This window comes from Bacillus cereus group sp. MYBK95-2 (assembly GCF_051915225.1).
Classification (GTDB): Bacteria; Bacillota; Bacilli; order Bacillales; family Bacillaceae_G; genus Bacillus_A; species Bacillus_A cereus.
In genome coordinates, this window is record NZ_JBQAEH010000014.1 from 1 (window position 1) to 57,671 (window position 57,671).

Consider the following 57,671-nt stretch of genomic DNA (forward strand, 5'->3'; position numbering starts at 1 on the left):
CCAAACAGAGCAACAGCTATTGGATTTGTGTAAAACTCTATTTCGTATAACTGAAGAACCATTTGTAGTAAATCAGCATAGTTTTTACTTATCTCTTAGTATAGGAATAGCAGTATATCCATTTGGAGGAATAAATACTACTACACTTTTACAACACGCTGATATCGCCATGTATAGCGCAAAGGAAAAAGGTAACAATGCTGTTTGTATGTATGACGAGACATTATCTCAAAAAGTAACCCGTCGATTACGATTAGAACAGGATTTACCAAATGCAATTGAAAATAATGAGTTGTTTTTATTGTATCAACCACAAATTGATAGTAAGGTAGGTAAGGTTATTGGTGCAGAGGCTTTAATACGTTGGCAACATCCAGAACTTGGGCTAATTTCTCCTTTTGAGTTTATACCTATCGCAGAAGAAACGGCGCAGATTATTTCAATTGGGAAGTGGACGTTACAGAAAGCGTGTCGACAACTGAAAGAATGGCATTCCGCGGGTTTTTCAAATCTAAAGATGGGGATAAATTTATCAGCTATAGAGTTTGAACAGAAAGATTTTGTTCAAACAATGATATCTACTATAGAAGAGATAGGAGTACCTGCTAATTCGATTGATTTGGAATTAACAGAGCGAATAGCAATGGTAGATGAAAAAGAAACCTTATCGAAGCTAAAAGCATTAAAATCATATGGTGTACATTTATCAATTGACGATTTTGGTACAGGTTATTCTTCACTAGCGTATCTGCCTCTTTATCCAATTGATACTTTGAAAATCCCAAGAGAATTTATTAATAGGATTGGAACTTCTACTGATGGAGATGAAATTATACAAACCATTATTTCGCTAGCTCATACTTTAAACATGAAAGTGATAGCAGAAGGGGTAGAAACGAAAGAACAATTAACAGTCTTACAACGTAATGCGAGTTATCTAATTCAGGGATATTACTACAGTAAACCTGTAAATGAAGATGAATTTATCGATTTTTTAAGTGCAATGCAAAATGAATAAGTGAAAAATCAGTATTTGTATGAAGTAAAGTGAAAAGGCGTTCTAATCCATATAGACTAGAACGTCTTTCTTATGTTTATTTTCAGTAGCTATTCAGCAAGGTTTCAGCCTTTGAAAGTAAAATAAGTATCTATATTCCTTATATTAGGGCTAATTCTAAAAATATTTTTATTTATAGTTATTTAAGATTATACTCAATAAACATTTTGTTTTATCCTTCGTGGCAATGCCATTCACCTATTCATATATCAGCTAATTATTCATGTGTGTTAATGTTTTCTCGACGCATGAATATTGAATATTGGCAAGGATGGATATTGAATAAATGGATGGGTAAAAAACTCTAGTAGATTCTTCATAGTGTAAACCTCCATTGTATAAATAGTCTTTACTTATATAGTATTATATAATTTTTATATAATGATTATTAACTATAAAAATGCATACTATTAAGAGTATCGTAAAGAAGGGTAACTATATGAACAAATTCATTATGTAAGGAAAATTCAATAGATTAACATGAAAAACATTCAAATTATTAGTTAGATGCTTAGTCGTTCATTATGAACGGGCTATTTGGCTTTTATTTAAAATAAAGCGAAATTAATTTTAAAAATATGTTTGAGAACCGATTGATGTTTAGATGTTATATATTTGAGAAAAAAGAAACAGAATAATAAGGTATTTGTTGATAAAGAACCTCTTCCATTACATAATTTTACATATTTGGTATAATGTATATGAGTGCTAAATATAAAGGGAGGAATAGGAATGAAGAGGTTCATAACTCATGCAAATGGTAATAATATCTTTAAAAAGTTAGTTTTAATGGTGTTGCCAATGGTTTTAATGATAATGATGATAACCCCATCAAATGATGCATTGGCAGCCAACCAATCAAATGTAAGTTCACTAAAAGGTGTGAATCTATTTAATGGAAGCTGGACTGTTGCTATACAAGCTGCAAATTTACAATATGTGTCTGCTGAGCCATCGGGAAATGTGGTAGCAAATCGTAGTGCAGTTAATGAATGGGAGAAATTCGAATTAATTCCGACTGGGGAATTATATACGTTTGCTTTAAAAGCAAAAAGTAATGGAAAGTACGTTTCGTTTGAGCCAAATGGTAGAGTAGTAGCAGATCGTACATCAATTGGAGCATGGGAAAAATTTATCTTATATAATGGTGGAGACAATAGGATATATGTATTACAAGCGTTAAGTAATGGTAGATTTATATCAGCAAATGGTGGTAGAGAATTAACTGCTAATAGTTATGTAGCTGGAAGTTGGGAAAGATTTGTTATTGTGTATTTCTAAATTTTGAAGTGTTTTATATATAAATAATAATGACTGGTTTAGTTCATATGCATGCTAAATAAAGAGTTAAGTACTTAATACAAGTGTATATTAAGGTGTAAAAAGGATTGCAAGTAATTGTCAGTCCTTTTTGTATGTTAAATAAATAATTACTGAGGATGTAATGAGAAGAAAAAGAACCCTATTGGGTTCTTTTTCAAGGCATATTAACAGTAAGGAGAATCATGAAATGCTACTTCAAATCTTTATTAGGGGAAAGATTTTGAAAAAGCTTAACATACATCTACTTTTACATAAATGTAAGATATAGTAAATTGATAATATTTATACTTACTATTACTAATATTCAATTAATATAATTAATACTATGTTTATAGTGTTAACTGATGTTTAATGTAGTATACATCTAGAAATCTAGTATTAGATTATAATTGTCAAAAAAGCTAATAGATTTATCATTTCAAATTCTCACTAATATATAAACTATTCTAATTGAAATGGGGTTTGTATTAACTCTTATAAGCCGAAAGTAAATAAAATAAACAAAGACCCTGTAAAAAATACAGGGCCGGATAAAGAGTTAAGGGAACACATAGTTTCTTAAAAACATAATAGCATATATGTTTTGTGTAGCTATATGAGGATTTTGACAAAATTAAGAACAAGACAGAAAATCTTTTAGAAAGCAAATATATTGATAGAAATATGATTTGAAGTGAAAATTTACATGCTGATATAGACGAAAAAACTAGAGCACCATGATCAAATTATCTTTAAATAAGAGGTTTAGGTTAGTGAAATAGTTGAATCTTCTTGAAAAAGAAAAATGTTTTTTAAATTAAAAGAAGAAAAGACACCTTTTGAGTGCCTTTTCTTTTGGGGTACAGCTCAAATATTTCTGAATTAGATATGAAACCATAATTCAAATATGAAATAAACAACTTAAGAATTTTTAACATAATCTGAACTGAAAAAAATATATAATCTTGGGCATTGTGAGTAATATCGTTGCTTGTATAATGGCAGTATACATTCAAAAATATGAGCTAATGATAAACTACCTTACAAATATTTTATTTTTAATAATTATAGCGATAACGTATATTAAGTTGAAAATTAACAAGTGGGTGGCGTTAGGATTTACGTTAGATGTAATGGAAAAAGGTATTAAGGCAGGTTATGACTTCTACACACATGATTATTATGGTTTCAGTTGGAGTTTAGCTATTATTGTCTATTGCATATACGAGATGAAAAATTATTATGTTGAAACAAATAAATAGCCGCAAAAAATAAGGGTTAGTAGTTGGAATTCTTGTTAAAGTATACAATTTTTTTAACAATGATATTACGGTCCTTTTTTTTACTTTAATAGTAAAAAAAAGACGCCATAAGGCGCCACCAAATTGGGTAAACGAGGTTTTAGTTTTCCAATCTAAAGAAATTATGTATCAGCTCACAATGAGAGTATATCATAATATACAATCCAAAGAATATGTATTATTACATATATGAGTTTAACAAAAGTAAGATGGGAGTAAATCAAAATAATATAAAAAAGACACTACAATAGTGTCTTTTTTGAGAAAATACTCTATTATTAACTTTGGGGAAGGTAATGTTAGAGTATATATTTAGCATTATCTTTATATTTGATAAACCATGAAATCAAAAGATTTTGTGGTTTATTTTTTGAAGAATAGATATTACATTATTGGCAGTGAGCTATTGATCATTATAAGCATTAGGAGAGAAGAGATTAAAAGTCTAACATCGAATAACGGTTCCGGAATATAGCGTTGCGAAATGATCTCCCATATCCCAAACGGTACTTGCTTGTATATAGCCCTTAAAGCCTTCTGAAGAATAATAAATCTCTTTTGGTATACTTTCTTTAGTTTGGAAATGTGCTTTAGAATATTTTACATAATGGTTTTTAATAACTTTTGATTCTGGAACAATATTGTTTTTTTGTTCCAATGTTTGCTTAGCACTAGAAGGTGGTATGAATTTTTGAGTGTCTTGGTAATTATGATCTAAGGTGTCAGCCTGTACACTGTGTGACGACATAAAGACGCTTAAACTACTTCCCACAATTAATGTTGCAAATGCTAACTTTGAGACTTTCGTTAATCTAATCATTTTATAATCTCCTTTTCATTATTTTGTAAGGTAACTCCTTACACCTCACAGTCTATATCCACTACATAAGGGTGTACATACATATTGATAGACAAAATTCTACAAAACACCTCGTGTTTTTAGGTTTGTGTATAATAATTCAATATTTGATAATTTATCAGAAGTAAAAATATAGGCCTTATATAAATGAAAATGAAGAATTTATGCAGAGCTTGTATATAAAATTATTGTTCAAATATTCTAAAAGGAGTTGATAAAGATGGTGTGGTATTATTAGACAATAATTGATTCGATAGGTTGGATTTGAAAAGTGAATTCTCTTTTTGAGCTTTTATGAATCACCAGTGGAGAAAGTAAAACAGAGATTCAATATATATGCAGGAGCTTTAGTGGAGTAGCTACAAGAAGGGGATAGTTATAAAATTGTTAAAGCAAAACATAATTATCGAAACTTTACCTTGTTTCCTTTTCGGATAGGATAAGTAGAAGAAGACAGGAATTTTTTCTTTGAACTGAGCATTTTTGACAAGAATAGATATTTTCATAACTAGAACAAATAAATGAATAATTGCATATACTGTCTTTTCGTTAAAGCAAAGCATTATTCTTTCAAAGGAATCACTAAAACAATATGTGATTCCTTTGAGAAATGCTATTAAATGCTAGATTAATTTCTAATGGTCCCAGTATCTTTTATTTTGACGTGTGTCTTTACATTTATTTTAGCCTCTGCTAACGCTTGCAACCAATCATCTTTTACTTTTTTCCACTCTTTATATTGAAAGGCTCTAGCATATAGGGATAATCCGATTGGATCAATTTTATTCTGCTGTATTTCATCCAACATATTTTGTAATTCCTTATTAATTTCTTTTCCGATAGCATTTTCTAAATTCTTTATGTTTTTTTTATTATCATAATGCTCCTTATCTAAATTCGCATTGGTTTTTTCTACTAAGGCTACATTAGCGTTTATATCGAGATTAAATACAAACTTCCCGTTTTTAAAATTAACATCTATCTTCCTTGTCGCATTCTGTACGAAGATGGAAGTGTTTGTTTTTTTGTTGGATTTTTTAGGAGGAAGCGCAAGGTGTAGTATCATCCGGCCTGTATTTTTTGACTTATTTATAAGATTGAAGAACTTAACATCTTTTTTAGGGATACGAGTTAAAAATTTTCCTTGTCGATCTAAAAGTGCAATTCCTATCGTGTCAATTTCATTCTTTGTTTTTTTAATAACTGGAATAATTTGCGTCATTCCTTCTTCATTTTGTTCTCTCATTAATTGTTGAATTGTAGAAGAGACGGATTGGTTATTTTGAATGGATGATTCAATTACACCATTTATATAAGATGAAAGTGATGGTTTACTAGGCTTGTGAATTTTAAAAATTTCTTCTGCAGGTCCATCTACAAGTACTACTTTAGCATTAATGGTAGCGTAAGGATCACGGTAAGAAGAATCAAGCTCCTGCAACCAATTTGCTTCTTGCGCTAATTTTTTCCCAATTAAAATGATTTCAGCTTTGGAAGCTGTCATAAAGCCCGTTAACTTCGTATCTATCTTACTGAATCCAGTATATACAGTTGATGCTAGTGTCCAATGTTCTATAGTACTTTTTGACTGTTTATGATGAAAGAGTGGTATGCTTGTTCCAACTTTTATGTCTCCATTAGGGGTTCTATCCAAGCCAATTAACAGGATTAATGAAACCTTCTCAAGAGGAATTCTCTGACTACAACCAATTATATATACACAGCAAATTACAATCCATATCCATTTTCGAATCAAAGTTGTTTCCTCCTAGTAATCCAAGTAAAAAGAATACTGTAAGCGAAAAATATGATGGGTAATACAATAAAGAAAACGACATTTAAGATATCCATAAGGGAATATATAAATAAATATTGATCCACATTGGGATTTAGAAAAATAAATAAGCCGACTATTAATACCAAAAAACCAAATAGCGCCCAATTGCGAGCATTTTTTTGAAGTGAAATGGTCACAGAATCAAAACTGAAAAATAAATATGGATATATTGTAGTGGAAAATACAATTAAATAGTAAGCAATATATATAATTTCTAATCGTTCTATGAAAGAAAAACGAACCCCTTTTAACAGATGAAATACTGGCCAAATTACGTCTTTTATCCCCTCTGGACTAAAGTATATATAAGAAAGAATAGTAACATATAGATAGAAAAACATGGTTCCAGTATTCGCAATTAGTAGTCCCTTAATAGCTTGTTGTTTTTTTTGTAAGAACGGATAAATAAAATATGCAATTTCTAAACCAGCATAAGGGGTAATGGTTTCTTTCGTTGCTTTTACAATAGGGTATATACCATCTTTAAAAATAGGTAGTAGGTGTAAAGGAGCATACATACTCTTTAATGAAAAAAGAAGAAGTAATGGCATCCAAGTAGTGAAGAAGAAAACAAGCATAGAATAACTAGTAAGAGCCCTTAACCCACTCAGGGCTAAAATAATAAAAGGCAATAATAATAATATGGTGATTTGATAAGCGGGAATGGAAGGGAATATCCACACTTTTACAATATCAGTTGCCTTTAATAAAGTATTAAAGCCAGCAAAAAACAGATAAAAGGCGTATAAAAGAAGAAAACTTGTCCCAAGCCATTTACCAAAGTATGTTTTTAAAATCTGTGAGAAGTTTTTGTTAGGATTTTTTTGTAATATTAATATAATAAATACGCCAATTATTGAAGTAGTTATCCAACCTAGGATGATAGAAATCCAGCCATCTGTGCCAGCGGTAGTAGCAAGTGGGCTTGGCATAATTAGCATTCCTGATGCTAGTTGCAGCGAATGAATGAAAATAATAAATTCGAATAAAGTTATGTTTTGGAACTTAAGATTCCCCATGTTGACCACCTTCTTTTTTCTTTCTTTGTTTCGGCTGTCCTGTACTCGAACGGTTGGTAATCATCGAAATAGGAAATCTTACAAAAGAATCTTTTAACTCTTGGAGACGAAATGGTGCGATTGGTATTCCGTATGGTGAACCATAGGAAGTTAGTGAAACAAAATGAGCAAATAAGAGCATTAATCCACTAACAATGCCTACAATGCCATAAAAGTATGCCAATAACATCATTGGAAAACGAATAAGGCGTATAGAACTTGATAAATCGTAATTAGAAACAATAAATGATGCAATGGCTGTAATAGATACGATAATAACCATAACGTTACTCACAAGCCCAGCTTGAACAGCCGCCTGTCCGATTACAATCCCTCCAACGATCCCAATAGTTTGTCCAATTGGTTGTGGTAAGCGAATACCAGCTTCACGTAGCATTTCTAGTGTGATTTCCATTATAAATGCTTCCAGCAGGGGAGAGAAAGGAACTTTTACTCTTGACGTAGCAATGGAAGTGTATAAATCTATAGGAATGATTTCAAAGTGAAAAGAGACTATAGCAATATAAATTGCGGGTAAAAAAATCGCTATAATAAATCCTGCAAATCGTAATAAACGAAAAAATGATGCAATGAGCCAATGTATATTATAGTCATCTGGGGTTTGAAAAAATCCAATTAAATTCATTGGGACAATCATTGCGCCAGGAGATCTATCAACTAATACTGCTATTTTTCCATCCAATATATGATTTGAAATAGCGTCTGGGCGTTCACTTAAATAAGCCTGTGGAAAAGGAGTCCAATTTTGATCCTTTGTAAAATTAGATAGTTCTCCAATACTCAATACCGCATCCGTTTTAATATTACAGATTCTAGTTTCTATTTCTTTGATTACATCTGCGTTTGCTACATCACCTAAGTAAATTAAATAGACTGAAGAAGTGGCTCGTTCTCCAATCGTCAGCTTTTTGATTTTTAACTCTGTAGAAGGAATATATCGACGAATTAGGCCTATATTTTTTGTGGCATTCTCAATAAAACCATCATGTGAGCCTTTAATAGTAACTTCTGAAATCGGTTCTTGAATGGATCTCTCTGCCCAGCCTTTTGTATTTATTAGAAGTGACCGCTTTTCTCCCTCCATAAACAGTACACATTGACCCACAAGTAATCCTTCTTTAATTTCATTCCATGTATATACTATTTTGGTATGAGTAGCGATAATATTAGAATTAAATATTTGACTGTCTTCATTTACGTTTTGTAATAATGGTGTAACAACATTGCTTTTTAATGCAACACCATCTGTAAGGCCCTCAAAATAATATAGTAAGATATTCGTGTTTGTTTTTAATTGCAAAGGGTGTTCAATTAAATCTGCACTAATATCAAAGATGTTATCTAATGTATTTTTAAGTTCTTTTAAGTTACTTGTTTGGATCTTTTCAATGTTTTTATTTGTTTTAATTTCTAAGTTCTCTTCATTTAAAGACAAAATTGACACCTCTTTAATATATAACGATTAGTTGTATATATTATTTTTATAAGATGGAATTTTATTCACAAATTTAAACAAAATGGTAACGAAAATTAATAATTGAGAGCAAAAAAGTAGAGGTGATTTGTGGGGGAATCTAAGTATCAAGATAGAATTGAAATTTGAATGATTATAACAAAAAAGAGCCTTTGATAGGCTCTTTTTCATAGTTGGTAAATATATTGTCAACAATAGATGGCGTTTAAGGTAGTAATTTAGATGTCTTCAAGTTCATCAGCTGAATTTTGTAGGAAGAATTCTTTTTTCATATCTTAATGCTCAATTAAAAAGACATTACATTTATTTGGGTGTTCTAGTGAAATTAAAGTTTACGCGCTAACAAATTTTGCTTAGGGACAAAATGTTTTTTCTGAATTAACAGAAAAAAATACGCGCAAAATTCCTATTAGTTATTTTGGTAGGTATCAAATATTGCTTTGGCCTTATTTTCTTGAGATTACCGTACGTTTATATGTTTCTAAGGGAAAGAAATACTTTCATTTTTATTACCATCTATTGTTTGATTAAGATGGTAACATGAAATTGAAACGTTTACAACCAAGAAATAAAGAAAAAATATTAAAATACGACTTTTTCCGACAATATTTATACGTTGATATCTCATATTTTTATAGGAAAAGGTGGAGGGAAACGTACCTTTTCCTATAAGATGTTTTGTAGTAATTAGATATAACTAAAGTAATAATAATAGCCTAAAATTAAAATGAAATTCCATGAAATTGAGCCCAAAGTCATAAAAACTATTGATAACGTTATAATTGAATTTTTGAACCGTAAAAGTTTTAAAAGTAAGGTCAAACTTTAGTCCACTTTGCGTTTCTTCCTTTTGTGACTAGCTTAATATGGCCAAATAATTGCAAGGAATTTAAAGCCTTACTAATTGTACTCTCTGCAATGTCTGGATATCTGTTACGAATACTTTCCTTAGTAAAGGGTTGTTTTTGTTTAAGTATAAAATCCTGAATTCTCTCGACTTTAGTATGTTTACATATAGAATCAAGAACAGTGTTATGCAGATCTTTGTAAGCCTCTAATATAATAGTTAAAAACGTTTTTAACCAAAAACTACTATTGTGTTCCTCGCAGTACCAATTTACCGAAGATTTATAAATTGAATTGTAATATTCAGATTCGTTTTTCTTAATATACTTATCCAAACATACATATTTTACAAATGTATGTCCACTCTTAATTAGCAGCAACTGCATTAACATAAATGCTAGCCTACCATTACCTTGATTGAAAGGGGTTATGCAATAAAAATTTAATATAAAACGAGCTATTAATAAAAGTGAATGTAGCCCCTTACTAGTATTTAATGAGTTGTATTGATCACATAATTGCTCCATAAACTGTGGAATGAGTTCGTACGGAAGAATGCGGTAACTATTCAAGTGCATTCCATGCTCAGGAATACCTGGAATAATAAAAGGTTTTTCACGCCATTTGGCACTGTCAGAGGTAAGGTAATGTATTAGTTGAAAATGTAATTCCTGTATAGTTGCTGGATTAATTGGTAAAGTACAGGAGTTTTTATGTACAAAAGAAAGTGTTTGATAATAACAAAAAATAGCATCTTCTGAAATATTTTGAGGTACTATATCATCTAAAATAAGTTCTTTTAATCTTTTATTAGGAACTTTTATATCCTCATAAAAAGTAGTGAAATTTTTTATGTAATGTAGTGGTATAGTTTTTTCTAAACTATTAAATATGTCAGGATTTTGTTCCTGATAAGCAGCTAATTTTCCTTTGAATTCGCTAATTTCACTTATTAAATTGATTAACCTCCTTTTTAATTCAATATTTTTATACTTATCATCAAAAAAATCTCTCATTTTTGTTCCCCCTGTAACCCCTTAACACGTTGTTGCATATATCATTCCATTCTAAAGGTATTTCATGACCTCATTATAAAATAACGACAATTTTTTTCTAATTTTGATCATGTTTTAGAATCTATATTTTTATTTGTTAATAAAAATATAGGAATTATAAAGAAGAATCGTTAAGATTCAATTTTAATAGGCATAATCCTAACATCAAATGTATAAATGTACAATAAAAAAATAAAAAAATAAAAAAATAAAAAAATAAAAAGCTATCGACACTTTTGAAAGAGTATTTAAAGGATTATTAAGTAGCTATAGCTATAGATTGGTTTTAGTTTAAAAGTAAATATTGAAGTGGTAATAAAGTTTTCATGGTTGAAAAAAATAAACTATTAATTTGTGACAGTTATGTGCCTAATCTATTCATTTGGTATGATGAGAATTCCCAAAATAAATCCTAATGAGCTTAATTTTCTATATTTAGCATAAAGATTAGGGGAGGTATGTTGATGAAATGTACCATTAAATATAGAAATATGTAACGTTAAACACTTGTATTGTAAAATAGTTTGACATAAGTTAATTTAAATACTAGGTACAGGAACATTTAATAAAAATTCAGTAATGTACCCTTTAAACGTTTCACCCTAAAAACGTTAGTTAAACCTCAAGCATACTAAAGTTTTTCCTTTTGCTTCTGTACCTTATTAGGTAAAAATAATGCAATAAATTGTTAGAATGTTATGGGGAAAATCAGGTTTTTAATTCTCTTTCTTATCTTACATAATCAATCTCTTGATGAGTTGTTTAAAATAAGGATTAACAGGGTAGGAGATGACTATTAAAAAGGACTATAAAGTTAAGTTGGGTAAACGATCAGGGAAATGAAAGGTTAATTTCGTCGTGTAACTGAGAATCTCCCACTTTATGTTTTGCTAAGTGGTGGGTAGTTCATTCTGCCTGGTAATTTTAAGATATGAGTTTGAACATCCTGAAGCAAATCAATATATAAATTACAGTAGTTATGTGATTATAGGAGTAAATGTCTAAGATTAAAGGATTTGTGTGCATTCACCATGTAAATATAAGTAGATTATTTATTGTGTTTTTTTAGGTTTAGAAAATATGTGTGAATTTAGCTATAGAAATGACTTATTTGCAAGTTATATAATAGGATTGTGAGGTCTGGAAGAAACTGATATTATTAGTTCTTTCCAGACTTTTTTACTTTAAAAGTGTATTTTTTTTACATAAGGTTAAATATAATTCTTTAAATTAATGTTTGAATTTTTTGTGAAATTAAGCGGGGGTTTCATTCCTCTATTAATACATAATGTTACAAAATAGACTTATTGTATTTATTTTATTTTTATATGAGATTAAAAATAATAATAAACGTACCCATGTATGAGAGGTATTAGTATATTTATTAGTAATTTGTTCGTTTATCTCTATATTGCTATTATATTAGCGATAACAATAATATATTGAGGGGACAAGAATGAATTTGAAACTTACATCTAAATTTGAAAGATTAAGAAAAAGTAAAAAAGGAATTGGTGCTTGTGTTTTAGCTGCAGGGGTAACGGCTATTACTATGATTCCTCAAAGTGCTTATGCACATGGATTTGTTGAAAAGCCAAGTAGTCGTGCTGCTTTATGTAGTCAGAATTATGGAGCATTGAATTTAAATTGTGGAAATATAATGTACGAACCTCAAAGCCTAGAAGCACCTAAAGGATTCCCAGATGGGGGACCGATTGATGGAAAAATCGCTTCGGCAGGAGGACTGTTTGGAGGAATTCTTGACCAACAAACATCAAATCGCTGGTTCAAAAACACGATTAAGGGTGGAGCAAATACCTTTACATGGAAATATACAGCTGCACATCCTACAAGTAAATGGCATTATTACATTACAAAAAAGGGATGGGATCCTAATAAACCATTAACACGTGCTGAATTAGAACCAATTGGAACTGTGAAACATGATGGTTCTGCCGCATCAAATAATTTAACACATACAATTAATGTACCAACTGATCGTAATGGTTATCATGTTATTTTAGCTGTATGGGATGTAGCAGATACGTCAAATGCGTTTTATAATGTAATTGATGTAAATCTAGTAAATAATGAAACTCCCGATACAGTAGCTCCAAGTCAACCAACTGAATTAAATGCGTCTAAAGTTACTGCCAATAGTGTTGCACTAACATGGAAGGCTTCTACGGATAATATAGATGTAAAGGAATATCAAGTGTTACGCAATGGGGAAGTAATTGATACGGTACCAGGTACAACATTTATTGATAAAAAACTAAAAGCAAATACGGAATATAGCTATACAATAAAGGCGTTAGACTCTGCTGGAAACATATCAAAAGAAAGTGAAGAACTAAAGGTTAAGACAACAAATGAAATCCCAGATATAGAAGCTCCGACTCAACCGAAAGGATTACATAGTATGAGTACAACAGCAACAACTGTTGACTTGATGTGGAGTCCGTCTGAAGATAATGTAGGCGTAGACCATTATATTGTATATAGAGAAAGCTTTGGAGTTATGAATAAAATTGGGACAACGGATAATACATCCTTTATGGATAAAGAATTAAAGGCTAATACATCGTATAAATATGTAGTGACGGCGGTAGATTTAGCTGGAAATGAATCTAGTAGAAGTGATGTATTAAATGTAATAACAGAGTCAGAGGATTTCACATATGAAAAATGGGATGCAAGAAAAGCATATACAAAAGGTGATAGAGTAGTACATGAGGGAAAAGTGTATGAAGCAGTTCAAGATTATCAAGGCAATGGTGACACAAATTGGATTTTTTCCCTATCGCTTTGGAAGCCAGTTTTGAATAAATGATAAGTGGGAAAATGTAGTTAACATTTTTGAACTTTTCTTTGAGAGTAAAGGTTCGTTCCAAATATAAATCCCTTAATGATTTAAATGATACACTAATAAATTTAATCACCATCCTAATGTTTACGAAATGAAAGCAGAAAAGAATCCCAATGGTATTCCATCAAAAAGGAACCCCAATGGGATTCTTTTACTTTCTAATTTGTAATAGCGTATATTTTTACAGTGAATTTGCTAGTGGCACCAATTGGACTTGCGATATAATATTTAGTATTTGTGTAAGCCTCAGTCCTAGATCTATGTAAAATATTTTTCCAACGAATAGAATCGGTACCCAAGGAAACATCAATCATTACATTGAAAGAGATAGTAGAAGGATGATCTTTCTCTGAAGGCTCAATAATCCATTTTAATTCTTTAGTCCCTACAGATAAATTATCAATTTTAAAGTTTTGACTAGAACGATTTTTTTGTCTAGATAAAGGACTAGATTCGGATGGAATTTGCCAAATCTATTCTATGTGTGAACATCATTTGGTACCTTTTTTTGGGAGTGCCCATATAGGTTATATTCCTAATAACGGAAAAGTAACTGGGTTAAGTAAGTTAGCTAGAGCTTTAGAAACCATATGCAAAAGACCACAGTTGCAGGAAAGAATAACCAATGAATTAGCTAATGTAATTTTTGAAACTAAAGCCAAAAGGAGTAATTGTAGTAATTGAAGCTGAGCATATGTGTATGACAATGAGAGGTGTGAAAAAAACTGGTTCAATGACTATAACTTCGACCTATAAAGGAATATTTAAAGATAATAGTACACTTCGAAGTGAAACTTTAAATTTGATAGAGAGATAGAATTATATCATTATTATGCTAAAAAAGAACATACAGAACCTATGTTAAATAATAATTTGTATTCTATTCATGAGCAAACGCATAGATGAAAATAGACGTTCATTATCGTAGTACGTCTAATCAAAAGGCAGTGCTGAAGGCTTTGGTAGTGCTTTTTCTAAATTAACTTTTTGATATATTTCATTCTGTTCACAATATCATTTTATATTTTTTGAGTATATATCTTAAACATAATTGATATATGAAAGGGTGAGAGTATGATTTCATCATATTCAGTAAGGCCCCTGAAGAAGGATATTAAGCGCTATCTAGAAAACAAATAAGGGCGAATCAACAACAGGAAGATGGTAGTAAAGCTCCTATTTTTCTAATATCTATAAGTTCGCACGAAATACCGTTTTTACGAACAATAAGATGTATAAATAAAAATCTAATACAGTATTTAGGGATTTCGAACTCATTAGCATCAATCTCCGTATATTGGTATATGTCCATGTGATTCATATTTTATATAGAAATTATCAAATACTAAATTACTCATTACAAAATTTTTATAGTAAATTACATTTAAATTTATAAAGGTTTTTCTTATGTTGGTCTATTTAACTCCTTATAATCATGATTAAATTAACCGATTCGTATTTTATAACAACTGTTAAAAATTTTTCGTGTATTCATTTTGTATGAATTTATATATAAAAATTGTTTTATTTTGCACACCTGTGAATGTGATTTTTGTACAAATTTTTATAGCTTAATACAAGTTTATCACGTTCTTATCTATAATTTTATTAGAATGACTACACTATCCTTATTTAATTTCGAGTATATTTTAGCATCCCATAATTTAATTATGTAAATAAGTCTGTGTAAAAATTGAATTTAATGCGAACTTGTGTTCGCATCCTTTTTCTGTTATAGTATATATGAGGTGATTTTTATGGATTACAGTAAACAACGTCAAAAATCAGTACATCGTAAAAAATTATATGAGAATTTAAATGAAATGCCCTTTTACATAGAAGAATTTGTGGAGTACAAAGAATTGCATGATGCCTCTCCCTCCACCCTACTAAATTATGTATATGATTTTAGAGTCTTCTTTAATTGGCTATTATCTGAACAAATTATTGAATTTAAGCCCATTAAAGACATATCCTTCTCTGATTTGGAGAATTTAAAGAAAAAAGATGTTGAGAACTTTATGAGGTTTCTAAAACTACAACAAAACATGCAGAATTCCTCTGTTAACAGAAAAATTTCGGCCTTAAAGTCTTTATTTAAGTACCTCACCTCCCTATCAGAGAATGAAGATGGAGAATGCTATTTTTATAGAAATGTAATGGCTAAAATTGAAATACATAAAGATAAAGAAACATTAAATGCTCGTGCAAAACGTATGAGATCTAAAATATTCCATAATGATGATGATCAAGAATTTCTGAATTATGTTAAGTACGAACATGAAAAATCTTTAACAAAACATCAGTTATTCTATTTCCTAAGAGATAAGGAGCGTGATGTAGCTATCCTCTCCCTCTTTCTTGGTAGTGGTATTCGTGTAAGTGAATTGGCCGACCTCCGCATGGAAGATATAAACTTAAAGGAAAGACTAATTGATGTAATCCGAAAAGGAAACAAAGAAGATTCCGTTTGGATTACCCCAATTGCATTAAATGATCTTGAAAAATATATGGAGATTAGAGATAACAAATATGCTCCAGGGAAAGAATTACAAAATGTATTCTTATCGAAGTATAAACATACTGCACAGCCTCTTTCTGTTAGGGCTATCCAAGATATAGTTGAAAAATATACTAAAGCCTTTGGCAAAAAAATGTCTCCTCATAAATTAAGACATACATTGGCAAATAAATTATATATGGAAGAAAAGGATTCATTACAAGTGATGCAGCAACTTGGGCATACCAGTCAAGATACAGCTTTGTTATACACTCAACTTGGGGAAACAACTATTAAAGATAGTCTAGGAAGAATAGGAAAGAATAAATAATAAAAGTTCAGCAACTTTGCATTGCTGAACTTTTATTATTCCCCTTGATAAGACGATGGATTTAAAATCTATAATAAATTTCCTTAATTTCGAAATTTATTATCTAAAAAATATATAGTTTAAATTCTACTTTAATTAGAAATAAGAGTAGAATTTAAACTCTCTTTAATAGGGGTTATTATACAAAGACATGAAAATCCAAACTATTTAGGGGTTTAGCCGAGATACGTGTAAAAACGGGTCATAAGTTGTATTTTATTTCCATTATGAGATTTCGGTGTAACAAAAAGGTGTTTTACTAGTAATGTTAAGAATTATTTTTGATACAGTATTTTGTTAAAGCAAATTTAATAGTTAGGATATTTCATATTTCCAAATAAAAAATGTAACAAAACCTAACAATTAAAACATTTTTTGTTACATTAGATGGTGTGTTATAATGAGTTATCGTTAACTTTAAGAGAATCAAGCCTACATATAGGAGGAGTCTAAATGAATTTATCTCAGGAAAAAAAACTAGAACTTATGATGCATATTATTACTTTATTATCTTTCATCATTCTCACTCTTTTTAGCATTACAATTTTTTATATACCCTTAATTTTTTATTTCATATTCAAATCAAAAAAACTTCGTATAATTGCTATTGAAACAGCCGTTTATCAGCTATTCACTTGGATTATTGTATTGATTTGGAATACTTTTGTAATGAGGACTTTAATGTTTTCTATGTTCCATTCCGATATGAACATGAGTAATATGTCCATGATATTGTGGACAGCCCCAATTTATATAGTCCTAACTATTTTATTAGCTTTCGGGCCCCTTAAAGGAATTTTACATGTATTACAAGAGAAAGATTTTCATTATCCTATTATCTCCAAATGGATTAGCAAGTAAAAATAAATAAAGAAGAATCCAGCGAATTATGGATTCTTCTTTATTTTGTATTTAAATGCTAGTTGTATTTATAATTGAGATATTTTTTAACTTCTAAAAATACTTAAAATAAGCATCGCTAAACCGCTTAATGCCATAAAAGTAAAAGCACCATAGCCAAAAATTCCAATCCATTTTGGTAATTGATTCATGTTAGCTTTATTTGTTGGGACTCCTTGTATAGAAAACATCATTTCTTGGTCTCGATCCCTATTATTTTGTTGTTGGTACATAAACTCATCACCTTTCTGGCAATTTTACTTATAGTGTATCAAATTGGCTGCAATTGCAACAGGAAAGAACAAGTATATAATAATAAAAAGAATTACTTATATTATAATTTAAAAATAAGATAAAAATATTGAGAAAATTCAGAACGTATTGAATATATATGTACCTTTATTTATAATTGATTATGAGTTGGAGTACTAATCTGTCATCTGTTCCTTTTTCTAAAGAAGATTGAAATCAATCTTCTTTTTTTTTGTTAGTTCCTCTTTCCTCGAAAAAAGAACAAGAATTACTTAAGAATTGTGGAAATAGCTTGCTTGTAGACTAGTTGTTGCTTACCATGAACGATCATAAGAACGGTGAATTTATCCATTGCAAGGACCTGCCCACGTATTGGAACACCATTCATTAAAATTACAGTAACTTCCCCTTTTCTTTCTTTCAATTGTTCATACATATCTTCTTGTAAGTTATACATGAAATACGCCCCCTAATTGCATCTACTTTTCTTTTAATGCTTGCTACATCTCTTGGTTGTTTATTTGTATTTCCCATTCACCTTCTATTTTTCTAAACCATTCTCCTATTTTGCTTAGGTAATATCTTTTTATTTCACCATTAGGAATCCAAATTTCACGTTCCTGTATTTGATTTATCAATTCATGAAGAATCTCATCATGTTCATACTTTTTAGGTTTTCTATAATGTGTTTTTACAAACTGTGTTTTTACAAACTGTGTATATTCTCTACGTAACCAATTAGAAATATGTTGTCTTTGTCTTTGCTTGAGATGTGACCATTTTTTATTTGTTTAAAGGATTTTTCCATTTACTTTTATATGTTTTTTCATCGACACTCATCTCCTTTTACTAGCAAAACGAATATATAACTATCGTATCACATTTTAATTGAAATACGAATCTAGGTACATATTTCGCAAGAAATCTATCCAAAATGTGGGAATGACAGGGTTGCTGTCATAGACAGCAAAGTAAGTTTTAAATAAAGAATAAAACATTATGATTGTTGGTACGGGAACATCCGGTATTGGAAAATCTACATTTATTACAATAATTACTGGTTTAATTGAATTACCAGTAGGATAAGAAGTGCACGGTGCACTTTTGGAAAATGTTTGTGGTAATCATTTTGTTACACAATAATCAGAAAATGGAAATGAAATACAGCCTATGACTCAAAATTACATGTATCTCGGCTGAACCCCTTAGAGGTGGTAAATATTTCTTACAAATATCTAGTGTAAAAAAACCTACTAAAGTGAAATTTGCTTTTAAAGCATCTGATGTCAAGTGGAGATAGAAAGTTAATTCCACTCAAAAAACATTCTATCGGAAACAAGATATCTTAGTTTATCTTTTTGTTATTTCTTCACTTAAGCCCACTTATAATTAAATTCTCCACCGAAATCATTTGTCACTATGTCTTTGACTGAAGAACGTTGTAAATATAATCTTCCCTGCTGATAGAAAGGCAACCACCTCATCTTCTAATAAGATTTTCTCAGCCTGTTTCATCGCTTCCTAACATGCTACTTCATCACCAGCTAAGTTCGTTTTTACTTGATGAATTAGTTCATCATATTGTTTATTTGAATACTTATCAAAGTTATATGTACTATCTGTCGTGAACAAATCTAAAAATGTAATTGGATCAGGAATATTGGGCCCCCATACATCAACGTCTAGATCATAATCACTATTCAACAGCAATTGAATTTGTTGTTGACGTGGCTGCGGTTTCACATTGACCGTTAATCCCTCTAAATTCTTTTCTAACTTACCTTTTATATGCCAGTTTTGATCCATATTCTTTGTGGTAAAAATGGATTAATTCATGACCAACAAAAACCTTAAATACATGAGGATGTAACTGTGCATCCCTAATTAAAACTGATGGTAATACTCATCCTTTGCTTGTTGCTAGTCCAGTATATTGTTTAAAAAATAGTTTGGAATTATTTTTATATACGACTACTATATCCTTAATTCCTAATTTAGCGGAAATTTTATCTACTATATTATATATTCTTGCATTATCTTCTCTTCTTAATAATATTTTACTCATATTCTTACTCCTAAACTTATAATATATAATTTCACTATTGCTCCACTAACTATATAACCAGCTGCAATTTCTATATAACCCAGATTAACCTTTTAACAATCATAATTTTCCAATTATTATCATTTCCCCTGATGTATGAGGTACTTTATGCTTAATAATCCCCTCTTTTAAATACAACTTTTTCTTATCATATTGTTCTTTTACTTGCTTCTTAATAGGATGCATTCCACATAGTTTATCCAAATAATTTAATTTACTAATTTTAAAACTTTCCCATTGAAACTGTGCATCTTGCAACCGGTTATTTCCCTTATATAATCGTTCCAGTGAGTATTTCTTGATTTTCCCTTTTAGACTATCTACTACAATATATTTACTAGTTTCATTATCATAACCAATTATAGAAACCCAATGAGAAATTATATGATTCTTTGTAAGACGTTTATATGTACATATACTAAAAAGTACAAAACACTCATTATGTTGCAACTTCGTAATTAACTCTTTAGAATGTAGATGTTTTATGTTCTTTATACTTACATCATATTTTATATCTTTACATCCAGTTACTTGATTAAATATCTCCAAATTATTATCTAGAAACTTTTTATACAAATTTAAATCAAAAAATTCTCCTAAAAATGTATTTCCATTAATGACATTTCCTCTTTTTGTTATTACATTTTTACTTAATAGGTTACAAACTACATCATCCGTCTGTTTCTTAGAAACATTCTTAATCTTGTTTAAGTTGTATAAGCCATTTAACATTGCATAAATTCCACAAGTAGGCCCAGTTTGCTTAATACTAATTGCCATTCTTCATCTCCTTTATAATATTTTAATTATATATTGATAATACAATTTTAATTACTGATTTAAAACTATTCTATCTCATATTAATTGAGAAAAAATAAACTCTTGAATCGAATTTGCAACGCACTCTACTTAATCAAACAAAAAATGGGACAATATTAAATTAAGGCTGTTGTCATATAGATTTTTGAAATTTCAACTAAATGTACAAAAGCAGCCTTAATTTAATAGTATTGGTTAATTCATTATACGTTACTAAAAAACATCTGCTTAATCATAACGTTTTCATGTAGATTTCGCTTTCTTCTCGTGCAGTTTAATTCAATCAATAGTTCTTTGTATTAAGAACGAACGTTGGTTGACCCGCCTACAGTACCTGGTAAGAAGGAGCGTGGCTCTTCTGTACTGTTACCAAGTAAAACCTCTAACATTTCACTTGATAATGCTACGGTATTCCCTACTACCTCAGGCTTATTAGAAACATAGGCTACATTTACGATCTGTCCATTTTGATCATCTGAGAAAATCAAAGGTAGTGGTAAGCGCGCTTCCATTGGTCTGATATTTTCTTTAAAAACAGTTGGACTTTTATGAAGTAAAAGTTGATAAAATTGTCCATTATATACAATTCCAATTGCATTTTCCATATCGTGTACAACTCCTTAGCATTTTGGTCAGTCTTCCTTAAGGAGTATTCCCGGATATAGGAGAACAATTCTTTAAATATTTTTGTTCTCATTTCATTTTAGATATATCCTATAGAAAAAGAAGATTGGTGCCAATTTAAGGATACCCCTTTAATAACTGTAATAATAAATCTAACGACATTTAGAAGACCATATAGTTCCAATATTAATAAGTAATTTTTATCCATATCCATGAACCTCCAACTATATTAGCATGTGCTGATCGAATTTGGATTTGAAAGTTCACTAAATTGGAACATTCAATCGAATCCAACTATGCTAAAATAATTAATGTAAGCGGTCAACCTCTCAGTGAATGCGTAACGGATTGTGTTTCAATTTAATATTTGATCTTCATTACCCACAAAAAAGCCACTAAAGTAAGCGGCTTTTTTTGTTTTGAAGCTATTAATTTAGAGTGACAGGTTTGCTGTTATAGACCGCAGAGTATAATTTAATAAAAATGCTTAAAAACTTTTGACTAGATTCTTTGTAATTCCCTCTTCTAACATAATATTCCATTGAAATCAAATAATTAAATAAATTGGAAAGGCTCTGTCGCTATCTACCTTCACGAAAGTTTAGGAGGGAATCTACTGGTGAAAAATTATAATCTTTAATTATTAATATTTGTTACATAATAAGCTTTTCAAATTATTAAAGCATTACTCCTATGATTTCAATGTTTATACATGTTTAAATTGTTTTTTCTGTTTGCTTCTCAAGCATCATTTATACTACCATCAAAATATTCTTTGTTATTATACGTGATAACAAAGGGAAAATAGTAATAGCAAGCTGCCGCAATCCTGTTTGATTCTTTGAGGGAAAGTAATTCAAATACTAATTATTAATTTATGCCCATCTGTAATAATGAATTAATTACATAATAGGTATTATCTAAATCTCTTCAAACTTGAAAGTTCACTAGATTGGAACATTTATTTGAATGCAACTATGCTAAAATAGTAAATGTACCGTTAATCTTTCAGCGAATGTATAATGGCTTTTGTTACGATTTAATGTATAGTTGTAAAATAAAAAACCACTACTTAAAGTAGTGGTTTTTTATTTTACAGTTAATACTTTATAAACGACAAATTTCTAAAAATTCAACAGCAACTTACTAAAAAATAAAGCTATAGTTACTGGCTAATTTTATATAAATTAAAATGATTATCTACTATTAAATTGTTCCTTATACTCTTTTAATGCCTCTTTCCAATGTCTGAATGGTTTTAATCCATTCAGGATAATGCAATCTTTGCTTAACACTGAATATTTAGGTCTATTGGCTGTTTGTGGGAATTCTTTAGTCGTTAAAGGAATTATATTGATATCTGTATTGAAGTCTTTAAAAAATTCAACTGCAAACTCATACCACGAACATACTCCTTCATTTGTCGCATGATATAATCCAAATTGGTCTGTCTCTACTAACTCCTCAATAAAGTTTGCTAAATCTATTGCATAGGTAGGTGAGCCAAATTGATCTGTTACTACACGTACTTCACCATATAGACTTGCTATTTTTCCTATTTTAGCAATAAAGTGACCATCGCCCTTTCCAAATATCCAGGACGTTCTAATAATAAAATGTTTCTTGGTGTATTTTTTTACGAAATGTTCTCCAGCCAATTTCGTTTCTCCATATATATTTAATGGATTAGGATGATCCACAAGATTGTATGGTGTATGCTTTTCGCCATCAAACACATAATCCGTACTAATATATACAAATTTACATTTTATTCTTCCTGCAGCTTGAGCAATATACTTGGTACCTAATACATTTACTTCATATGCCAGTCCTTTATTTTTCTCTGCCCCATCTACATTTGTAAATGCTGCACAGTGTACAATTACATCTGGCTTTAACCTATCAAGATAAGAGCTAACTCTTATTTTATTTGTAATATCTAACGTGGTTCGATTCACACCATATAGCTCATGATGTGTTCTGCTGAGTACTTGTATTAAAGTTTGTCCTAGTTGCCCATCTACTCCCGTTATCAGTATCTTCATTTTAAAATTCCTCGTTTAACTTATGTAATTTTTACCTAATAAAATTCATTCCCACCACGTACGGTTATGTATATACCACTTAATTGTTTGAGTGAGTCCATGATCAAATAGATAGTGTGGTTTCCAACCTAATTCTTCTTTCAACTTAGTAGCATCCATGGCGTAACGTCGATCATGCCCTAAGCGATCTGAGATAAATGTAATTTGCGATTGATCTTTATTTAGGAATTGTAGTATTTTTTGTACAATATCTAGATTTGTGTATTCATTATCTCCTCCGATATTATAAATGTGCCCATCTGCCCCACCATGAAGAACTAAATCAATAGCTACACAGTGATCCTCTACATGAAGCCAATCTCTTATATGTAATCCATCACCGTATAGAGGAATATCTTTATTATTTAACGCATGAGTTATTGTTAATGGTATTAATTTTTCCGTGAACTGATAGGGACCATAATTATTGGAACAACGAGTTATATTCATAGGTAAACCGAATGTCTCATGATACGCTCGTACCATTAAGTCTGCACTAGCTTTACTTGCACTATAAGGACTATTAGGAGCTATTATTGTATGCTCTGTAAACGCACCCGTTTGAGATAATGTCCCATATACTTCATCTGTAGAAATTTGTACAAACTTTTTCACTTTTGTTTTATATGCGGAGTGTAATAAGGCTTGTGTACCTAATATATTAGTTTGGACAAAAATATGGGGAGTTTTAATACTTCTATCAACGTGAGATTCTGCTGCGAAATTTAATACATAATCAAATTTCTCCTTTTTAAATAGCTTATCTATGAATATTTCATTTGAAATATCCCCTTTGATGAATTTATAATTTTGAGTTAGTGATATTTCCTTTAAATTAGATAAATTCCCTGCATATGTTAATAAATCTACATTTACAATTTGGTATTGAGGATATTTCTTTAACATATACCGAATAAAATTACTACCAATAAATCCTGCCCCACCCGTTATTAATAATTTCAATTAAAATCATCTCCATAAACAAAGTTGATATTAGTATCTTTTAAACTAGGTAGTTTTCTATCTTTTTCTGATAAAATTGGTTGATTAGTTGGCCAAAAAATCCCTATCGTTTCATCATTCCATAGAATTCCGCCTTCATGGTTAGGTGAATAATACTCATCTACTTTATACTGGACAATAGTATTAGGTTCTGTAGTACAAAAACCATGTGCAAACCCTTTAGGAACGGTAAGTAGACGGTTATTATACTCACTTAAAATTGTTCCGAACCATTGCCCATACGTTGGAGAGCCCTTTCGGATATCTACCACTACATCGTAAATAGAACCTGAAATGCAGCTCACTACCTTCATTTGGGCTTTAGGATTCAACTGATAATGCAGCCCACGTATCGTGCCTGTGTGAACAGATAATGATTGATTATCTTGTACAAAGTCTCCCTGTAAATCTAAAAGTTCAAATTTTTTCTTATTACATGTTTCTATGAAGTAACCACGTTTGTCACTGCATTTATCAAGCTCTATAATAAAAACACCATCTAATGCTGTATGAATTTTACGCATTCTTCTCTCTCCATTCATTTAAATGCTATTGATGGGCAACCCTTAGTAAATATCGGCTGTATTGATTTTCCTTTACCGAATTTGCCATTTTTAATAGTTGTTGCTTGGTTATATATTTCTTTTTAAATGCAATTTCTTCTAAACAAGCTACTTTTAAACTCTGTCTTTTCTCAATTGTTTCTATAAATTGTGCTGCTTCTAATAATGATTCGTGTGTACCTGTATCCAGCCATGCATAGCCTCTTCCCAATAATTCAACTTCTAATTCTCCCATTTCAAGATATTCTTTGTTGATATCTGTTATCTCTAATTCCCCACGATTAGATGGTTTAATGTTTTTTGCTATTTCTATCACACGTTTATCATAAAAATACAGGCCAGTTACTGCATAGTTTGATTTTGGTTCCTTTGGCTTTTCCATGATATCAATCACATGCTTTTTAGAATCAAACTCTACTACCCCAAAGCGCTCTGGATCATTGACATAATAACCAAAAACTGTAGCTCCCCTAGTCTTCTTAACAGCTTTTTCTAGTAATTCTGTTAGTCCATGACCATAAAAGATATTATCGCCAAGAATTAAAGCTACATTATCATTTCCAATAAATTCCTCAGCTATAATAAATGCTTGTGCTATACCCTCTGGATAAGGCTGAACAGTATATGAAAGGGTAATTCCATATTTTGAACCATCACCTAACATTTGCTCAAATTTACTAATATCTTGTGGCGTTGAAATAATTAGTATCTCTCTTATACCCGCCAACATTAGTACTGATAAAGGATAATAAATCATGGGTTTATCATAGATAGGTAATAATTGCTTTGATACAATTTGGGTAAGGGGGTACAATCTAGTACCGCTCCCACCTGCAAGAATGATACCTTTCATGGCATTGTGCTCCTTCATAGTTTTTCTGATATGCTCAATTAAGAGCTTAAGGTTTAAAAACTATATAGCTTATTATGCAGAAGACCAATACTTACTTGATAAAAGTGGCCTCCTACATAAATAATTAATTTAGATATTCTCCTATTACAACAGAATTATAATTACCACCATAAGAATATGTACTAATTAAGGCATTGCTTACCGGAGCCTTACGAGCATTTCCTGTGACGAGATCGATTCTTCCTCTATGACTCTTTACATTTTGCGTAGCTGGTATTTCACCATCAAAGGCACATATTACACTAATAAGAGAAAGAAGGCCTGCAGTTGCATGAGTTTCCCCAAAGATAGATTTTGTGGCACTAACAGGAGCTCCTTTTCCGAATATACGTTCTATAACTCTCTCTTCAATACGGTCAAAATATGTATGACCATTGGCGGCTGCACAAATATATTCTATCTCTCCTGGAGAAATCATCGCATCTTTCATTGCTAAACGCATAGATTCCTCCCATGCCTTTCCTAGATGATTTAAGTCCCCTATTTTACTATCATCAGATGTTAATCCAAAACCTTTAATTTCAGCTAAAATATTACCATTTCTTTTTAACGCTGCCTCCTCACTTTCTACAATAAAGGCAACGCTCCCTTCACCAAGTATGGTACCGCTATTTTTACAATCAAAAGGACTTATCTTCTCAGTTGTTAAGTATCTTTTTATTTTTGAGTGTCCCTCTATTATTGGATCATTTACTTCATCTGCCGTTACCACAATGAATGTGTCATAATCACTAGATTGAATCATGGCATAGGCATAGTATAGTGCACTAATACCAGAAACACCGCCACATGAAATAGTTGAAGTAGGCCCTTTTATTTTGAAGTTTAATGAAATATGTCCAGCCGCTGCGTTCATAACTGTGTTTGGAAATAATTTAGCATTGGCGGCCTTAACACCCTCCTGGATAATAATCCGGTTAAATGATTCTACCGTTGCAACTGGTCCTGTACCAGTTGCAAAAATAATTCCTATCTTGTCCCTATTATTTTTATCTATCTTTAAGTTCCCGTTTTCTATAGCCATTTTTACTGACAATACTGCATGTTTACTAATTGAATCCATCTTCCTTAATAAATTAGGGTGTATTAGCCTTCGATAGTTTTGTTCTGGTATTTTCCCGGCTTGTATGCACTTAGGATTGTCGTTCCACTGTTTAATCTTTGAGGTACCACTTTTCCCCTTAAACATACAATCTTTAATTTCTTGAAGGTTTGAAGAATTCCCAGCAAGTCCCCCTACACCAGTAATTACGACTTTTTTTTCTTTAATTAGCTTTTCCTTTGCCGCTGATAACTCAAGGTTCTCATTGTACTTACAGAATAAGATACTTGCATTGTTTCCACCGAAAGCAAATGAATTTGATAGTACATAACTCAAATCACTTACCCTACCTATGTTAGGTACAAAATCTAGATTAAACTTTTGATTTTCAACTTCAAAATTTATAGTTGGAGGTAAATATCCATGTTGAATAGCAAGAATACTTGTTACTGCTTCCGCTGCCCCTGCGGCTCCTAACATATGTCCTATCATTGATTTAGTTGAAGAAACTGGTGTCTTATTTTCATTAATTAATGTACGAATTGCTTTTGGCTCTGATACATCATTTGCTGGTGTACCTGTACCATGTCCATTGATATAACTTACGTCCTTAGCATCTATACTGGCTTTTTTTAAAGCACCTCGCATGGATCTCAAAGCACCTTCTCCGCCCGGATCTGGTGCTGTCTGATGATATGCATCTGAAGATAAATCGTAATCTACTACTTCAGCTAGGATATTCGCACCCCTTTTAATCGCATGATCTAATGATTCCAAAACAAGAATAGCTGCACCTTCTCCAATTACCACGCCATTACTCTTGCTATAAGGCGATGGTGGCGTTGGTGCTAGTGCTTGTAAACTATTAAAACCACTCATTGACAATTTAGATAAGGGATCTACACCACCGGTTATCATGATATCTGCTTTGTTATTTCGAATTGTATCCAGCGCAAATCCAATTGAATTTGTACCAGCGGCACATGCATTCGAAATAATCATTTTTGGCCCTTTTATTTTTAAGTCTCGCGTAATATTGTCACAGGGAGTATGGATTGGATACTTAAAAAGTAACGTTTCATCTGCTTTTTCAATTCCATCTTTAATCCACTGATTATGAAATTCTTCCCCGCTCAACATGCCTCCTAAAGATGTGCCTAATGATATTCCAATTCGGTATGGATTAAAGTTTTCTATTTTTAATTTTGCGTTTTCTACCGCTTCTCTTGCCGCCATGACACCTAATTTTCCACAGCGATCCATATCTTTTATTTCATCCTTAAAGAAGTAATCATCTACCTGAAGGTTTTCAATCTCTCCACCATAATCTGTTACCATTTCAGCCATATCGATATTTTGGATTACTTTAATACCAGATTTCCCAGATTTAATATTATCCCAAAATTCTTTTACACTATTTCCGTTTGAACAAATAATTCCCATGCCAGTTACGACGATTCGTTGATTATTTATGTTCATATGCCATCACCTTTACAGTATTTTGATTGACCATGATTTAGGTAGAATATATGGTGAGGACTGAGTATGTGCCTCATACAAAGCATTTTCTTTATTTTTTACATAAAATCCAATTCCTGAAACAGCAAATGGTTCCTCTAATAAAGCAACTCCGAGTCTCATGTTTAATACAGGACTTTCTTTAAGTTCAATAACTTTACCAATTAATTGTTCTTCTATAAAAATCTCATCATTAACTGTAATTTGACTCTCTATTCCTGTCGTGAATCCCACAATTCTTTTATTTACTCCAGCTTCCGATTGCTGTTCTAAGGATTCTCTTCCATAAAATTCATCTTTATAAAAATCAATAAACCATTCTAAACTAGCTTCGAAAATATTTAGTTCTTCTAAATGTTTAAATTCAAAATATGGATGTCGAATTTCTAACATTAACGTCTCTAATGTTTCCCAATCCACTTTTTTTAAGTTAATATCGTCATCTTTAAAAGAATTTATGGTTTCAACGACTATTGGTTCTAAGTATTTTTCAAACATTAATTGATAACCATACTCTGCTGTTACACCTGTTCTTGCCAATAGAATTTCCTTTCCAAATAATTGATTTAACACAAATGATTGAAATGGTAGTGATGATATTTCGAAATCTAAAAATTGTTGAGCTAATCTCCATGCATAAGGGCCTTCAAATCCAAGGAGAGAATGTGTTTGACTTATATCTATAACCTCAATGCCATTTGTCTTTTGATTTTCTAACCAAGCTAATACAGTGTCCTTTTTATGCGGTGTAGTAATAACTGTAATAGAATCCTCATTTTTAAATAGATTAATTATATCGATTACAGTCCCATCTTCTTGTAACAATAAGGTAAAGAGTGTAGTTTCTTCTTCCATAAACATAATATCTTTCGTAACTAAACGATCTAGGAACTCTACATGGTCCTCCCCTTTTACAACAATTCTTCCTGTTTCTGATAAATCTATTAGACCTATTCCGCTACGTACTGCATCATATGCTTCATTTTTTTCTTTTTGTATATTAGTTTGATTACTCATGATTAAGTGCCCCCAATTCTCTCTTTATCACATCATTTATTGTCGGTAAATTACAGACATTATCTATATATAGTTGTTGCATTTTCTTTAATTTCTCAATCTCAGTTTTGCTATATAACATATTGAATATTGTTTTACTGGTTTTCCTTAAATCAAATATTTCACAAGTATGCACACAATTAAAATAATCATTTTTCTCCATCAATGGAGCTAGTTCTTTATGCCAGCCGTTTGGGAATACAAGAAATGGATAAAGTCCATTAGGTATTATATAATTCCATTTTTCTATAATGCTTTTTAATGTAGGTTTAAGGCTGTATCCTTGAGCTTTTAATTCTTCATATCCCATATGATTTACAAGACTAATCACAGGTATTTTTCCAAATACTGCTTTTCCCATTGAACAAGATGTAATATTATCAGTGATAAATAAATCACACGATAATAATAGTTGTTCGTATTCTTCCAAATGAAGAAATGGTAGCGAAATAAATTCTATTTTCCCTCCATTTTTCATAGAAACAAATTTTGTCTCATCTGAAACCCCAATTAATTTAATACATGTATCGCTCGGAAATTCCTGTAGATATAGACTTAATAATTCTTGTAATATATATTCATAACTAAACTTTGCATCATTGTACTGTTTCTTCTCCATGAGCCTCATTTTTACTAATAGGTTGGCCCATGATGATTTCGCAATCATAATTAATTTATCTTGTTCCCTACAACCTAGTTGTGCTCTTATTTTCATTCTTATTTCTTCATCTATTTGTAAAGCCTCTTTATATAATTTGACAGAGATAATTTTCTCACTATCTTGTGTATAACTATTCACTGGACATGTTCTAAGTAGCTTAAATTGAGACGGGATTTTAGGCAGTTCTATCAATGACCTTTTCTTTAAGCTATTGTAATTTGCATTTTTAAAAAGTTTATTTTCTAATAATCGATCCTCACTACCCCAAGCTAAAGAATCAATAGAGAAACTAGGTATGTGTAGGTTTAATAGATAATCAAGATCAATAATTGGAGACTCTAAAAATAAATTATGGTAATCAGCTAAAACAATAGCATCAGGCTGAAAAGAATCAATTATTTGTTTAATAACCTCTTTTTGTCTTAGCCCCTTTGTTAGTGATGTAACATTGGCTACAGATTTACTGGCATACCATGAGAATTTTTCGCTTGTTAAAAAATAAACTTCCCCATCTTTTTGAATTTGTTTAGCTAGACATAATGCATTATGCAATTCACCAATGCTAAAATGACTAGGTGCAATAAACAATACTTTCATGTCTTATTCCCCTCTACTAAAATTTGCGAAAAGTATTCACTATCAAGTAAAGTTTCTCCAACTGCAATATTAAAGCGAATATCTCCATCATTAAATTCATTCTGATTACCATATATTCCGATTTGCATCCCTTTTTTGGGCCATTCGTATATAAAACATTTTGTACTATGTGATAATGCTAAAATAGATACAAATAACCCATTAGATAATTCGAGAATTACCTTATTATCTAAATAAATCTTTCTTTGTTTGCCATTTGGTATTAACGTATTTTGCTCTCCATTCTGCCAATAATACATCTTTTTAATTTTTGTTTTTCCTTTTTTCTCCCAGAATAAGTGAAAGACACTAGTTTTCATTTTATCTTTCTGTAGACTTTTCAATTGTATTTGTAAAACAGGTAGATCATATACAGTTGTATATTTAACTTTCCACTCATCAGATTGACAGAAAATCTGATTAATAAATTCCTTATATGTATTTTCCGTTGCTACTACTGAATGATTAATTTTATTGAGATCTATTGAATTAATGCTCAAATCTTTCCTACAATCTGGAGTATAAGAGTTAGCTGTTGGTATCATTACACCGGGTAAAAAATTATAAGAACTTAATACTGAGTTTTCTTTTAAAATCTCTTTATCTTTATACATAAATTCTATTATTTTACTACTTTGGTTTAATTTAATCTTTAAATTTAGTACATTATTTTGAACTAGATATTCTTGTTTTTTTTCGCTATATGTTAATTTATTTCTTCCTTTAAGGAAAAGATATATTTTTTTAGTTATCGCATTTCTATTTAATTCATCTTGATACGTAAGTACGGCATAATGTGCTTTTGACCAATTAACCTTTCCACTAAATTTAAATTTAAAATTGCTTATAGATTCTATGTCTTGTATAAACAATTGTTGTTCGTAAGATGTCTGAGGGAAAAACAATGTTAATTTACCCTTTAATATGGAAGAAAATAAGTTTTTTAGACTTCCGTGAATATGAAATTCCCCGTTTTCATTTATAATATGAAATTTGTCAGTCTCAATTGAGTACGGAATCTTATTAGATATAAATTTGGATGTGTGACTAGTAAGATCGTTATAGATTTCTTCCACTTCATCTTTGCTATCATGAGAACATAAAGTATAATAGTGAGTTTTTGTTATACATTTTTCTTTTTCATTCCGTTTAAATACTACCGCTGGCATCCATCTTAATCCAAATAGGATACGCTCTATATTTCCTTTCCATATGAATCCAATATTAATATTTTGCGATTCAAACAATGTATAATTTCGCTCATACATGTTTGGATGACTAGGTAGATCGAATTGATTTACAAATTCATAGTCATGTAGTGCATATGGATACTCACCATATACCATAGGTTTAGAAACTAACCCACTCTTTAATGGTACCGTCATCTTCGCATCATATAACATGCACCAAGGATATATCTTTATATATTTTCCTTCCTGTGCGAAATCATTTATTTGAACTATCTTATCTGACAAAAAACAAATGCTTCTCTTTAATCTTGTGGCTTCATGAATAATTTCAAAACATGAATCAGATTTTATTTCCCATGACAGCTCATTTACTTTCGGTTCTTTTACGGCATTTAGAAATGGATAATCTAGATCTGGCCATGCTTCTTTTGCCAATAATTGCTGCTTTCTAAGGTCATATATATATAAACAACCAGTACTTTTACTTATTTGTACAGTTATATACATATTTTCTAGAACTAAGTATTCTTTTGTTTCATAGACATGATTTTTCCCATGCGCATGAATCGGAATTATTGCCTTTAATTCCCCAATATTTTTATTTTGATGACTAACAGCCGAAAGTGTCATATTAGTGATACCAATTTTTTTAGGATTCAATACAATAGGATGATCCTTTATTTCACCCGGCTCTATGATACAGATTTGGTGTTTTTCTAACGGTTTGAAATCTAGTATTTTCGAGTTTCCTTGTTGAATAAATAGTTTGTAAATTAATCTATCTAAAGAATTATTTTTTACATTAACGATACATGCAGATTCTTTTCCATTAATTAACTTAGGATAACTAGCAACATTTATTTCTAACGGATTTGCTATGGTTACTCCAAAATGAACAGTTAATTCTAGTTCTTTTGCTTTTAACTTAGTAACAAGTTCTCCCTCAATTTCCTTAGTTACTGTTATAACTTCTTCCCACTCGTACTTTTTATTTGGATAAAAAGTTTTCTTTAAATCAATTAAGTAATCTTTTCCTATCTTCGATGTAATGCTAGCTACAATAGGATTTGGAAAATGGTGTTCATATACATAACAGATGCGAATCTTCTCTCCAACGATTAAATTGTTTCCTTCTAAAATATAACTAGTGAATCGTACTTGTTCTGTTTCTACCTCAGTAATTTTTTCACTTTTTATATCCACCCAACAATTCACATCTTTTGCTCCAAGATTAATAGCATACTTTACAACTTCAATTCCATTTCTTGTTATGGCGTTACTCTGAATAGAACGTAGGGATTTCAATCCCCTAACTGTTTTCCAACCTCTAGATAGCCATATATCTTGGTCACTTTTTGAAATAATTGGTTCAAATGCCTCTAAAAGATAAGTAATAACATAAGGTAAATAGCTCCTTAAATTTAAGTAGCCATCATAGTCTATATACGACCTACTTGTTTGATATAACCCTACTCTTTTATAGAGTGCCATGGCTACTTTATCTTCCGGATTCACTTCTGTATCAATATACTTAATATCTTGTTGGATAAGATTTTTAATCGCATAAGCAAATAATTTATCTGGTATATTTCCCGAACGAAATTCTGGGTGAATTAAAAAGAATCCTGCCCAGGTTCCATCTGGAACTGCTGCCCTTTGACCTGATAAACTAGAAAATAATAAGGTGGCTATAATTTCATTTTCATATTCAGCAATTAAATATAACTGTATCTTCCGCTCTCGAAATAATTGCTTGATGTCTTGCGTATTTAAGGGATATCCAAATTTAATAGGACCATACTGATATTTATTATAAAAATGAGCTAATTTCTCACTATCTGCCGCTGTACACTCACGAACTTGAACATCCATACCATGAATCATATTTCCTCAACTCTTTTAGAAACTTGAATACTACCAGTAGCAACTTTCTTTTTATCTACATAAGCCGTGATTTCCACTTGTGAGATTACCCCAAGTGATCTTCCAATTTGGACATGTAATTCTAGCTGGTCTCCTGGTACTACAGGTTTTAAAAATTTCATATTACGTACAGAAACTAAATAACCCACATATGAACTTGGATCGATTTTAGGTGAACATGCACCATGTGCATCTATTTTTGCTAGTTCTCCTGTAACATAAACAACAGCAGTCATTTGTGCCAAAGCTTCAATAATTAACACTCCAGGCATAATTGATTCGTTTGGAAAGTGCCCTTCAAAAAAAGGTTCACTTACTGTTACATTTTTAATACCAATTCCACTCTTTCCTGGCTCAAGTTGAATAACTTTATCTAAGAAAAGGAATGGCCATTTATGCGGTAAGATATTTCGGATTTGATCTGCATTTAATATCGGTCTCACTGCACATCATCCTCCCTATTTTCTTCAATAAAATCGGCAATTTTATTAATAGAACCCAGTACTGCCATATTCTCGTCATATACTGCAACGCCAAATTCCTCTTCAATTGCCAGAAATAGCTCTAATGCATCCAAGGAGTCAACTCCTAAGCCTCTTCCGAATAATGGCTGATCATCAGTAATGAAATGCGGTTCGATTTCTAAATCTAATCTCTCAGTAATAATTTCTTTAATTCTAGTAGTTAATTGTTTTCTTTTTTCAGCGATAATTTTTGTTTCTACATACGTAAACATCTTTTTTCCCCTTTTCCTTGTTTAACTCAAGATTCGTCATTAAATCATCTATTGTTTAGCCATTAACTAATCCACCATCCACTGTAAAAACTTTCCCGGTTATATAACTCGCATAGTTAGAGGATAAAAATGTTGTTAAATGTGCTACCTCTTTAGGATCTCCAATTCTGCCAAGTGGCACCAGTTCTAACATCCTCTTTAAAGTCTGTTGATCCATTCCTTTTGTCATATCTGTTTGTATAAAACCAGGTGCAACAGCATTAACCCTAATACCATATTCCCCACCTTCTAATGCTAAAGTCTTGGTTAAGGAAATAACCCCACCCTTTGAGGCAGAGTAATTACATTGACCTCTTGCACCTGTTATTCCACTTGTCGACGTAATATTTACAATAGAACCTCTTTTCTGTCTCATCATTATTCTTAATGCCTGTCGGCAACAAAGAAATGTTCCCTTTAAATTTAAATCAACCACATGATCCCACTTTTCCTCGCTCATCATTGCAGCAAATCCATCATTTATAACTCCTGCATTATTTACTAAAATATCTATTCTTTTTTCCTTTGAGCGTATGTGTTGAAACAATTTATGAATAGAGGCTTCATTTGTAATATCTACATGCATAGGAAACGCTTTTCCACCTTTTTCTCCTATAGTATTTGCTATTTCATTTGCTGATTTTTGATTACTTTGAAATGTAAAGTAAACAGTTAAGCCCTGTTTGGCTAGATCCATTGTTATTGATTTACCAATGCCTCGTGATCCTCCGATAACTAATGCCACTTCGTTTCCATTAAACATAGACCCGTTCCCCCTTAAATTCTTTCTCTATTGTAGTAAGGCTTCTTTTTAAATACATCGGTGTTTCTGTAGAGGACACAGATATGTTCTGCTTAAAGGAGCGACATAACTTGGTTAAAGTATTTCCGGGACCTACTTCTATAAAGTGTCTCGTACTATTATTCAATAAAGTGTAGATAGTGTCTTGCCACATAACTGGATCTACGCATTGTCTTTCTATATCTTGTAAAATATTGATTCTATTTGTAGTTGGTTTTCCTGAACAGTTTAAAACAATTGGTATTTGAGCATTTTTGAACGAAAATAAATTTAAATACTCCTTAAACTCAAGAACCATTTCTCTCATTAAACGTGAGTGAAATGCATGACTAGTTGAGAGTATTTTAGTTTTTATACCATTTTTTTGATCTAGTACCTTTTGAAATTTAAGAATGCTCTTACTCTCACCAGAAAATACAACCTGTGTAGGGGAATTATAGGCAGCAATATCAATTTCATATTGTTTAGATTCCTCTACAACTTCAAATAATGTTTGATATGTGTTTGACACAATTCCTAACATACACCCCTCTTGCTTTACATTACTCATCAGCTGACCACGCTTCTGTACAATGGATAATGCATCCGAAAATTGTAAAGATCCTGCTTCTACCAGTGCAGAGAATTGTCCTAAGCTATGACCCGCCACTTTAGATGGGCTTATACCGTACAAATGTAAAATTCGTGATATCCCCGTGCTTACCGTAAGAATAGCTGGTTGTGTAACACTGGTTTCTATTAATTTTTCACTTGGCCCATATAAACATAGTTGCTTTAAATCAAATCCTAGCGTATCATTTGCTTCCTCAAATAATGGGACAAATATGTTTGAGTATTTATCTAAATACCCTTTACACATCCCTACGGATTGAGACCCTTGTCCTGGAAAAATAAATGTAATCATATGACACCCCCGCTATTTTCAAATTGAATCTTTTCTAAAATTTCTTCTGGTAATCTACTGATTAATTGATTATTCGACCGTGTTAAAACATGTTTCGAAAATCCTTCCGCTAACAAAACTCGGCATCTCTTGCGGAATAATTTATAAACAAATTCTATATAAACTTTACTTTCATTCTTAAGATAGGTTTCTACAATTAAGTCATCTTGAAATCGAGCTGATTTTTTATAGGTACATCCTATATCGATTATTGGAAAATATAATTTTTCCTGTTTTAAATATCGGTTTATTCCAGTCATATCCAGTATTTTAAACCTACCCAGCTCAAACCAGTGAAAATAATGAGAATGGTGAGCAATTCCCATGGGATCGCATTCCCCAAAACGAACATTCACCTCATTTTTTACTATGTACACTTATTTCACCTACTTTTCATAAGAACGTCGAAATTTTTGTATGGCGATTGTTAAAAATAAAATTCCCATGCCAATTAATGCAGCTGATGGAATAAGCACAGAGGAGAACTCCTTGTTATATACTAATAAATCGTTAAACCCTCCCATTGCCCAGGCTGTAATCGTAATATGTGCTATGTTTTGCATCCATTCCGGCTCTATATAGAGTGGCCACCAAGACCCACCTAAAGCAGACATAGTTAACACGATTAAAATAGAAATACCATTTGCTTGTGATCTTGTTTGACATATAGAAGCTAGTAAAATTGCCAGGCTTGAAGCTGCAAATGCAGTACATATCACTAGTAACATAATTCCTAATACACTTTTTCCAAGCCACATTCCAAATACAAAATGTCCTACGCTAAAAAGGACTGCACATTGAACAATAGCTGTTATAAAGCATGAGAGCATTTTTCCAAAAATAATTGATAATGTATTAATAGGTAAAGTAAGGATTTTTCTTAACGTTCCATTCTCTCTCTCTTCTACTAATGCACCTGCAGCTGCAGCAGTACCTAAGAGTACAAACATTACGGCATATCCTGGTACATTAGATTCAAATGGAGTAGGTTTATGTTCATTATCTGATGCTAATTCTTTAAACTCCACTTTCACATTTACTTCCATTTGGGCAGAGGCTTGTTTTACAATCTCTTTAGTCATATCTCTTTGTATTTCTGACACAATTTGAGTTACAGCATTTGAAACAACACTTGGAATAATACGATCAACCTTATCTTCTATGATGATGACTTTAGCCTCTGTCCCTGAATATACATTTTGTGTAAAATCCTTAGGGATAACGATTGCCGCTTTTTTAGTTTGAACTTCCTTTTTCACTTGTTCTTCTGTATAGGCTTTCTTTTTACCATTTAGTTCATAAGTTTCTTCTAGCTCAAGGGCAGGGATTTTTTTCAATTCCTCAATAACCCTTTTAGAAAGTTCTCCATTATCATTTACTACTATAGGAATCTTGAATTTTTCCGTCTTACTATCAAATACATTGGATAATGCAAAACTAGCAACTGCAATAACTATAATAGGTGTAATAAATAAATAGATTAGACCAGGGATATCCTTTAAAAGAATAAGTAAATCTTTCTTAGCTATATACCAAGCTTTCATTTTTACCATCTCCTTTCATTTAAGACCTTAAATTTTTGCCCGTTAAATGTAAAAATACATTTTCTAAATTAGAATTTTTAACATTAAATAATTCGATTTTCAAATTATATTTTTGAATTAATTTCATAACTTCTCTTGTAACATTAAAGCTATCTACACATTGAATGATGACTTTTTTATCTACCAAAGTGCAGGACTTCACATCAACAATCATTTTTGTTTTATGTATAAATTCTTCTGGAATATTTGATATTACAATCTCTAAATAATTTTCCCCATACTTTGTTATTAAATTTTTTGGGGTGTCAATATCTAATATTTCACCCTTATCATAAATTGCTACACGATGGCATAACATCTCAGCTTCTTCCATATGATGAGTTGTATATATGACAGTGATTCCTAGTTCTTCTACGAGATGGCGAATACAATTAAAAATATGGTTTCTTGATTGCGGATCAATTCCCACTGTTGGTTCGTCTAAGAAAATAACTTTTGGCTTATTTAACAAACCGATCACTAAATTAATTCTTCTTTTCATACCACCTGAAAATGTATCAATTCTCTTATGTGCCCAATCCTCAAGCTGTGCGAATTGCAAAGCTTCTTTTATGCGGCTTTTTTTCCTATTTCCCTTTAATCCATATAAATCGGCATAAAAAGATAAATTATCATATGCAGTTAAAGTCGGGTATAGCGCTAAATCTTGAGGTACTACACTCACATTTTTTTTAATCTTATTCCGTTCAGTATACAAGTCGTAGTTACATACTGTACCATACCCTTCATCTGGCAGAGTAAGAGTAGATAAAATCGATATAAGTGTTGTCTTCCCAGCTCCATTCGGTCCTAGTAATCCTATAATTTCACCTTTACGGATATCTATGCTTAAATTCTTAATAACTGTATAATCTCCATATGATTTCTTAATGTATCGAATGGAAATCATAGTATTTATATCAGTCATAATGTTTCCCCCTTCTTCTTGCTGTTACAATTTATTAGAAGTGACTCTTCTTTATCTCCATTAAAGCTTCAAGGTATTTATATCCATACTTTTCATCTGGTTCTAGGTATGTGCCTTCTGCCCACTCATTCCAAGCATTAATAAATAAAAAGTCAGTGTCCTTACTATGTTGTAAAAGATACTTCTTAAACTTATCGGGATTAGCCCCTTTCACAATTAAAGCGCTTTCTTTTTTCCTTGGAGAGTTATCCCAATCTACAAATGCCCCTTTATATATGTTTTCACGTTCTTTAATTTGACGGTTTAATATTCTTTTCCATACAAAATCATAACTTAAGTGAAAATCTTTTTTTTCTTGATGTAGTGAAGTTGTATTACCTATTAGTTTTTTTAAAGTGTACATAGGTTCAAACTCTATAGCAGCATCAAAAGGAAAATCTGATTTATCTTCAAAGATTGTTAACATTTCTACAAAGTGTATCCCTAGAAGCCCTTCAGATTGAGCCCATTTATTCCATAGACTCAACATTTTATTTAGATTTGGTATAGAAGCTGGACGGTAAATTACAAATATCGGTTTATCTTTAATATTTAAATAGTTTTTGTTTTTAAAGAATGGCAAAAGATAATTAAAGTGTTCTTTCCAATCAGACTCATCCCCATATTCTTGTCGCATCAATACTTCTTGATCTTTCCCATCCCAAGATCTTGTCCAAGATTCATTTGCCCAACATAAGCAATATGGGAAATCAATTTCCTTACATTGATTTCTCAGTTCTATTGGTTTTTCTAGTAATTTTTTCCCTTTGAACCAATAGTGATAATAACAAAAACCATCTAAACCATACTGTTTTGCTAAATTTATTTGCCACTTATGTACATCTAAATCTAACAAATTGTAATAATAATCCCTTAATGGAGCCCTAGGCTGATAGTGTCCCAGAAAACGTGGTTTTGCTTTTTTTACATTGGTCCATTCTGTAAAACCCTTTCCCCACCATAAATCGTTTTCAGGTATTTCATGAAATTGTGGTAAGTAAAAAGCAATAGTCTTCATTAGTAAGGACTTCCCCCTTCCCCATATGCGATGACTCACTTATTGATAAAAAGCAATTACACAATATAAAACTCTGCTTTTTAACATAAACTATTTAATCTGATGTTAAATCTTGTCACAAAATAAGGCAAAAAGACCCTAATTATTGTAATTTTCACACATAAAAAACTATATTTTTAATTTTTTTTAGAAAATTATTCAAAAAAACACTTTAAATACAGTTAAGTATTGTATAGTTTTATATTATAGGAGGGGAAAAATATGTCGTTTTTTGGCGAAAAATTCACAAATTTATTGGTAAATTTAGATGTAGCAAGCCTAATTGGAAAAATAAAGAAATACCAAGGGAGATTGGAGGTCTATGAGAAGGAATTTCCATGTACATTAGAAAAGTTGCAAATATCTACTCAACTTCAACATACCAAAGATTTTGTCGCAATGTATAAAAACTTAAAAATAACAAATAAAAGGTTAAAAGAATTAATTACATATGATCTGTCGCCAAAAACAATGATTGAAGATGAAATATCTTGTTACGTTGATGCGCTATCACTCATTCATAATAACTATGAAAGGCTTACTATTGATCCAAGTACAATCTTAGAAATTCATTTTCAACTTTTTAAATATGCTACTTCGGATAGTGGAACGTGGAGAAAACAGGACATCTTACTTGAAGAACATGAGCAACTTAATTTCTCATTTTATTGCTATCGCCCTTTAACGATTAAAGAAATCCCAGAAGCAGTAAAAAATTTATGTGAAGAATATAATTATTTATTAAATCAAAAAGATATTGATCCACTAATTTTAATTTGTAATTTTGTACTTAATTTTATATGTATTTTTCCTTTTGAATCTGGAAATGGAAGAATGGTACGTCTACTTATATCTTTATTACTATTACAAAGTAAACATTCACTAGTGAAATATATTTCACTAGATAAAATAATAAAAAAATACGAGAGAGATTATTATGATGCCCTATATAAATCTTCAGCAAATTGGCATTTTCAAGAGCACAATGTATCCTTTATATTAAAATGTCTATTACATATTATTCTAGAAGCATATAAAGAACTAGACGTACATATTACAAGTTACCAACTGAAAGGGAACAAAAGCTTTAAAATTAAAGAGTATATATTAAAACAAGAACTCCCTTTTACAAAAGAAGCAATACGGATGGTATTTTCAGATGTTTCACCAAGCACGATCAATAAAGCATTTGCTTGTTTACAAGAAGAAAAATTAATTAAACTAATATCAAAAGGCCGTAATGCAGTTTGGACTAAAACAAAAATATAAATAATATGAAAAAAATATAGGGTAATTATTTAACATTAATAATTAAAACATACATATAAATTTATTTCACATACACAATAGATATTTTTACAAAATACATAAAAAGATAATTTGTCGCTACATTATTCATACAACTATTTTGAATTTTTTCTTTCTCTATACTTCCGAAAGTCTGATAACAGACTTTATAGGAAGTATTAAATATATAAAAACTACATATTCAGTATTTATATCCCAACTATTAGTAATAGGAACTTAGCATTTATTCCATTTCACCTAAAGAGTTTTAATAAAAGTAAAGAGAAAATACCTAGATTTAGCTTTAATTCATTAAAAAATTCGATTTCACTTAAGTAAGTGCCTATTAATTTTGTCTCTAATAGCAATGGCTATAAATTCTTCAATAGAGCTATTTGTTTCATTTGTAATTTCTTTCAAGTATTTGTATTCCTTACTTGTAAGTATGACAGACTTCGTTACTGTATTACTATCCAAATATACGCTATGATTCATTCTTGGAACAATTTTCCCTTCTATTATATAAGGCGTTAACTCCTCAATCCATTCCATTTGAATTCCTGGTGGTAATGTAATTAATGATTGACGAATCTCAAAATACCAAAATGTTTCTTCTTCTAAAATCTTTATATTTCTTGGAGATACGTACTGTAATATATTATCGATTATGTGAAAAATATTGTTTCGTAATTGCGCAGATTTAGGAAAACGAAACTTAACAAACCTTTGATGATGACTTCTAGGTTTATCCGACAGTTTATAAGCGGACTCATATCCTGCTTTTAATGCCTCACTAAGTGTCATATTAGTTCCAAATTCATCAAGAACTATAATATCACCACGTTTTGGAATAGAAATAACACGTGCCAATGTATTGCCTTTTACAAACTTTTGAAATAATACTACATTATATTTCTGCGAAAATGTATATATATGATTAGCTTGTTCTACTTGCTGAACAAGTTCACGAACATCCTCCTCCTTCACAAATTTCGTTTGTCGATTACGATGTTCTATTAAAAAATAAACTAACTTTCCTTCTTCTATCCATTTTTCAAGCTGATTCATACTAATATGATACTCTTTACTTGCTTGGTATAAAGTAATCCCCTCAATTTTACGTTCTTCTTTTACTTTTTCTACTTCTTCTCTACTAAATAAAAAACTACCATCTAAACGCCACGTATCCTTATTGATTGGTGTTAGCTTTCCTTGCTTCATTAAATTATTAAAAATAAAGTGACTTATATCTAAATAATCTTTTACTTCATTTGTAGTCATAGTCATTTCATATGCGCTAATCATTCTAATTCCTCCTCACACCTCGTTATTTACATAATAATATTATGTAAATTAAAATTTATAGTATTTACATTTTAAATAAATTATAACATATATCGATATATATATTAGATTGTAAATTACAATACTGTTTGATTTAATTTTATTTTAAAATTATATTTTATCAATGATTAAATTACATAACGAAAATACTGTATTTAAAATTAAATAATAACCATAGAAAATGGGAGATTTTCTATAGTCATTATATATTTATAGCTTTGTAAAATTTAATCTTAATATATAATTTAATTTCTAAATGATTACGTTATAATATTTATTATAAAAGAAATTTATAAAGGATTGAATAACATTGAAATTTGAAATAGATATTATTCATAGTGATACTTCTTTAAATAACATAGAGAAACAAAAACAAAATTTTACAAATCTAATTACATTATGGAATCCTGATTATATAAATGAAGCGGAATTAAAAAAGGAAAATAACGAAAGAGAAGATTCATATACATATGAAGGATTTTCAGATGAAGAAATACTTTACTACTACTTGAATCGACAAACACATTTTGACCAAGAAAAACGAATCAAGGATGAATCAAGAATTCTATATGCACGTGATTTAAGTCAGTTTTATTTCTTTATTAGACAAAGTGAGGAATTTCTACAGAAAGATGTAAAGGATTATAAATTTGGTCAAGTATGGAGAAACCTTAGGAAACGGCATATCCGTAATTATCAAAAATGGTTATCTCAAGAAGCAACCTCCTATCAGTCAAAAGATAAATACAAGCCATCTACAGTTAGTAGAAAGCTTGGTGTTATTCGTTCATATTTGAAATGGCTATATGAAATCCAATATATTCAGGATCCTCTACATGTTGAGATACTAAGTACAACTGTAAATAAACAACATAAACCTAAACGGGAGTTATCATATGAGGAAGTAAAACAATTGCTTCATTACTACAAGGATAATGAAATCAATTACGCTTTATTGTCAGTTCTAGCTACCACAGGGTTACGTGTTGCAGAAGTCGCACATGCAAAGTGGGAAGATCTTGAGTATGATACTATACGAGGACGATATTATTTAAAGGTTGATACAAAGGGAGCTAATGAGCGGATTGTTTCCATTAATAAGGAGATTTTTAATCGGATTGTCGCATTTCGAATACGGAGAAGATTACCTATAGACATTGGAAATAGAAATGGTGGAACAGTATTTCAAACTAAAAACCATACTACTTATAGAGAGAATTATTTGTCACAATATATTTCTAAAATCATTAAGGATACTCAGTTACCCTTTACAGAGAATATCGGAATTACTCCCCACTTCTTTAGACATTTTTATGTACAGTACCTATATGATTACAAAGGATTACCACCTCATGTTATCGCAGCTGCAGTAGGTCATAAAAATGATCGTACTACAAAAGAAAATTACCTGAGTCAGCGATTAACGAAAGATAATGATGCCGGTAATTTAATTTTGGAAGATGAATTTTAAATTGAACCATTCACATATAATTTATTATTAAATAAGTTCAATACTACCACTTATAGTTATGTATTTTTTACACAATTAAAGTTGATTTATTATCTACTTGTTTTGTTTTCCTCATGGAATTGGATTATTAGTTCTCCGCTAAGTTTTCTTGAAAATATGTGAAATTTCCAGAAAACTTAGCGGACACTGTTATAAAATACTTAGAAAAAACCGCACCATAATTTTTCATGAGTTAGAACTTAATTTTATTTAGAAGCGTTAACTTATTAGCTGTAAATAATATATAATCTAATTTTTTTGTTCTAATAAAGATAGTTTCTGAATGCTTGAACTTATTACCGATTTCCACTGCTCTGTTAGTATTCTTACATGTATTATTATTAATCTCAATTATATCTTCTAATGGAATACTAATTGTTGCGCTTTGCCATGTAATGGTTATTTTTTCTATTGATTTTATAATTTCTATCTCTTTCATATTTCTAGTGACTCCCTAATCTACTTGTATTTATCTATATAATAAAGTATATATTTATAATAGAAACCAGCCAATTTCATATATATTCACTCAGCCATTGTGTAAATAGGTAATTTTAGTACAAAGATTCTTAAGTCCATTTACAATCTAGGTGTATATTGCAAACTTTTTTGAGATGAATTTTGGGATAATCTACATCATGATGTTATTATTCATAATATTAAATGCTATGAAAATAGAAATAAACTTAACCGAACTTAATTACGGACAACATATGACTTATTTTAAATATACCTATAGTGACCGCGAAAAAATTGGAGTATGGTATATGGAGATATGAAAATGAATTGAAGTGACTTTAGAATTATTTAAAACTAATAACAAATTATTTATTAATGGATAAAAAAATTATCTTACAGGAGAGAATAGATAAAAGTATCTTATAATGAATAACTCCACATTCGAAAAATATACAGGGATGGTGCAAATGAGAAATAAAACTAAATATCATACATGGATTCGAATGAAAAAACTGTTTGTTTTTTTGATAAGCTCAATAATTCTTCTATTAATAACATTATTGCCTATTCCTTTATATCTGCGAATCCTATCAGGGATTATAACAATGCCTTTTATCTATATAACGTTTATACTTTCTTATTCTACATACCAATTTGCAGCATTCGGAGGGGATTACCAAACAAAAATACATGATTTAATAGTAAAAAAAGTGAATTGGGATGGAAAAGGAAAAATATTAGATATAGGAACAGGTAGTGGATCATTGATTATTAAGCTAGCAATGGCTTTTCCTAAATCTTTTTTAACTGGACTTGATTATTGGGGGAAGAATTGGGAATACTCACAGAATCAATGTCAACGAAATGCAGAAATAGAAGGTGTGTCTGATAGGGTTAATTTTCTAAAAGCAAGTGCTGCCGATCTCCCTTTGCAGGATAATGAATTTGATATAGTTGTAAGCTGCCTAACATTTCATGAAGTGAAAGATACAAATAATAAAGTAAAAGTAATTAAGGAGGCTTTAAGAGTATTAAAACCTGGTGGTGAATTTATCTTCTTAGATTTATTTATGGATGAAAAAATATTTGGTAATACAGAAGAATTCTTAAATGACCTAGAGAAACTCAATATTTCTAAATTGAGTAGCTACAAGCTTGCTGAAGAAATAAAATTACCAAAGCTTTTATTAAACAAAAAAGTATTAGGAAATGCAATGATTTTGAGTGGCAAAAAATAAAGGTATAGTAATTATAGACGTACTACCCATATTTTAACAAAAATATACGTTAAGCAAAATTCAAACTAAAATGAGCCTGATTTCCTACTTTAAGGAATATTTGGCTCATATGCTTTATTTAGATTGTAATTTATTCTCTTCATATTCTTTTAGTATCTTATAAAAGGTATTCTTCTTAAGTTCTAGTAATTCCTTGAACTACTCATCACTTAACGTCCTTAAGGACTTTTTGAAGTGGGAGATTCCTGCGAACACCGGTGTATCCACCGGTTATCTTAGCAGGCTCTACCCGCAGTCCCTTCGGTGAGAATATAAGTATCTTGTACGTTAACGCACCAAACTCCCTACTTTAGCTTGGTTTTCGCAACTTCGGTAAGCATGGGGCGATAGAACGTTGAAGATTTTACGGTTGCAACGTTTTTCTGCAACCAACCTCATATCTTCAGTTTTCGAAGAGCAATCTGTACAAGTAAATGATAACAAACATGTTGGCTTATGCCAACCGACATTCATCTCCCACCTAAAATTGGTGTTTCACACCTTCACATTTTTGAGGAAGGAGTCTTCTGTCGGAAAACGATAAATTTAACGCTCGGGATTTCTCTTTTTTTCCATTTTGGATAGGTTTCTTCTATGATAAATAGTTGCTTTTGACTTAATGTTGAAAGGTTAAGTGGATGTCGCCCTAAACGTTTTCCTTGAGCTTTGGCTACAGCAATCCCTTCCGCTTGTCGCTGATGGCTGATGAATTTTTTTACGCTCCTGATCCGTAACGTAGGATAGCAAAGATAAAAATTGATATTCCATTAATCGGCCCATATCACCCATCTCACGAAATTTCCGACTATCAAACAGGGTTTCATTTTCTAAAACTACGATATCAGCTTGTAATTCTCTTGTTATATACTGTCATCCTGAAATTACCTCATCATAATTGCGGTCCATACGATCTAAGGCATCTATGTAAACAATATCACCTGTACTTAATATCTTTCGTAATAATTGATATTGAGGGCGATTAGAATGTCGTCCACCTGCTTTATTGACAAAAATGCGTCGAGCTTCCACTCCTCGTTCCATCATCTTATGTAACTGACATTGTTCATTTTGATGTTTTGTACGTACAGGTATATATCCATAAATATTTGCCACGTTTTATATTCTCCTTACATTTGTTAACACAATTATACTATTTTTGTTTATGTGCTAGCACTACATCGCTATCAAGCTTAGCTCATACAAAGTAAATTATAGTAGAAGCTGTTTCTGTTTTCTAAAAGCTATGCGTAAGAAGTTGAAAGATTTGCATACGAATTAAACTCTAACGGGTTTCCTTTTTTGAATTAAGCCGCTTGATTATCAGACAGGGTAAAATTGTAAACGACACCTAATATTTCAAAGACTGTTTTCTTCTCATACCGATGAGATTTTCGCCCATTTTGTTGTAGAAGGTTGAACAGGCGAAGTAACACCTTTGATAGCTCTTGGGTGTCTTTCTGTATCGCACGGAAAAGAAGAAAAAAGTAATCTTTAATCATATAGATGGCCTTTATATTCACTCAGTTCTCGTTTCTTTTTTTATAAGAAGTAATTGCCGCATTTGAAACATGGTAGAGACACAGAGGAGAATGGCAATCAGTTGCCCATACAAATGGCATTCCAATCGTTCTAGTTTTATCTTTTTACAATGATGGATTTGAAAGAATGACTTCCACGTTTTAAATAAAATTTCGATTTGCCAACGCAAAGAATAATACCAGTCATGTACCTGTCCCATCGGGACAATGTCTGTAGGTGTTTTTGTCATATATACCGTGATACCTTGTAAAAGCTTAGTGAGCACTGTATATGTAATCCCTTTTTTCTTTTCACGAATAGCTCGGTCACGTAAGCGTTTCTGTTTTTGCTCCTCGTTACACCTATAAACTACAATACGAGTAGGCAGTTTGTCTTTACTCCCTACATATATATCGTGTAATTCATAAACTTGGCCACGTTGTAGTTGTTTCATAATGTCTTCCAAATGAATTTGTGTATATACTGGTTTCAATTGAGGGGGTTTTGTTTTAAATATGACTGTTTCGAACTCTTTTCTATATATTTTAGTTGGTAACTTAAGATGGGATAAATAATACCCCCTGCTTGTCTTGAATAGACTTAAAGTCTTTTAGACGAAAATATCCTAAGTCATGGATATACAGCTCATTCTTTCATTTTTAGGTGAATTTGTATACCTTAAGTTGATGGGAATGGACATTGCCCCTTTTTTAACTAATCTAGGGACAAGCTGATACTACAGAATAAAAAGAACATATTATAAAAATATAAAGGAGGGGATAAAGATGAGTTATTGGAAACATGAGTGTGGGCATCATAAAAAAGAAAGATATGATTGTGATGATTATAAAAAAGATAAATATAAATATGAAGAAAAAGACTATGACTATGACTATTACTACAAAAAATACTACGTGAAAAAATGCTATTGTCGTTTTGAACCTTATTACCCTCATCACAAAAAAAATTGTAAAAATAAATATGATAATTACTAAATCTAAATAATTATCTAAGTTCTCAATTCTTTAGTTTTAAAAAAGGATTTCTATTTTTTAGAAATCTTTTTTTATTTTAAACGTAAAATTTTTGAGACTTAAATGGTGCCATATTTCTTAATTGCAGCGTTTTTTGGTAATATTCAATCAAAATAAACGTATAAAATTTAGGGAATAACAGAAGTGTCTCTAATAAGCAAAACCACAGTAATCGCTGTGGTTTTGCTTTTAAAGACCAAGACTATGTTATAAATGTTCATAGCATTATATATTGAATATCAAAAAAGTGTTAAAATGTAAAAATTTGAATAACACTTTTTTGATATTCAAACTAATAACTGTCACTATTAAAACACAACAACCCCATAAAAAAGCAGATAGCCGGTTCCTTATATTACAGGAAATCGGCTAATCTCTTTTAATACGTACAATTCTCTTTTTTGCATATGGTGACTCCAATTAGTTTTTCGACATCTCCACTTGTTAATTTTTTATTTATCTTCTTTTAACTCATATCTTCATTGTCCATTAGGTATATTAATTGCTTTTCTATCTTTTATTCCCTAAAATCCTCTGTTTCCATGATTTCATTTCTAATTAATCTACTCTTAATTATAATTTTTAAATTTAGAAACAAAACTCATCCCGTTATCCTTTTTGAAAATATTAATTTTAAATCCCTTTTAGATCTCAGATAATACTTTATGATTTATGGACTTCTTGAGGCATCTCAGAATGAGTACAAACAAACTGCTCAATCATTTGATTTAAATCTGTAGCCGCTTTTGTTGGTATTTGATGTTTTGCACCCTTAATAAATCTTAATTCATTACATGGTAATTCTTCATGCAGTAAATTTGCATGACTATAAAAAGTTTTGTCATTTTGTCCATAAACTAATAACATAGGTAGATGAATGTCTTTAAGGCGATTTGTACAATTATATTGCAAACTATAACGATAATATTGTTCGATATTTTTTGCATTACCTTTCCGAGCTTCTCGAAACATTCTTTTAAATAATTTTTTTGTATTAGAATTCCCCCATGAAATGGCAAATGCTAAAAATGAAATTGCTCTTGCTTTCGCTAATTGGACTCCAAGAGAAATCTTATTTTTTAAATACCCTCGACGAACTTCTGACATTCCACCTATAAGAATTCCTCCTAAACTATTTTCGGGATATGTTAATAAAAATTCCAAGGCAACTGAGCTTCCTGTTGAATACCCACATAAAAAAGACTTTTTTATATTCAAATAATCCAGTAAACTCTTCATATCTTTAGCAATTAGTGAATATGTAATTGGCTGACTTGAACTCTGACTGTTCCCATGCCCTCTAACATCAAAACCGATTACTTTAAAATTTCTAGATAATTCTTTTATCTGATATTCAAAATTTTCACAGGTAAGTGTAGGCGGGTGAATAAAAATGATAGGAGTCCCTTCTCCTTTTACTATGTAGTAAAGACTACATCCCTCTACATCTAACTTTGGCATATATTGAATCACCTCAACAATTTATAATCTTTTAATAATACCTACTGATTTCATAAGTATTTTATCCTTAATAATTTGTATAAAAAGAAAGAAATATACTCTCTTCCTATTTTTTTAAAGCATTCAATATCCATTTCTCCATTTTAAAAATTTAAAACATTTAGAAAATCGAATTTAGATTAACGAAACATTTTAGACAGATATATCCTTGGTTCATTAGTAATTTTGAGAATAAAGCTTTTAATACTTTTTATTCCAGCATAGCTCTCCTCAACTCGCTTATACTATAACTGTAACTTAAAGTCACAAATTATTAATTGGTGCGCGTGGGCTTCCTTTTTACTACACGTAGGTAATTGGACTTTGCCACATAAAATGAAGCTTATGAAACGTTCTATACCTCTAAAAAATATTAGATAACGGAATATTATGGTATTAAGTAATTACTATTAAAAAGGTGAATGCTATGAAAAGATTTCTAACTTTGTATGCCTTAGTTTTAATTTTAGCGGGATGTTCAGAAAAAACACCCTCGCTTAAAAAGAATGAATTACAAGTTAAACAAGAAGATAACAAATTGATTCAAAATACCACACATTCTATGCCCAAAAGTAAATCTTTGCAATCAGCCCCCACTCCAGCCACTAAAAAAATAATTTTAGATGTGCCGCTTATATCACAAAAGCCAGAATTAAAATATGGATGCGAAGTTACAAGCTTAGCGATGGTATTACAGCATGCAGGCATTAAAGTTAATAAAATGGATTTAGCTAACGAGATAAAAAAAGATCCTACGCCACTGTCTACAAATAAAAGTGGAGACATCATTCAATGGGGAGATCCTAAAGAAGGTTTTGTCGGAGATATAACTGGAAAAAATAAGGGGTACGCTGTCCACGTTCAACCGTTACAAGAATTGATGGAACGTTATCTACCAAATCGCACAGTAAACTTAACAGGAAAAACCTTTAATACTGTGTTAGCTCAAATTAAGCTCGGTAAACCTGTAGTAGTATGGACTACAGGAGATTATCGCCTTCCAGATAGATGGGAGTCTTGGAAACATGATGACAAAAAAATTACAGCGCCTTTGGATTTACATGCTGTTGTTATTGTAGGTTTGGAGGACAAATACATTTATATCAATGACCCATTAACTGTGAAAAAAGCACACAAAGTAAACCAAGAGATTTTCATTCAATCGTGGGAAGCATTAGGGAGACAAGCATTATCCTATCGCTAATGTAATTTCATTAAATATTTAATGCTACCATTAGGTACACCCTGTCTATACAAAAAATAAAAGAATGATTTAATGTAAGTAGATTAGAAACTTGAATTTTATTTAAAATCAATTAGAGATAAAATTTTCACTTTTGTCATTTTAGACGTATTTCTAACAATAAATTTTACAAAAAATACGAAATATTAAACTCATAAAAACCCATTGATATCATACATATATGCTGATTTCAATGGGTTTTTAATTGGATATGTATTGACGTATTTAACAAATTATAAAAAGATGTAAACTTACTTTTTACATATGAACTATCATGTATATAGGTATACCTGTTTAAACGGTTAAGAAAAATACATTTCTTATTAATTAGTGAAATACTCGAAAATAAGGTAAATTATACTATTTGTTTGGTACCAGATGTAATTTGGTATAATTGTATTTAAACAAATTATTGCTAATAGGTAGAGGAAGGAATATAGAGAGTGAAAATAAGATTTCAGGCCAAAAAATTCGTAATATCAATTCTAACGGTAGCTCTAGTAGTCATTACTTATTTTGTGATTCAATCAATTGCATCACCTGCAAGAGGGGTAACAAACCAAGAGAACTCAATTCAGTTTGTAAGCGAGCAGCATAACGTAGAGATAAACAAACCAGTACCTAACCAATTTAACGGTCAAATACGTAAAATTGCATATCTTACATTTGATGATGGACCAGGAAAATATACAGCTGAGCTTTTGGATATACTAAAACAACAGGATGTAAAAGCAACTTTTTTCTTAACTGGTAAGAATGTAAAGGCATATCCTGATTTAGTAAAACGAGAAAAAACAGAAGGTCATTATGTGGGTATGCATAGCATGACTCATGATTTCAAAAAATTATATACAAATGGTGACTATGTTAATGAAATGACAACAAATCAAAATTTAATAGCGAACATTATTAGACAAAAACCACAATTAACCCGACCTCCTTATGGTTCTATGCCTGGATTAAATGAAGAACTTCGTAATAAGGTAGTAGATGGTAGATTTAAAGTATGGGATTGGACAATTGACTCCCTAGATTGGAAGTATAATAACGTACCTATAGAGTCGGCTTCCATAAATATTGCTCAAAATGTACTTACTAATGCAAAGAAGTCCCAAGAAGTTATATTAATGCATGATATTCACCCTCAAGCAGTTGCAGCCGTACCAGCCATCATAAAAGGGTTAAAGGAAAAAGGGTATGAATTTGAGGCATATCATGAAAGCAATCACTTCCCTTTAAATTTCTGGCAGGATCCACGTATTTGAGCTTTAAGGAGATGTATAAAGTCACACCTCTATTTATAAAAAAAGATTTAACCCCTTGTAGAACAACAAGGGTCTATTCAATGTTTTTGCTTATCCTTTAGTTTAAAGCAACACTAGCTATTTATTATTAAACTATATATTTAATAAAGTACTTCCATAAAATTCTTTTTTATGCTATATAATATTTCTAAAGCGCTTAGAAAGGGAGAGGTTTATATAAAAATCATACAAGATTTTACAGAACCCTATTTTAAAACTGTTGGAGAACAAAGTAAGGCATATCGAGTAATTGGTTGCAAAGACGGTAAAGAAAAGCATTTCCCTATTACATTTAAAACATTAAAAAGGGCACGTATATTTAATTACAGGTATGCTTGTGAAAATCCTGAGTGGCAGAATAGAAATGGTGACATAAGTGAGTATAACGTTAAGATGGGGAGACCTGAATATAAAAATATTTGGCACGGTAATGTTATAGAGAATGTATATAAAAAGTATGCTGATTTTGATAGTTGGGAAATCAATCATTAAAGCAGTAACCAATCGTTCAAATAATCTACAAATAAAATATAAAGAATAATAAGTAAATAAGCTATAAGAAGGAGATTCAATAGCATGAACATTGCATTTTTTCTTACACCCAAAAGTGAATTGGTTTATATAAATATAAATTCAACAATGCGCCAGGCTTTAGAAAAGTTGGAATACCACCGATATACAGCTATCCCCTTGGTCAATAATGAGGGAGAATATGCAGGTACACTTACAGAAGGAGATTTATTATGGAAACTCAAAAATACTTCATCATTAAGTTTTAATAACACTCAACAAGTTGTTCTGAGTGAAGTTTCTTTACACCGTACAAATGAACCAGTTTCCATCAATGCGGAAATTGAAGACCTTTTATCAAGAGCTATGGAACAAAATTTTGTTCCTGTTATAGATGACGATGGGATTTTTATAGGTATTGTTAAAAGAAGAGATATTATTCAATATTGCGCACAAGGCTTATTATTTAAGAACGATTCTGTATAAACATATGAACTTTAAATTATATCAAATCTTCAATTTAAAATTCACATAAAAAGAATGTACCTTGGCTTAACTAATCGTGCGAGTATAGTATTTTTAACTATCGAAAAATATAAGAATATCATTGTTCTATACGAAACAAAAATACCCCTGACTTTATACATAAGTCAGGGGTTAATAAAAATATTAATATTTTATAGAGATAATCTTACTCTTCATCACTATCTCCAAAGAAACCACCTAGAAATGATTCTTCCTCATTCAATCCTAATTCTTCGGTTGCTTCTTCTACCATTTCATCTGCACCTAATCCATCCATTAGTTCATTCAATAACATGCCACCTAATATGCCGACAGCTAGACCACCAATCATACCCGCAATTGGACTACCTCCGTTACTACCCTGATGAGCATGATCATAGTTTTGTTGTGTTTGATATGAGAATGGTTGTGCATAAGCATGCGGATCATTTACCATTTCATTTATATAATCTTTTAAAATATTAGCTATTTGTCTACTTTCTTTCAATACATCTTGTTCAATGAAAAACTCACGTCTTGCTTCCATTTCCCCATGTCTGGTTCTGCAATCTACTTCCATCCAAATGCGAATCCCTGACTCTTCATAAGCAAAACGAACCTCTATTTCATCAACTTCGTTTACAAATAATTCTCTTGGGAAAAAGGAAAACTCTTGGCCCCATGTATCTAATTTACCCGAAGTAGATTTTTCTTGGAACCCTAATCGATTCAATGCATAAAAAACATTTTGTACTTCTTCCGGTGCTTCAATAACAAGACGATCAAAGTCTTTTCGATCTACGCCACCTTCAATGTCTAAGTGCGTATCGAAATAGTAAGAAACGCCCCCTCTAGATACAGGAAGATCTCTTGGGATATCATAAGAAAATGAGATTACCTTGGACTCCTCTGGAAGAATGTTATAGGATGCGTTCAATGGAATAGTTGCTACCTTACGTGTAACAGATCCTTGTTTTGTGACAACACTCATCATGAAGTCCGCTGTAAGGTTATTCATTTTTTGTTCAACTTGACCGCCTTCAATCCAAGCTTCTCCATGCAGTGTTTCTCCAGCAGAATAAGATGGGTTTTTAAAACGCAAATCTACTGTTGCTGCACCTTTACCGAATTTAGCCAAAATCTTTTTAAACATTTTGTCTCTCCCTTTTTTCTTATAATGTATTTATTTTATTCATTAGAGAATCCAAACGGTAACTACTCTGTTACCGTTTACTTACTTTCATCTTCTTGTTCATGCTCTTTAGCTTTTTGAATTTCTATTCGTTTTATATGATGTGAGTCTTTCGAAATAATTTTAAATTCATATCCTTCGGATTCAACAGACTGTCCTTCTTGCATATGATAATTCTGCATCATGACCCAACCACCAATGGTGTCTACATCTTTATCGTCTAAATGTAAATCTAGTAAGTCATTTAATTCGCTTATTAATACTTTTCCATCTACAATCTTATGAGTTTCACTCACATGTTGGATCGGAGCATGTTCATCTTCATCATACTCATCTCTAATTTCCCCAACAATTTCTTCAAGAATATCCTCAATTGTAACAATACCTGCAGTTCCACCATATTCATCATATAATACAGCTAATGGAATACGTTTCTTCTGCATTTCTAACATTAAATCATGAATTGGAATTGTCTCAATTACTTGAATAACTGGACGTGTGTACGGACGAATTGTATCAAATGATTCTGTACTCTTGTTTATATAACGAATAAAGAAGTCTTCTACATTCACCATACCGATAATCTCGTCTTTATCTTCTCCAAATACAGGATAACGCGTATATTTTTCACTTTGTATTGTATTAATATGTTCCTCTAGAGAATTATCTACGTGTAAACCAATAATTTCTGTACGGGGTACCATAATTTCTTTTGCAATACGATTATCAAATTCAAAAATATTATTTACATATTTATACTCTGCTTGGTTAATTTCACCACGCTCATAACTTTCTGAAAGGATGAGGCGCAACTCTTCTTCTGAGTGTGCAACTTCATGTTCAGATACTGGTTTTAAACCAAATAATTGAGTTAACATTCTTGCTGATCCATTCAATAATCGAATGAATGGATACATAATTTTATAGAACCAAATAAGTGGGGTAGAGAGTAATAATGTCACTTTTTCAGCTTTTTGAATCGCGAATGTTTTGGGTGCCAATTCACCTACTACAACATGTAGATAAGTCATTAAAGTAAATGCAATTGCTAGAGATAAAATGCCTGCGAGAGAAGAATTAATATCCCATCTTTCAAATAAAGGATGTAACAATCTCTCAATCGTTGGTTCACCTAACCAACCTAATCCCATCGCCGTCACTGTAATCCCTAATTGACACGCTGACAAGTATTCATCTAAATTTGATGTTACTTTTTTAGCTGCTAAGGCACCCTTTTTACCTTCTAATACAAATTGATCAACTTTCGAACTTCTAATTTTTACAATCGCAAATTCGGCTGCTACGAAAAAGCCTGTAAAACCAATTAGAACTGCTACCAACACTAGATTCAATATTTCCAACTAATTTTAGTTTCTTAGAAACTAAAGGATCCACCTCCTATAAAAAAACATTCTTATTTATATACTTTTAGTTTTCTTCATTTCCTTGGAAGAAAATCATTACATATTTTACTAATTCCAGAACTGAAATTAATGTAGCGGCTACATATGTTAAGGCAGCGGCTCCTAGTACTTTATTCACACCTTTAGTATCTTGATCAGAAATCATTCCTTCTGCAAGCATTAATTGTTTTGCACGAGCACTCGCATTAAATTCTACTGGCAACGTAATTAATTGAAATGCTACCGCTGCGGAGAAGAAAATAATACCTATCCCTATTAATGAGAAGGCCTGAAACAAGAAGCCACCCAGTAATAAAAATGGTGCAATACCGGATGCAATATTTGCAACAGGCAACATTTTATGCCGAAGGCTTAAGAAACCATACGATTGATCATGTTGAATGGCATGCCCTACTTCATGTGCCGCAGCTGATACAGAGGCAATAGAGTTTCCATAGTTATACATCCTCTGATAGTCGTACCACCCGAACTGTGGGATCATAATGATCTGAAAGTCTTCCTGGGACAACTTCAATTGGTACATGATACAGTCCATTATTATCTAAAATTTTTCGTGCTACCTCAGCACCACTGAGTCCTGAAGAAGCATTTACTTCAGACCACTTATTAAAATTTCCTTTTACTTTAAATTGTGCCCATATGGATAAGCCAAATGCAATTAAAATCAGAAAATCCATCGGGTGAAAGAACATCGATTCATTTCTCCTTTAACTTAAAAATAAAACAAGCGTTTGAATCAGTGTCGTTACTTGACCGGATAGTCCCTTCATATAAAGTTTCTTTTGCTCTTCTGTCAGATTATCCAGTAAAGGCTTCAAATGCATTAGTTCATGTTCTAATTGTTGAAGGTGTCCCGACACATCATTCACTTGTCCTGCAAGTTTATGGTTTAATACTGTTTGATTTTGTTGATTATCTAATACTTTTCTAATCTCACTAAGTTTCATATTTAATTGTTTGCATTTTTCAATGAATTTCAAACGATCCACTGCCGATTCATCGTAGTAACGATAATTTTTATTGGAACGTTTTGCTTCTAATAAGCCTAAATTCGTATAATAATCAATGGTTCTTTTCGAAACCTGAGCCAGCTCTGCCACCTCTCCGATTCGATATCGGTTCCCAATGATCCGTCACCCCTTCACTTAAATTAGCTAAATAATAGCATACAGAAAACCGTACAGTCAAACGTTATAGTTTTTATTTTTCGAAAAATTTACTTCTGTTCAAAAAGTTGACACATCCTCTCTTTTTACACTTAAAATAAAAACGAGGTAGTACCCACTACCTCGTTTGAGATGAAACTTCTATATTTAATTACTTAGTGTACCAAACGATGTAATATGCTGTGAATAAGTCTTGTCTTCATTACATATATTATTTATCGTTTAATGAAAAGAAAATCCGGAATTTTATAGAACTTAGAAGAGATATTAGTGTTAAGAGATTAAAGGTAAGTATTTTTAAATTTATAGAAGCTCAATAATAAATAAAAACTTGCATTTTAAATGTATTAAAGAAAAGGAATCTGCGGCGTATTAATAATCATCCACGTATTCTTTTTTTCTCAACCCAATACTTAATAATTTCACTTATTTTTCC

Annotated in this window: 46 protein-coding genes and 7 pseudogenes; 15 read left to right on the forward strand and 38 right to left on the reverse strand. The window is 31.0% G+C overall.

What is annotated here, in order from left to right; translation table 11 throughout:
- The 3 genes from ACTFN4_RS27805 to ACTFN4_RS27815 form a co-directional block, all read left to right on the forward strand.
- Positions 1-1,018 (forward strand): putative bifunctional diguanylate cyclase/phosphodiesterase (locus ACTFN4_RS27805; protein WP_439963108.1); only part of this gene is annotated, 1,018 nt, incomplete at its 5' end.
- A gap of 771 nt (positions 1,019-1,789) precedes the next feature.
- On the forward strand, positions 1,790-2,338 hold the full coding sequence (locus tag ACTFN4_RS27810; protein WP_086401798.1) for a fascin domain-containing protein: 549 nt from the start codon (positions 1,790-1,792) through the stop codon (positions 2,336-2,338).
- A 1,019-nt stretch (positions 2,339-3,357) separates the two neighbouring features.
- Positions 3,358-3,621 carry a hypothetical protein gene (locus tag ACTFN4_RS27815; protein ID WP_439963109.1) on the forward strand — a complete coding sequence of 88 codons (264 nt, stop codon included), beginning with the start codon at positions 3,358-3,360 and terminating at the stop codon, positions 3,619-3,621.
- 484 nt (positions 3,622-4,105) lie between these two features.
- Here the strand turns inward: ACTFN4_RS27815 and ACTFN4_RS27820 are convergent, their stop codons facing one another.
- From ACTFN4_RS27820 to ACTFN4_RS27840, 5 genes are all read right to left on the reverse strand, one after another.
- Positions 4,106-4,480: a hypothetical protein gene (locus ACTFN4_RS27820; RefSeq protein WP_439963110.1), complete on the reverse strand. Its 375-nt coding sequence runs from the start codon at positions 4,478-4,480 to the stop codon at positions 4,106-4,108.
- A 667-nt stretch (positions 4,481-5,147) separates the two neighbouring features.
- Positions 5,148-6,275 carry a Ger(x)C family spore germination protein gene (locus ACTFN4_RS27825; RefSeq protein WP_439963111.1) on the reverse strand — a complete coding sequence of 376 codons (1,128 nt, stop codon included), beginning with the start codon at positions 6,273-6,275 and terminating at the stop codon, positions 5,148-5,150.
- Positions 6,272-7,375, reverse strand: coding sequence for a GerAB/ArcD/ProY family transporter (locus tag ACTFN4_RS27830; RefSeq protein WP_439963112.1), 1,104 nt, complete (start codon positions 7,373-7,375; stop codon positions 6,272-6,274). The genes ACTFN4_RS27825 and ACTFN4_RS27830 overlap by 4 nt, the downstream gene beginning before the upstream one ends.
- Entirely contained in the window at positions 7,362-8,870 is a 1,509-nt protein-coding gene (locus tag ACTFN4_RS27835; protein WP_439963113.1) for a spore germination protein, read from the reverse strand. The genes ACTFN4_RS27830 and ACTFN4_RS27835 overlap by 14 nt, the downstream gene beginning before the upstream one ends.
- A gap of 857 nt (positions 8,871-9,727) precedes the next feature.
- Positions 9,728-10,771, reverse strand: coding sequence for a Fic family protein (locus ACTFN4_RS27840; protein ID WP_439963114.1), 1,044 nt, complete (start codon positions 10,769-10,771; stop codon positions 9,728-9,730).
- Between the two features lie 1,495 nt (positions 10,772-12,266).
- Here ACTFN4_RS27840 and ACTFN4_RS27845 point away from each other — a divergent pair.
- Positions 12,267-13,643, forward strand: coding sequence for a lytic polysaccharide monooxygenase (locus ACTFN4_RS27845; RefSeq protein ID WP_173600902.1), 1,377 nt, complete (start codon positions 12,267-12,269; stop codon positions 13,641-13,643).
- Between the two features lie 194 nt (positions 13,644-13,837).
- Here ACTFN4_RS27845 and ACTFN4_RS27850 read toward each other — a convergent pair.
- Positions 13,838-14,152 (reverse strand): annotated as a pseudogene (locus tag ACTFN4_RS27850) (phosphatidylinositol-specific phospholipase C); the annotation flags it as partial.
- A 1-nt stretch (position 14,153) separates the two neighbouring features.
- Between ACTFN4_RS27850 and folE the strand changes: the two are divergent.
- The 3 genes and pseudogenes from folE to ACTFN4_RS27865 form a co-directional block, all read left to right on the forward strand.
- Positions 14,154-14,496: pseudogene (gene folE, locus ACTFN4_RS27855) on the forward strand (GTP cyclohydrolase I); the annotation flags it as partial.
- 940 nt (positions 14,497-15,436) lie between these two features.
- Positions 15,437-16,510, forward strand: a complete 1,074-nt coding sequence (gene xerS, locus ACTFN4_RS27860) for a tyrosine recombinase XerS (RefSeq protein ID WP_016078424.1) — start codon at positions 15,437-15,439, stop codon at positions 16,508-16,510.
- Between the two features lie 492 nt (positions 16,511-17,002).
- Entirely contained in the window at positions 17,003-17,410 is a 408-nt protein-coding gene (locus ACTFN4_RS27865) for a hypothetical protein (RefSeq protein WP_053513828.1), read from the forward strand.
- Positions 17,411-17,496: 86 nt separating this feature from the next.
- Here the strand turns inward: ACTFN4_RS27865 and ACTFN4_RS27870 are convergent, their stop codons facing one another.
- From ACTFN4_RS27870 to ACTFN4_RS27980, 23 genes and pseudogenes are all read right to left on the reverse strand, one after another.
- Entirely contained in the window at positions 17,497-17,682 is a 186-nt protein-coding gene (locus tag ACTFN4_RS27870; protein ID WP_050845511.1) for a hypothetical protein, read from the reverse strand.
- Between the two features lie 287 nt (positions 17,683-17,969).
- Positions 17,970-18,158 carry an RNA chaperone Hfq gene (hfq, locus tag ACTFN4_RS27875; RefSeq protein WP_341290929.1) on the reverse strand — a complete coding sequence of 63 codons (189 nt, stop codon included), beginning with the start codon at positions 18,156-18,158 and terminating at the stop codon, positions 17,970-17,972.
- A gap of 43 nt (positions 18,159-18,201) precedes the next feature.
- Positions 18,202-18,531: pseudogene (locus ACTFN4_RS27880) on the reverse strand (transposase).
- Between the two features lie 543 nt (positions 18,532-19,074).
- Positions 19,075-19,486, reverse strand: a pseudogene (locus tag ACTFN4_RS27885) (peptide ABC transporter substrate-binding protein); the annotation flags it as partial.
- A gap of 118 nt (positions 19,487-19,604) precedes the next feature.
- Positions 19,605-19,766 (reverse strand): hypothetical protein, encoded by a 162-nt coding sequence (locus tag ACTFN4_RS27890; protein ID WP_439963115.1) that lies wholly within the window; start codon positions 19,764-19,766, stop codon positions 19,605-19,607.
- A gap of 99 nt (positions 19,767-19,865) precedes the next feature.
- Positions 19,866-20,585, reverse strand: coding sequence for a hypothetical protein (locus ACTFN4_RS27895; RefSeq protein WP_061660215.1), 720 nt, complete (start codon positions 20,583-20,585; stop codon positions 19,866-19,868).
- A 338-nt stretch (positions 20,586-20,923) separates the two neighbouring features.
- Entirely contained in the window at positions 20,924-21,229 is a 306-nt protein-coding gene (locus ACTFN4_RS27900) for a hypothetical protein (RefSeq protein WP_439963116.1), read from the reverse strand.
- A gap of 1,215 nt (positions 21,230-22,444) precedes the next feature.
- A complete protein-coding gene (gene rfbD / locus ACTFN4_RS27905; protein ID WP_439963117.1) occupies positions 22,445-23,293 on the reverse strand; it encodes a dTDP-4-dehydrorhamnose reductase in 849 nt (282 codons plus the stop codon).
- A gap of 45 nt (positions 23,294-23,338) precedes the next feature.
- Positions 23,339-24,295, reverse strand: a complete 957-nt coding sequence (gene rfbB, locus ACTFN4_RS27910) for a dTDP-glucose 4,6-dehydratase (RefSeq protein WP_439963118.1) — start codon at positions 24,293-24,295, stop codon at positions 23,339-23,341.
- Positions 24,292-24,858 (reverse strand): dTDP-4-dehydrorhamnose 3,5-epimerase, encoded by a 567-nt coding sequence (rfbC, locus tag ACTFN4_RS27915; protein ID WP_087965097.1) that lies wholly within the window; start codon positions 24,856-24,858, stop codon positions 24,292-24,294. Before rfbC ends, rfbB begins: the two co-directional genes overlap by 4 nt.
- 25 nt (positions 24,859-24,883) lie before the next feature.
- Positions 24,884-25,750 (reverse strand): glucose-1-phosphate thymidylyltransferase RfbA, encoded by an 867-nt coding sequence (gene rfbA, locus ACTFN4_RS27920; protein ID WP_439963119.1) that lies wholly within the window; start codon positions 25,748-25,750, stop codon positions 24,884-24,886.
- Positions 25,751-25,874: 124 nt separating this feature from the next.
- Positions 25,875-28,331: a beta-ketoacyl-[acyl-carrier-protein] synthase family protein gene (locus tag ACTFN4_RS27925; protein WP_439963120.1), complete on the reverse strand. Its 2,457-nt coding sequence runs from the start codon at positions 28,329-28,331 to the stop codon at positions 25,875-25,877.
- Between the two features lie 12 nt (positions 28,332-28,343).
- Positions 28,344-29,387: an aminomethyl transferase family protein gene (locus ACTFN4_RS27930; protein ID WP_173600995.1), complete on the reverse strand. Its 1,044-nt coding sequence runs from the start codon at positions 29,385-29,387 to the stop codon at positions 28,344-28,346.
- The gene (locus ACTFN4_RS27935; protein WP_439963121.1) at positions 29,380-30,684 is read right to left on the reverse strand and encodes a DUF6365 family protein; all 1,305 of its coding nucleotides are present in this window, start codon (positions 30,682-30,684) and stop codon (positions 29,380-29,382) included. Before ACTFN4_RS27935 ends, ACTFN4_RS27930 begins: the two co-directional genes overlap by 8 nt.
- Positions 30,681-33,797 (reverse strand): N-acetyltransferase family protein, encoded by a 3,117-nt coding sequence (locus ACTFN4_RS27940; RefSeq protein ID WP_439963123.1) that lies wholly within the window; start codon positions 33,795-33,797, stop codon positions 30,681-30,683. The genes ACTFN4_RS27935 and ACTFN4_RS27940 overlap by 4 nt, the downstream gene beginning before the upstream one ends.
- Positions 33,794-34,279, reverse strand: a complete 486-nt coding sequence (gene fabZ / locus ACTFN4_RS27945) for a 3-hydroxyacyl-ACP dehydratase FabZ (protein ID WP_086422562.1) — start codon at positions 34,277-34,279, stop codon at positions 33,794-33,796. The genes ACTFN4_RS27940 and fabZ overlap by 4 nt, the downstream gene beginning before the upstream one ends.
- Entirely contained in the window at positions 34,276-34,572 is a 297-nt protein-coding gene (locus ACTFN4_RS27950) for an acyl carrier protein (protein WP_000495741.1), read from the reverse strand. Before ACTFN4_RS27950 ends, fabZ begins: the two co-directional genes overlap by 4 nt.
- A 55-nt stretch (positions 34,573-34,627) precedes the next feature.
- A complete protein-coding gene (gene fabG, locus ACTFN4_RS27955; protein ID WP_153218648.1) occupies positions 34,628-35,374 on the reverse strand; it encodes a 3-oxoacyl-[acyl-carrier-protein] reductase in 747 nt (248 codons plus the stop codon).
- Positions 35,367-36,317 (reverse strand): ACP S-malonyltransferase, encoded by a 951-nt coding sequence (locus tag ACTFN4_RS27960; protein WP_439963125.1) that lies wholly within the window; start codon positions 36,315-36,317, stop codon positions 35,367-35,369. The genes fabG and ACTFN4_RS27960 overlap by 8 nt, the downstream gene beginning before the upstream one ends.
- Positions 36,314-36,733, reverse strand: coding sequence for an acyl-CoA thioesterase (locus ACTFN4_RS27965; protein ID WP_000276051.1), 420 nt, complete (start codon positions 36,731-36,733; stop codon positions 36,314-36,316). The genes ACTFN4_RS27960 and ACTFN4_RS27965 overlap by 4 nt, the downstream gene beginning before the upstream one ends.
- Positions 36,734-36,742: 9 nt before the next feature.
- Positions 36,743-37,900 (reverse strand): ABC transporter permease, encoded by a 1,158-nt coding sequence (locus ACTFN4_RS27970; protein WP_439963127.1) that lies wholly within the window; start codon positions 37,898-37,900, stop codon positions 36,743-36,745.
- A gap of 19 nt (positions 37,901-37,919) precedes the next feature.
- Complete coding sequence (locus ACTFN4_RS27975; RefSeq protein ID WP_000129820.1) at positions 37,920-38,867, reverse strand: ABC transporter ATP-binding protein; 948 nt, start codon at positions 38,865-38,867, stop codon at positions 37,920-37,922.
- A gap of 34 nt (positions 38,868-38,901) precedes the next feature.
- Positions 38,902-39,924 carry a glycosyltransferase WbsX family protein gene (locus ACTFN4_RS27980; RefSeq protein ID WP_439963129.1) on the reverse strand — a complete coding sequence of 341 codons (1,023 nt, stop codon included), beginning with the start codon at positions 39,922-39,924 and terminating at the stop codon, positions 38,902-38,904.
- A gap of 261 nt (positions 39,925-40,185) precedes the next feature.
- Between ACTFN4_RS27980 and ACTFN4_RS27985 the strand changes: the two genes are divergently transcribed.
- Positions 40,186-41,232, forward strand: a complete 1,047-nt coding sequence (locus ACTFN4_RS27985) for a Fic family protein (RefSeq protein WP_439963131.1) — start codon at positions 40,186-40,188, stop codon at positions 41,230-41,232.
- A 345-nt stretch (positions 41,233-41,577) separates the two neighbouring features.
- On the opposite strand, the gene ACTFN4_RS27990 is transcribed toward ACTFN4_RS27985, so the two are convergent.
- Entirely contained in the window at positions 41,578-42,555 is a 978-nt protein-coding gene (locus ACTFN4_RS27990; protein ID WP_439963133.1) for a DNA-binding protein, read from the reverse strand.
- Positions 42,556-42,904: 349 nt separating this feature from the next.
- On the opposite strand from ACTFN4_RS27990, the gene ACTFN4_RS27995 reads away from it, so the two are divergent.
- Complete coding sequence (locus ACTFN4_RS27995) at positions 42,905-44,065, forward strand: tyrosine-type recombinase/integrase (protein ID WP_439963134.1); 1,161 nt, start codon at positions 42,905-42,907, stop codon at positions 44,063-44,065.
- Positions 44,066-44,297: 232 nt separating this feature from the next.
- Here ACTFN4_RS27995 and ACTFN4_RS28000 read toward each other — a convergent pair whose 3' ends face one another.
- The gene (locus ACTFN4_RS28000; RefSeq protein ID WP_439963135.1) at positions 44,298-44,543 is read right to left on the reverse strand and encodes a SunI/YnzG family protein; all 246 of its coding nucleotides are present in this window, start codon (positions 44,541-44,543) and stop codon (positions 44,298-44,300) included.
- 487 nt (positions 44,544-45,030) lie between these two features.
- Here ACTFN4_RS28000 and ACTFN4_RS28005 point away from each other — a divergent pair, with 487 nt between their 5' ends.
- Positions 45,031-45,801, forward strand: coding sequence for a class I SAM-dependent methyltransferase (locus ACTFN4_RS28005; protein WP_439963136.1), 771 nt, complete (start codon positions 45,031-45,033; stop codon positions 45,799-45,801).
- Between the two features lie 542 nt (positions 45,802-46,343).
- Here the strand turns inward: ACTFN4_RS28005 and ACTFN4_RS28010 are convergent.
- Positions 46,344-46,953, reverse strand: a pseudogene (locus ACTFN4_RS28010) (recombinase family protein).
- Between the two features lie 191 nt (positions 46,954-47,144).
- Positions 47,145-48,011 (reverse strand): annotated as a pseudogene (locus ACTFN4_RS28015) (IS4 family transposase); the annotation flags it as partial.
- A gap of 132 nt (positions 48,012-48,143) precedes the next feature.
- Here ACTFN4_RS28015 and ACTFN4_RS28020 point away from each other — a divergent pair.
- Positions 48,144-48,353, forward strand: coding sequence for a hypothetical protein (locus ACTFN4_RS28020; protein WP_439963137.1), 210 nt, complete (start codon positions 48,144-48,146; stop codon positions 48,351-48,353).
- Between the two features lie 702 nt (positions 48,354-49,055).
- Here the strand turns inward: ACTFN4_RS28020 and ACTFN4_RS28025 are convergent.
- Complete coding sequence (locus tag ACTFN4_RS28025) at positions 49,056-49,853, reverse strand: alpha/beta fold hydrolase (protein ID WP_439963138.1); 798 nt, start codon at positions 49,851-49,853, stop codon at positions 49,056-49,058.
- 466 nt (positions 49,854-50,319) lie between these two features.
- Here ACTFN4_RS28025 and ACTFN4_RS28030 point away from each other — a divergent pair, with 466 nt between their 5' ends.
- The 4 genes from ACTFN4_RS28030 to ACTFN4_RS28045 all read left to right on the forward strand — a co-directional run bounded on the left by ACTFN4_RS28030 (position 50,320) and on the right by ACTFN4_RS28045 (position 53,435).
- Entirely contained in the window at positions 50,320-51,096 is a 777-nt protein-coding gene (locus ACTFN4_RS28030) for a C39 family peptidase (protein ID WP_439963139.1), read from the forward strand.
- Between the two features lie 482 nt (positions 51,097-51,578).
- Positions 51,579-52,400, forward strand: coding sequence for a peptidoglycan-N-acetylglucosamine deacetylase (locus ACTFN4_RS28035; RefSeq protein WP_439963140.1), 822 nt, complete (start codon positions 51,579-51,581; stop codon positions 52,398-52,400).
- Positions 52,401-52,571: 171 nt separating this feature from the next.
- Positions 52,572-52,931, forward strand: coding sequence for a hypothetical protein (locus tag ACTFN4_RS28040; RefSeq protein ID WP_439963141.1), 360 nt, complete (start codon positions 52,572-52,574; stop codon positions 52,929-52,931).
- Between the two features lie 84 nt (positions 52,932-53,015).
- Positions 53,016-53,435 (forward strand): CBS domain-containing protein, encoded by a 420-nt coding sequence (locus ACTFN4_RS28045; protein WP_098281854.1) that lies wholly within the window; start codon positions 53,016-53,018, stop codon positions 53,433-53,435.
- 205 nt (positions 53,436-53,640) lie between these two features.
- Here the strand turns inward: ACTFN4_RS28045 and ACTFN4_RS28050 are convergent, their stop codons facing one another.
- The 4 genes and pseudogenes from ACTFN4_RS28050 to ACTFN4_RS28065 all read right to left on the reverse strand — a co-directional run bounded on the left by ACTFN4_RS28050 (position 53,641) and on the right by ACTFN4_RS28065 (position 57,196).
- Positions 53,641-54,606, reverse strand: coding sequence for a sporulation protein (locus ACTFN4_RS28050; protein WP_439963142.1), 966 nt, complete (start codon positions 54,604-54,606; stop codon positions 53,641-53,643).
- A gap of 77 nt (positions 54,607-54,683) precedes the next feature.
- Positions 54,684-56,006 carry a hemolysin family protein gene (locus ACTFN4_RS28055; protein ID WP_439963143.1) on the reverse strand — a complete coding sequence of 441 codons (1,323 nt, stop codon included), beginning with the start codon at positions 56,004-56,006 and terminating at the stop codon, positions 54,684-54,686.
- 67 nt (positions 56,007-56,073) lie between these two features.
- Positions 56,074-56,761: pseudogene (locus ACTFN4_RS28060) on the reverse strand (zinc metallopeptidase).
- Positions 56,762-56,776: 15 nt separating this feature from the next.
- Entirely contained in the window at positions 56,777-57,196 is a 420-nt protein-coding gene (locus tag ACTFN4_RS28065; RefSeq protein ID WP_098281857.1) for a MerR family transcriptional regulator, read from the reverse strand.
- Positions 57,197-57,671: the final 475 nt, after the last annotated feature.

Excerpts from the sequence above, each read along its gene's own strand:
- ACTFN4_RS27980 (WP_439963129.1), bottom strand. The coding sequence starts at position 39,924 with ATGAAGACTATTGCTTTTTACTTACCACAATTTCATGAAATACCTGAA.
- rfbC (WP_087965097.1), bottom strand. The coding sequence starts at position 24,858 with ATGCGTAAAATTCATACAGCATTAGATGGTGTTTTTATTATAGAGCTT.
- ACTFN4_RS27950 (WP_000495741.1), bottom strand. The coding sequence starts at position 34,572 with ATGTTTACGTATGTAGAAACAAAAATTATCGCTGAAAAAAGAAAACAA.
- fabG (WP_153218648.1), bottom strand. The coding sequence starts at position 35,374 with ATGTTTAATGGAAACGAAGTGGCATTAGTTATCGGAGGATCACGAGGC.
- ACTFN4_RS27830 (WP_439963112.1), bottom strand. The coding sequence starts at position 7,375 with ATGGGGAATCTTAAGTTCCAAAACATAACTTTATTCGAATTTATTATT.
- ACTFN4_RS28025 (WP_439963138.1), bottom strand. The coding sequence starts at position 49,853 with ATGCCAAAGTTAGATGTAGAGGGATGTAGTCTTTACTACATAGTAAAA.
- ACTFN4_RS28005 (WP_439963136.1), top strand. The coding sequence starts at position 45,031 with ATGAGAAATAAAACTAAATATCATACATGGATTCGAATGAAAAAACTG.
- ACTFN4_RS27900 (WP_439963116.1), bottom strand. The coding sequence starts at position 21,229 with ATGGAAAATGCAATTGGAATTGTATATAATGGACAATTTTATCAACTT.
- ACTFN4_RS27975 (WP_000129820.1), bottom strand. The coding sequence starts at position 38,867 with ATGACTGATATAAATACTATGATTTCCATTCGATACATTAAGAAATCA.
- ACTFN4_RS27960 (WP_439963125.1), bottom strand. The coding sequence starts at position 36,317 with ATGATTACATTTATTTTTCCAGGACAAGGGTCTCAATCCGTAGGGATG.
- ACTFN4_RS27925 (WP_439963120.1), bottom strand. The coding sequence starts at position 28,331 with ATGAACATAAATAATCAACGAATCGTCGTAACTGGCATGGGAATTATT.
- ACTFN4_RS27985 (WP_439963131.1), top strand. The coding sequence starts at position 40,186 with ATGTCGTTTTTTGGCGAAAAATTCACAAATTTATTGGTAAATTTAGAT.
- ACTFN4_RS27870 (WP_050845511.1), bottom strand. The coding sequence starts at position 17,682 with ATGTACCAACAACAAAATAATAGGGATCGAGACCAAGAAATGATGTTT.
- ACTFN4_RS28000 (WP_439963135.1), bottom strand. The coding sequence starts at position 44,543 with ATGAAAGAGATAGAAATTATAAAATCAATAGAAAAAATAACCATTACA.
- ACTFN4_RS27930 (WP_173600995.1), bottom strand. The coding sequence starts at position 29,387 with ATGAGTAATCAAACTAATATACAAAAAGAAAAAAATGAAGCATATGAT.
- ACTFN4_RS27895 (WP_061660215.1), bottom strand. The coding sequence starts at position 20,585 with ATGGCAATTAGTATTAAGCAAACTGGGCCTACTTGTGGAATTTATGCA.
- ACTFN4_RS27970 (WP_439963127.1), bottom strand. The coding sequence starts at position 37,900 with ATGAAAGCTTGGTATATAGCTAAGAAAGATTTACTTATTCTTTTAAAG.
- ACTFN4_RS27865 (WP_053513828.1), top strand. The coding sequence starts at position 17,003 with ATGAATTTATCTCAGGAAAAAAAACTAGAACTTATGATGCATATTATT.
- ACTFN4_RS28030 (WP_439963139.1), top strand. The coding sequence starts at position 50,320 with ATGAAAAGATTTCTAACTTTGTATGCCTTAGTTTTAATTTTAGCGGGA.
- xerS (WP_016078424.1), top strand. The coding sequence starts at position 15,437 with ATGGATTACAGTAAACAACGTCAAAAATCAGTACATCGTAAAAAATTA.
- ACTFN4_RS27845 (WP_173600902.1), top strand. The coding sequence starts at position 12,267 with ATGAATTTGAAACTTACATCTAAATTTGAAAGATTAAGAAAAAGTAAA.
- hfq (WP_341290929.1), bottom strand. The coding sequence starts at position 18,158 with ATGTATAACTTACAAGAAGATATGTATGAACAATTGAAAGAAAGAAAA.
- ACTFN4_RS27990 (WP_439963133.1), bottom strand. The coding sequence starts at position 42,555 with ATGATTAGCGCATATGAAATGACTATGACTACAAATGAAGTAAAAGAT.
- ACTFN4_RS27935 (WP_439963121.1), bottom strand. The coding sequence starts at position 30,684 with ATGAAAGTATTGTTTATTGCACCTAGTCATTTTAGCATTGGTGAATTG.
- rfbD (WP_439963117.1), bottom strand. The coding sequence starts at position 23,293 with ATGAAGATACTGATAACGGGAGTAGATGGGCAACTAGGACAAACTTTA.
- ACTFN4_RS27840 (WP_439963114.1), bottom strand. The coding sequence starts at position 10,771 with ATGAGAGATTTTTTTGATGATAAGTATAAAAATATTGAATTAAAAAGG.
- ACTFN4_RS28045 (WP_098281854.1), top strand. The coding sequence starts at position 53,016 with ATGAACATTGCATTTTTTCTTACACCCAAAAGTGAATTGGTTTATATA.
- ACTFN4_RS28040 (WP_439963141.1), top strand. The coding sequence starts at position 52,572 with ATGCTATATAATATTTCTAAAGCGCTTAGAAAGGGAGAGGTTTATATA.
- ACTFN4_RS28020 (WP_439963137.1), top strand. The coding sequence starts at position 48,144 with ATGAGTTATTGGAAACATGAGTGTGGGCATCATAAAAAAGAAAGATAT.
- ACTFN4_RS27890 (WP_439963115.1), bottom strand. The coding sequence starts at position 19,766 with ATGAGTAAAATATTATTAAGAAGAGAAGATAATGCAAGAATATATAAT.
- ACTFN4_RS27820 (WP_439963110.1), bottom strand. The coding sequence starts at position 4,480 with ATGATTAGATTAACGAAAGTCTCAAAGTTAGCATTTGCAACATTAATT.
- ACTFN4_RS27815 (WP_439963109.1), top strand. The coding sequence starts at position 3,358 with ATGGCAGTATACATTCAAAAATATGAGCTAATGATAAACTACCTTACA.
- rfbA (WP_439963119.1), bottom strand. The coding sequence starts at position 25,750 with ATGAAAGGTATCATTCTTGCAGGTGGGAGCGGTACTAGATTGTACCCC.
- ACTFN4_RS27810 (WP_086401798.1), top strand. The coding sequence starts at position 1,790 with ATGAAGAGGTTCATAACTCATGCAAATGGTAATAATATCTTTAAAAAG.
- ACTFN4_RS28050 (WP_439963142.1), bottom strand. The coding sequence starts at position 54,606 with ATGTTTAAAAAGATTTTGGCTAAATTCGGTAAAGGTGCAGCAACAGTA.
- ACTFN4_RS27940 (WP_439963123.1), bottom strand. The coding sequence starts at position 33,797 with ATGATTCATGGTATGGATGTTCAAGTTCGTGAGTGTACAGCGGCAGAT.